The sequence below is a fragment of the Kitasatospora sp. NPDC101183 genome (genome assembly GCF_044767945.1).
Taxonomy (GTDB): domain Bacteria; phylum Actinomycetota; class Actinomycetes; order Streptomycetales; family Streptomycetaceae; genus Kitasatospora.
On the sequence record NZ_JBIWOW010000014.1, the window covers coordinates 169,848 to 224,899 of the forward strand.

A 55,052-nucleotide genomic window follows, 5' to 3' on the forward strand; every position below is an offset into this window, starting at 1 on the left:
GTGCGCCTGGCCGGCGGGGACGCCCGGCGGGCGCTGACCACGCTGGAGGCGGCGGCCGGGGCGGCGCTGGAGAAGGGCGAGGCGAGCATCACGCTGGCCACCACCGAGACGGCCGTCAACCAGGCCGCCGTGCGCTACGACAAGGACGGCGACCAGCACTACGACGTGGCCAGCGCGCTGATCAAGTCGATCCGGGGCAGCGACGTGGACGCGACCCTGCACTACCTGGCCCGGATGATCGAGGCGGGGGAGGACCCCCGGTTCATCGCCCGTCGGCTGATGATCTCCGCCAGCGAGGACGTCGGCCTGGCCGACCCGGGCGCGCTGCAGACGGCCGTGGCGGCGGCCCAGGCGGTGGCGCTGATCGGCTTCCCCGAGGCGCGGATCATCCTCTCCCAGGCGGCGATCGCCCTCGCCCTGGCGCCCAAGTCGAACAGCGCCTACCTGGCGATCGACGCGGCGCTGGCGGACGTGCGGCAGGGCCTGGCGGGCGCCGTGCCGCCGCACCTGCGGGACGCGCACTACGGCGGTGCGGGCAAGCTGGGGCACGGCAAGGGCTACCAGTACCCGCACGACCTGCCCGAGGGCATCGCGACGCAGCAGTACGCGCCGGACGCGGTGCACGGCCGGGAGTACTACCGGCCCAACCGGCGCGGGGGCGAGGTGCGCTACGCGGACACCGTGGAGTGGACGCGGGGGCGGCTGCGCGGGGAGCGCAGGGCGGAGAGGAAGGCGGACGGGAAGGCGGACGGGAAGGCCGAGGAGAAGCCCGGGGAAAAGGGCGAGTGATCCACCGGTATACTCGGTCGGAGTGCCATGTCCCGGGACGGCGGCGGGGGAGACCCCACCGACCGGCCGCACCAGCGGGGCGTTGGCCGTAGACCTCCTCCGGGAGGTCCGCACCAGGAGCGTCGCGCACCGTTTTCGGTGTCGCGGGCGGCCCTTCGGGGCTCCCGTGTGACAAGCACGTACGTGCCCGGCTCCGGAGAGCGGCTGATCCCATCGCGCAGGCGGCGGGGTTTTCTCCGGGTCGCGACGAGCGACCTCCGTCAACACCTGGTGAAGCCGTATTCGTGAGCAAGGAAGGTTTGGTTCATGGCGAACCAGAAGCGCCCCAAGGTCAAGATCGCGCGTGCGCTCGGCGTGCCGCTGACCCCGAAGTCCGTCAAGTACTTCGAGGCCCGCCCGTACCCGCCCGGCCAGCACGGCCGTGGTCGCAAGCAGAACTCGGACTACAAGGTCCGTCTGACCGAGAAGCAGCGTCTTCGCGCCCAGTACGACCTGAGCGAGAAGCAGCTGGCCCGCGCGTTCGACCGCGCGAAGAAGGCCGAGGGCAAGACCGGTGAGGCGCTCGTCGCCGAGCTGGAGACCCGCCTCGACGCCCTGGTCCTGCGTTCGGGCATCGCCCGCACCATCTACCAGGCCCGTCAGATGGTCGTCCACGGCCACGTCGAGGTCAACGGCGGCAAGGTCAACAAGCCGTCGTTCCAGATGAAGCCGGGCTTCGTGGTGACCATCCGCGAGCGCAGCAAGGAGAAGGTCCCCTTCCAGGTCGCCCGTGAGGGTGGCTACGCGGGTGAGGGCCAGACCCCGAAGTACCTCGAGGTCAACCTGAAGGCCCTGGCCTTCCGCCTGGACCGTGCGCCGCAGCGCAAGGAGATCCCGGTGATCTGCGACGAGCAGCTGGTCGTCGAGTACTACTCGCGCTGACCCGCGAGCGGTTCCGCCACGTCGCGGAACCACGCAACGAGCCCCCGTCGCCCTTCGAGGCGGCGGGGGCTCGTCCCGTTCTCCTGGATGTCCGCGCCTAGATCTCCTCGCCGGCCATGGCAGCCGCCAGCCGCAGGTGCGGGCGGGCCTCCTCGGCGCGGCCCTGGCGCTCCAGGGTGCGGCCGAGCATCAGCCGGGCGTAGTCCTCGGTCGGGTCCGTCTCCAGGATCCGCAGCAGCTCGGCCTCGGCGCGGCGGAGCTGGGCGGAGTGGTAGTAGCTGCGGGCGAGCAGCAGCCGGACGGAGAGGTTGGCCGGCTCCTCGGCGAGCACGCCCTCGAGCATGCGGGCGGCGTCGGCGTACGCCTTGGAGTCGAAGTAGAACGTCGCGAGGCGGTACTCGTCGTGGATGGCCATGGTGCTCCTTCCGAATGAATGCTTGACTCCTCAAGCAATCGGCAAGCTTCAGCTATTCCGCACCGGCGAGGGCGCCGGCGCGGGCGGCACCGAACAGGGGCCCGGGCCGGGTTCCGGGCCCTCCGGGGAGCCTCCTCCGCCCAGCGCCCGGGAGACCGCCGCGTCGAGGTCCAGCAGGGCGCCGGCCCGGTAGCAGTCCTCGAACTCCTGCTCGGTGAGGCCCGCGCGGGCCCGCTCGGCGCACTCCTGGTGGGGGCCGAAGAAGGAGCGCGAGCCCAGGAACGGATTGCCGACCGTGCGCCAGATCCGCTGGGCGGCGCCCTGGAGCACCCGGGCCTCGCGCAGGTTGGCGCTGCCGCCCGGCTCCGTCTCCAGCAGCGCCAGCAGGTCGATGCCCAGCACGACGCCCAGCAGGTCGTGGAAGAGGTGGTTGAGCCGGACGCACTCGCGGGCCAGCGCCCGGGCCGGGGCGATCGCGCCGTCCAGCCAGTGCGAGTACGCCATCGCGTACAGCACGTACGCGTACGCCCACTGCTCGCCGTGCTCCTCGCACACCTCGCGGGCCTGGCCGAACCAGAGCTCGCCGCTGTCGAGGTCCCCCTGGAAGAGGTAGGCGAGGCCGAGCTCGAACATGGCCATCACCACATTGCTGTTCAGCTCGCCGATCGTCCGGTAGTGCCAGAGCGCCTCCTCGAAGAGCTCGGCGGCGCGCTCCGGGTCGTCCCCGATCAGGGAGGCGCAGCCCTGGCGGTGGACGGCGTAGGCCAGGGCCCGGTCGTCGCCGGTGTCCAGGGCCTGTCTGCGGCACTCCTCCAGTGCCGGACGGGCGGCGGCGAGGTCTCCCTGGAGGGTGGCCATGTAGCCCGTCACCCACAGGGCCTTGGCGCGGGCCTCGGTGGGCTCGCGATCCAGGGCCAGGGCGCGGTCCAGCCAGTGCCGGCCCTCGCCGAGGTGGCCGCAGCCGACCCAGTAGAACCAGAGGGTGCCGGCCAGCAGCAGGGCGATCTGCTCCTCGCCCGGCTCGGCGAGGCAGAACTCCAGGGCGGCGCGCAGGTTGCTGTGGGCGAGTTCGGTGCGCTCGGCGGTCTCGGCCTGGCGGGGGCCGAACCACTCGACCTCGCCCCAGGTGGCCACGCCCAGGTACCAGTCCCGGTGGCGGCGCAGCAGCCGCTGCTCCTCGCCGGCGGCGCGCAGCCACTGGCCGCCGTACTCGCGCAGGGTGTCCAGCAGCCGGAAGCGGACGCCGAAGGCGCTGTCCTCGCGCAGCAGGACGGACTTGCCGACGAGTTCGTCCAGCAGGTCGAGCACGTCCTCGGGTTCGAGGCCCCCGCCGGCGCAGACGTACTCGGCGGCCTCCAGGTCGAATCCGCCGGCGAAGACCGAAAGGCGGGCCCAGAGTAAACGTTCCTGCACCGTGCACAGTTCATGGCTCCAGCCGATCGTGGTGCGCAGCGTCTGGTGCCGGGGAAGGGCCGTGCGGCAGCCTCCGGTGAGCAGCCGGAACCGGTCGTCCAGCCGGGCCGTGATCTGCTCCACGGACAGCGCCCGCAGCCGCCCGGCGGCCAGCTCCACGGCCAGCGGGATGCCGTCCAGGCGGCGGCAGAGCAGGGCGACGGCCTCCGCGTTGGCCTCCGTCACCTCGAAGCCCGGCAGCACGGCGCGGGCCCGGTCGGCGAACAGCCGCACGGCGTCGGGCGGGGCGGACGCCCGGACGGGGCCGGCCTCGGGCGGGGGGCCGACCGGCAGCGGGGCCAGGGTCAGCAGGTGCTCGCCGCCGGCGCGCAGGGCGGAGCGGCTGGTGGCCAGCACGCGCAGGCCGGGCAGGGCCCGCAACAGCGCGTCGGCCAGCTCGGCGCAGGCCTCCACCAGGTGCTCGCAGCCGTCCAGGACGAGGAGCAGCCGCCTGCCGTCCAGCCGCTCGGTCAGGGCGTCCAGCGGCGGGCGGGCGGTGCCGTCGGTGAGGCGCAGGGCCTCCAGGACGGCGTGGCCGAGGAGCAGCGGGTCCTGCACGGGGGCGACGTCCACCAGCCAGGTGCCGTCCGGGAACGCCCCGACGGCCCGGGCCGCGGCGCGCAGCGCCAGCCGGCTCTTGCCGACCCCGCCGGGGCCCGTCACCGTGACCAGCCGGGCGGAGGCCAACAGGCCTGCCAGGTCGGCGAGTTCGCGCTGTCGGCCGACGAAGCCCGTCACCTCGGCCGGCAGCCGGCCGGGCTCCGGCTCGCGGGGTTGCGCCGAGGGATGTGGTGTCCAGTCGCCGGCCAAGCGCTGCTCCCCGTCGTTCCTGGCCCGGACCGCAGCGGTCCGGACGCGTGTCCGGGCCGTACGGCTGTCGGCCCGCCTGGTGGAACGAGGTGACCGGCCGGTAGGTTACGCGCGGGGATCGCACACCCGACCGGACGGCCCGGCGGGCGGCCCGGCGGACTGGCCGGCGGACGGCCCGGCGGACGGGCTCGCGGGGCGGGCGAAAGCCGGTCCGGGAATCGGGTGCGGGCGCGATAGGGTTCCCCCTGGAGAACAGCAAGGCGAGGGAGCGCGCAAAGGTGTCCGTGGGAGAGCTGGCCGGATTGCTCGTCGCCGTGTTCTGGGCGGTCCTGGTCACCCTGCTGGCCGTCGTGCTGGTCCGCCTCTCCCGGGTCCTCAAGGAGGCCACCGTCCTCGTCTCCGCCGTGACGGAGCAGGCCGTACCGCTGCTGAGCGACGCCGGCGCCGCCGTGCGCAGCGCCAACGAGCAGCTGGAGCGCGTCGACGAGATCACCGCCAACGTGCAGGACGCCGCCGCCAACGCCAACGCCCTCTCCTCCACCGTCGCCGCCACCCTCGGCGGCCCGCTGGTGAAGGTCGCAGCGTTCAGCTACGGCGTGCGCAAGGCCGTCGCCCGGCAGCAGGGCGCGGTGCCCCCGGTGCCCGCCCAGGCCGGCGAGCGCGAGGAGCTGGCCCGGCTCGTCCGGGCCGAGGTGCGCGCCGCCACGGCGCCCAGGAACGGCCTGCTCTCGCGGGTCCGGCGCGCGGTGAGGGGCTGAGGGCGATGGCACGCATCTTCTGGATGGCGGTCGGCGCTGGCGCCACCGTCTGGGCGATGAAGAAGGCTGACGAGGCCGTGCGCCGGCTCACCCCGGACAGCCTCTCCGGCACGGCCGCGCGCGGCGCGCTGCACCTGGGCGACCTGGCCAAGCAGTTCGCGCAGGACGTGCGGGCCGGCATGGCCGAGCGCGAGGAGCAGCTGAAGGACGACCTCGGGCTGCACGGCACGGCCGTGGTGGAGCCCCGGCGCACCGGCCGGGTGCTGCGCGGCGAGCCGCAGTACCGAGCTATCTCGGCGGCGCCCGGTAGCCCGGCCGCCGCCCTGCCCCCGCCACCCGGCGCCCGCACCACGAGCGCCCGTACCACCCCACAGACCATCGATGAAACGCCCCGCCGAGCCCTGCCGCGGGGCGGCACGAACCGGAAGGACCACTAATGGAGTCGGCTGAGATCCGCCGCCGCTGGCTGCGCTTCTTCGAGGAGCGCGGCCACACCGTCGTTCCGTCGGCGTCCCTGGTCGCCGACGACCCCACCCTGCTGCTCGTCAACGCCGGCATGGTGCCGTTCAAGCCCTACTTCCTGGGCGAGGTCAAGCCGCAGTTCTCGCGCGCCACCAGCGTGCAGAAGTGCGTGCGCACCCTGGACATCGAGGAGGTCGGGAAGACCACCCGGCACGGCTCCTTCTTCCAGATGTGCGGCAACTTCTCCTTCGGCGACTACTTCAAGGAAGGCGCCATCACGTTCGCCTGGGAGCTGCTCACCACTCCCGTCGCGGACGGCGGCTACGGCCTGGAGCCGGAGAAGCTCTGGATCACCGTCTACAAGGACGACGACGAGGCCGAGCAGATCTGGCGCGACGTCATCGGCGTGCCGTCCGAGCGCATCCAGCGCCTCGGCATGAAGGACAACTTCTGGTCGATGGGCGTCCCCGGCCCCTGCGGCCCGTGCTCGGAGATCAACTACGACCGCGGCCCCGCGTACGGCGAGGAGGGCGGCCCGGCCGTCAACGGCGAGCGCTACCTGGAGATCTGGAACCTGGTCTTCATGCAGTACGAGCGCGGCCACGGCGACGGCAAGGACGGGTTCGAGATCCTCGGCGACCTGCCGAGCAAGAACATCGACACCGGCCTCGGCCTGGAGCGCCTCGCCGCGATCCTCCAGGACGTCGACAACCTCTTCGAGATCGACACCAGCCGGATGATCCTCGACCGCGCCGCCGAGCTGACCGGCCACACCTACGGCGCCGACCACAAGTCGGACGTCTCGCTGCGCGTGGTCACCGACCACATCCGCACCGCGCTGATGCTGGTCGGCGACGGCGTCACCCCCGGCAACGAGGGCCGCGGCTACGTGCTGCGCCGCATCCTGCGCCGCGCCATCCGCAACATGCGCCTGCTGGGCGCCACCGAGGTGGTGGCCAAGGAGCTCATCGACGTCGCGATCAAGGCGATGGCCCCGCAGTACCCGGAGCTGGAGAGCGACCGCAAGCGCATCGAGACGGTCGTCGTCGGCGAGGAGGCGGCCTTCCTCCAGACGCTGAAGGCCGGCACCAACCTGCTGGACGTCGCGGTCACCGAGACCAAGCAGTCCGGCGGCGCCGTCCTCTCCGGCGAGCAGGCGTTCAAGCTGCACGACACGTACGGCTTCCCGATCGACCTGACCCTGGAGATGGCCGAGGAGCAGGGCCTCCAGGTCGACGAGGCCGGCTTCCGCCGCCTGATGCAGGAGCAGCGGGACCGCGCCAAGGCGGACGCCAAGGCCAAGAAGATGGGCCACGCCGACGTCGCCGCGTACCGCGAGGTCGCCGACAAGTCCGGCGCCAGCGTCTTCACCGGCTACAACCTCACCGAGGGCGAGGCCACCGTCGTCGGCCTGCTGGTGGACGGCGTTCCGGCACCGGCCGCCTCCGAGGGCGACGAGGTCGAGATCATCCTCGACCGCACCCCGTTCTACGCCGAGGGCGGCGGCCAGCTCGCCGACCAGGGCCGCATCCGCCTGGAGTCCGGCGCGGTCGTCGAGATCCGCGACGTGCAGCAGCCCGTCCCCGGCGTGGTCGTGCACTCCGGCGGGGTGCTGTTCGGCGAGGTCGTGCTCGGCGCCTCGGCGTACGCCACGATCGACATCGACCGCCGCCGGGCGATCGCCCGCGCCCACTCGGCCACCCACCTGACCCACCAGGCCCTGCGCGACGCGCTCGGCCCGACGGCCGCCCAGGCCGGTTCGGAGAACGCGCCGGGCCGCTTCCGCTTCGACTTCGGCTCGCCCGCCGCCGTTCCCGGCAGCGTGCTGGTCGACGTCGAGCAGAAGATCAACGACGTGCTGACCCGCGAGCTGGAGGTCACCGCCGAGGTCATGACGATGGACCAGGCCCGCAAGGCCGGCGCCATCGCCATGTTCGGCGAGAAGTACGGCGACGAGGTGCGCGTGGTCACCATCGGCGACTTCTCCAAGGAGCTGTGCGGCGGCACGCACGTCGGCAACACCTCCCAGCTGGGCCTGGTGAAGCTGCTCGGCGAGTCCTCGATCGGCTCCGGCGTGCGCCGCGTGGAGGCCCTGGTCGGCGTCGACGCGTACAAGTTCCTGGCCCGTGAGCACACCGTGGTCGCCCAGTTGACCGAGCTGGTCAAGGGCCGCCCGGAGGAGCTGCCGGAGAAGATTTCGGGCATGCTCGCCAAGCTCAAGGACGCGGAGAAGGAGATTGAGCGCTTCCGCGCCGAGAAGGTGCTGGCCGCCGCTGCGGGCCTGGCCGACTCGGCGGAGGACGTGCACGGTATCGCCGTGGTCGCCGCGCAGGTCGCCGACGGCGTGGGCGCGGACGAGCTGCGCAAGCTCGTCCTGGACGTGCGCGGTCGCCTGGGCTCGCGCCCGGCCGTGGTCGCCGCGTTCACCGTGGCGAACGACCGCCCGCTGACCGTGATCGCCACCAACGAGGACGCCCGCGGGCGCGGCATCAAGGCCGGTGAGCTGGTCCGTACGGCCGCCAAGACCCTCGGCGGCGGCGGTGGCGGCAAGGACGACGTCGCCCAGGGCGGCGGCTCCAACCCGGCCGCGGTCGGCGAGGCCATCGCGGCCGTGCGCGGCCTGGTCGCGGAGCGCGCCTCCTGATGTTCGAGCAGGAGCCCAAGCCGTTCCGCCGCGGGCGGCGCATCGCCGTCGACGTCGGTGACGCCCGGATCGGGGTCGCGTCCTGCGACCCCGACGGGGTGCTCGCCACGCCGGTGGAGACCGTCCCGGCCGGGGTGAAGTCACAGGCCCGGCTCGCCGCCATCGTCGAGGAGTACGACGCGGTGGAGGTGATCGTCGGGCTGCCCCGCTCGCTGAGCGGCAAGGAGGGCCCGGCGGCGGAGAAGGTCAGGGCGTACGCGGCGCGGCTGGCCAACCGGCTCCACCCGGTGCCGGTGCGGCTGGTGGACGAGCGGATGACGACCGTCACCGCCACCCACGGGCTGCGCGCCTCCGGCGTCAAGGCGAAGAAGGGCCGCTCGGTGGTCGACCAGGCCGCCGCGGTGGTGATCCTCCAGACCGCCCTTGAAGCCGAACGGGTGAGCGGAAGGCCGCCCGGCGAGAGCGTCGAGGCGGTCGGCTGACCGGCCTGATCTAACGTCCCGGAGAGGGGCCCCGGGGGGCGCCGCCCCCCCGGGGCCCCCTTGTAGGGCCCGCCGGGCCCCCCCGGGGGGGCGGCCCGGCCGTGGGGGGGGCCGGGGGGGCGGGGGGGGGGGGGGGGGGGGGGGGGGGGGGGGGGGGCCCGCCCCCCCCCCCCCCCCGGGCCGGGCCTCCTGGTCAGGCCAGGTCGTAGGACCACTGGCCGGAGTAGTAGCCGCCGGTGCTGAGGGTGGCGGTCTGCCCGGGGGCGTACCAGCCGCTGGCGATCCACTGGCACGAGCTGGTGCCGCAGAACTGCGCGTGGATGCGGAAGTTGCTCCCGCCGTAACAGGTGACGGAGACGGAGTGGCCGTCGGCGCTGGAGACGGGGTTGTCGCAGGGGAAGCCCTCCGTCCGCGCGCTCGCGGCGGTGGCACCCCCGATGCCCAGGCCGATGACCATGGAAGCGACGGCGAGGGTGGATGCGGTCCTTCGTATGAGAGCCATGGAAGGTATTCGACCGAACGTGCGTGCTTTAAGGTAAGTCACCTTTGAGCCAACCTGCCCACGCGCGGGTCGCATCGGGGGCGGGAGTGGCGCGGTCGAGTCGTCGGTGCCCGGACCTGGGCCGACGGCCCGTGGGAGCAGCGGCTACGCTTGGCCCGATCCTTCGTATGAGAGCCATGGGAGACATTCGAACCGACGTGCGGGATCAAGGTAAGTGGCCTTTGAGCCAACCTGTACACGCACGGGCCGCATACGGTACGGGTCGGGGCGATCGAGGTCGTTCCATGACACGAGACCACGTTTTGATAACAACCCAAATGCGCTGGCGGCTCGTAACACAACCGTGTTCTACGCGCGTTACGGTGGCGTCCGACCACGCTAAACGGGTGCGTGTGAGAAGGAGAAACTCCCTTGCGCCGTTCTATGAAGCTCGCTGCGGTTGTGCTCTCGGGTTCCCTGGGCATGGCCTCGCTCGCCGCCTGCGGCGCAAAGAGCACTGACAACACCGCCTCCTCCGGCGGCTCGTCCGACTCGCTGAAGGTCGGTATGGCCTACGACATCGGCGGTCGTGGCGACCAGTCCTTCAACGACTCCGCCGCGCGTGGCCTGGACAAGGCCAAGTCCGACCTGGGTGTCTCGGTCACCGAGGCCGAGGCCAAGCCGGGCGAGGCCGAGGCCGACAAGGAGACCCGCCTCAAGAACCTGGTCGACGGTGGCTACAAGACCATCATCGCCGTCGGGTTCGTGTACCAGGACGCGGTCAACAAGATCGCCAAGGACAACCCGAACGTCAAGTTCGCGATCATCGACTCGAACCGTCCGGACCAGCCGTCCAACGTGACCTCGCTGCTCTTCGCCGAGCAGGAGGGTTCGTACCTCGCCGGTGTCGCCGCCGCGAACAAGTCGAAGGCCAAGCACGTCGGCTTCATCGGCGGTGTGCAGACCGAGCTCATCAAGAAGTTCGAGGCCGGCTACAAGGCGGGTGTGAAGTCCGTCGACCCGAGCATCGTCGTCGAGACCACCTACCTGTCCACCCCGCCCGACTTCACCGGCTTCACCTCGCCCGACAAGGGCAAGGAGGCCGCGCAGGGCCAGCTCGACAAGGGCGCGGACGTCATCTACTCCGCCGCCGGCTCCTCCGGCAACGGCGCCATCGAGGCCGTCGCCAACGCGAAGAAGCTCGCCATCGGTGTCGACTCCGACCAGGCCACCCAGCCGGCCCTGGCGAAGTACAAGGACGCGATCCTGACCTCGATGGTCAAGAACGTCGACAACGCGGTGTACACCTACATCGACTCGGTCAAGAAGGGTCAGAACCCGACCGGCATCAAGCTGTTCGACCTGAAGGCCGACGGTGTCTCGCTCGCCACCACCGGTGGCAAGATCGACGACATCCAGGACAAGCTGAAGGCCGCCGCCGACGCCATCAAGAGCGGCGCCACCACCATCCCGACCGCGCCCGGCCAGTAAGGCCCGCGCGTTCCGGAGGCGCTCGCGCCCTGCCGCCTGCCCGGCAGCGCGCACGTCCGGCACAGCAACACGGGAGGGGCCCGGCAGGGTGCGCTCAACGCGTACCCCCGGGCCCCGTTCCGTCTCCGTCCTCGACGGTTCCCCGTTTCCCCCCTTGGCCCTCCAGCGCAACGACGCGCCCCCAGACCACCAGGAGACCGCCATCACCGCATCCGACCCCGTCCCCCTGCGCAAGGACGGCAACCCCAGCGCGGGGACGGCGACACCGGCCGTCGAACTGCGCGGCATCACCAAGCGCTTCCCCGGCGTCGTGGCCAACCACGACATCAACCTCACCGTCCGCAGCGGCACCGTGCACGCCCTCATGGGTGAGAACGGCGCCGGCAAGTCGACGCTGATGAAGATCCTCTACGGCATGCAGAAGCCGGACGAGGGCACCATCGCGATCAACGGCGAGCAGTGCGAGTTCAACACCCCCGGCGACGCCATCTCCCGCGGCATCGGCATGGTGCACCAGCACTTCATGCTCGCCGACAACCTGACGGTGTGGGAGAATGTCGTCCTCGGCGGCGAGAAGCTCCACGGCATCGGGGCCAGGGCCAAGGCCAAGATCAAGGAGATCTCCGACCAGTACGGCCTGGGCGTGCGCCCGGACGCCCTGGTCGAGGACCTCGGCGTGGCGGACCGCCAGCGCGTCGAGATCCTCAAGGTGCTCTACCGCGGCGCCAAGATCCTCATCCTCGACGAGCCCACCGCCGTCCTCGTCCCGCAGGAGGTCGACGCGCTGTTCGACAACCTGCGGGAGCTGAAGTCCGAGGGCGTCACCGTCATCTTCATCTCGCACAAGCTGCACGAGGTGCTGTCGGTGGCCGACGCGATCAGCGTCATCCGGCGCGGCACCACCGTCGGCGACGCCGACCCCAAGGCCGTCACCGCCCGCCAGCTCGCCGAGCTGATGGTCGGCGCCGAGCTGCCCTCCCCGGAGAGCCGCGAGTCGACCGTCACCAGCGAGGTGATGCTCGACGTCGAGGGCCTGCGGATCGCCAAGACCGACGCCGAGGGCATCGAGCGCGTCGTCCTCGACGACGTCTCGCTGCGCATCCACAAGGGCGAGATCCTCGGCATCGCCGGTGTCGAGGGCAACGGCCAGGCCGAACTGGTCGAGGCCATCATGGGCATGCTGCCGCTCAACGCCGGCACCGTCGCCCTGGACGGCAAGGACCTCTCGGGCACGCTCACCCGCGCCCGCCGCGAGTCCGGCATCGGCTACATCCCCGAGGACCGCCACCGGCACGGCCTGCTGCTGGAGGCCCCGCTCTGGGAGAACCGCATCCTCGGCCACGTCACCGAGGCGCCCAACTCCAAGGGCCTGCTGCTCGACCCGGCCGCCGCCCGGGTGGACACCCAGCGCATCGTCGAGCAGTACGACGTCCGCACCCCCGGCATCGAGGTCACCGCGGCCTCGCTCTCCGGCGGCAACCAGCAGAAGCTGATCGTCGGCCGCGAGATGAGCCACGAGCCCAAGCTGCTGATCGCCGCCCACCCCACCCGCGGCGTGGACGTCGGCGCGCAGGCGCAGATCTGGGAGCACATCCGGGTCGCGCAGCGCGCGGGCCTGGCCGTCCTGCTGATCTCGGCCGACCTGGACGAGCTGATCGGGCTCTCCGACACCATCCGGGTCATCTACCGCGGGCGCCTGGTCGCCGACGCGGACCCGGCCACCGTCACCGCCGAGGACCTCGGCACCGCGATGACGGGTGCGGCCAGCGGCCACCTGGAGTCCGAGCCGGAGGCCGTCGAGGAGTTCCACGAGATCCTCGTGGAGGGCACCGAGGCCGAGGGCACCGACCCGTCCGACGCCGCGCCGTCCGACGCCCGTCCGTCCGACACCGCCGACGATCCCAAGGCGGGGGAGTAGCCACATGACCAGTCCCAACCCCCCTGCCGTGGCCAAGCCCGGCCTGGCGCAGCGGTTCAGCGGTGAGCGCGTCACGCTCGCGCTGGCCGCACCGGTGCTCGCGATCCTGCTGTCGATCGCGATCTGCTCCGTCCTGCTGGCGACCTCGGGCAAGAACCCGTTCGACGCGTGGAACGTGATGATCACGTACGCCACGAAGTCGGACGGCCAGGTCAACATCATCAACCGGACCACGACGTACTACCTGGCCGCGGCCGCCGCCGCGTTCGGGTTCCGGATGAACCTGTTCAACATCGGCGTCGAGGGCCAGTACAAGGTGGCGGCGCTGTTCGCGGCCTTCGTCGGCGGCCAGCTCGACCTGCCGGCCTTCATCCAGATCCCGCTGCTGCTGATCACCGCCATGCTGATCGGCGGTCTCTACGCGAGCGTCGCCGGTCTGCTGAAGGTCTACCGCGGCGTCAGCGAGGTCATCTCGACCATCATGCTGAACTCGATCGCCACCGCGATCGTCGGCGTGCTGCTCGTCCCGGGCGTCTTCGCGCCCAAGGTCAGCGCCTCCAGCAACTCGATCGGGACCAAGCCGATCTCGGAGTCCAGCCGCTTCTTCTCGTTCCAGACGGACGGCGGCAAGATCTGGGGCTTCCTGCTCGTCGCCGTCGTCGTCGGCGTGGTCTTCCAGTTCGTGCTGACCCGGACCCGCTTCGGCTTCGACCTGCGGGCCACCGGCCGCTCGGAGTCCGCCGCGACGGCCTCCGGCGTGAACGTCAAGAAGATGGTCGTCGTCTCGATGGTCGTCTCCGGCGCGATCGCCGGTCTGATCGGTCTGCCCGAACTGCTGCAGAACTCGTACTACTTCGGCCAGACCTTCCAGCCCGGCCTCGGCTTCCTGGGCATCTCCATCGCCCTGCTCGGCCGCAACAGCCCGATCGGCATCGCCTTCGCGGCGCTGCTGTTCGCCTTCCTCGACGCCGCCGGCTCGGTGCTCCCGCTGCCCCTCAACGGCGAGTTCCCGTTCGAGATCGTCGACGTCATGAAGGGCACCATCGTCATCTGCGTCGTCGTCGCGTACGAGCTGGTGCGCCGTTACGGCCTCGTCCGCCAGCAGCGCCGGGTCGGCGCCGAGCTCGCCGCCCAGGCCGCCGCGGCCGCTGAGAACAAGGAGGTGTCCGCATGAGTACGGCCACCGCTGCCCGGCCCAAGGCCCCGGGCGCGCCCGCGAAGAAGCGCAAGCTGTCCTGGCCCGTGGTGCTCCTGCTGATCGCGGGCGCCCTGCTCCTGATCGCGGCCGTGGGCGCCGCCACCGGCAACCACTCGCTGACCTCCTCCGGGCAGATCACCGCCGCGCTCGGCGCCGCCGTGCCGATCGGCATGGCCGGTCTGGGCGGTCTCTGGGCCGAGCGGGCCGGTGTGGTCAACATCGGCCTCGAAGGCATGATGGTCGCCGGCACCTTCTGCGGCGCCTGGGCGGGCTACCTGGTCAACCCGTGGGTCGGCCTGCTGGCCGGCATGGCGGGCGGGGCGCTCGGCGGTCTGCTGCACGCGGTCGTGACCGTCACCTTCGGTGTCGACCACATCGTCTCCGGCGTCGGCATCAACCTGCTGATCCCCGGCATCTGCGCGTACGTCAACCGGATCTACTACAAGGACTACGTGGCCTTCGGCGCCGGGCAGAACCAGTCCCCGCCGGCCGATCCGCTGCCGTACATCACCGTTCCGGGCCTGTCCTCCTGGCTGAAGGGCATCGAGGGCCACCACTGGTTCTTCGTCTCCGACGTCGCGGGCGTGCTCGGCGGCCTGGTGACCAACCTCTCCGTGGTCGTGGTGGTGGCCGGCGCGCTGATCGTGGCCAGCTACTTCGCCCTGTGGCGCACGGTCTTCGGCCTGCGCCTGCGCTCCTGCGGCGAGAACCCGACCGCGGCCGAGTCGCTGGGCGTCAACGTCTACAAGTACAAGTACATGGCGGTCATCGCCTCCGGCGCCTTCGCGGGCCTCGGCGGCGCGTACCTCTCGCTGGTCGCCGCGCACTTCTACAAGGACGGCCAGTCGGCCGGCCGAGGCTTCATCGGCCTCGCCGCGATGATCTTCGGCAACTGGCTGCCCGGCGGACTCGCCATGGGCGCGGGCCTGTTCGGCTTCACCGACAGCCTCCAGCTGCGCGACCCGGAGTCGGTGCACGTGCTGATCCTGATCGTCGGCATCGCGATGATCCTGCTCGCGCTGTGGCACCTGTACCGCCGCAAGTACCTCTCGACGGGGATCACCGCCGCGGCGGCCGCCGGCCTGCTGTGCTGGTACGCCTTCACCGACGAGGTGCAGCGTCCGCTGATCGTCGCCACGCCGTACGTGATCACCCTGGTGGTGCTCGCACTGGCCTCGCAGCGACTGCGGATGCCGAAGGCCGACGGCCAGATCTACCGCAAGGGGCAGGGCAAGTGACGGCCCCCGTCGCCGAGGTCGACTGGGAGCGGCTGCGCGAGGCGGCGCGCGAGGCGATGAGCCACGCGTACGCCCCGTACAGCAAGTTCCCGGTCGGCGCGGCGGCGCTGGTGGACGACGGGCGGCTGGTCTCCGGCTGCAACGTGGAGAACGCCTCGTACGGGCTCGGGCTGTGCGCCGAGTGCGGGCTGGTGTCCGCGCTGCACGCCTCCGGCGGCGGGCGGCTGGTGGCCTTCACCTGCGTCGACGGCGCGGGCGAGCTGCTGATGCCCTGCGGGCGCTGCCGCCAGCTGCTGTACGAGCACGGCGGCCCGGAGCTGCTGGTCGACCTGGCCTCCGGCGTGAAGCCGATGAGCGAGGTCCTGCCCGACGCGTTCGGGCCGGAGCGGCTCTAGTCACTTGATTTGTTACGCGCGTAGAGTGTCGCGAGCGGGCCGTCGGACGGTCATCTCGCGGCACTCTTCGCCTTTTCTGCCCTTCATGCCTTTCCTGCCTCACTGAACAACCCTCTTGGAGCACGCATGGACGCCATCTCCGTCATCACGACCAAGCGCGACCGCGGAGAGCTGAGCGACGCTCAGATCGACTGGGTCATCGACGCCTACACCCGCGGCGAGGTCGCCGACGAGCAGATGTCCGCCCTGGCCATGGCGATCCTGCTGAACGGCATGAAGCCCCGCGAGATCAGCCGCTGGACCGACGCGATGATCCGCTCCGGCGTCCGGATGGACTTCTCCTCCCTCCCGCTGCCCACCAGCGACAAGCACTCCACCGGCGGCGTCGGCGACAAGATCACCCTCCCGCTCGCCCCGCTCGTCGCCGCCTGCGGCGCGGCCGTCCCGCAGCTCTCCGGCCGCGGCCTCGGCCACACCGGCGGCACCCTGGACAAGCTGGAGTCCATCCCCGGCTGGCGCGCCCTGCTCTCCAACGAGGAGATGATGGACGTCCTGCGCGGCGCCGGCGCCGTCATCTGCGCCGCCGGCGACGGCCTCGCGCCGGCCGACAAGAAGCTGTACGCCCTGCGCGACGTCACCGGCACCGTCGAGGCGATCCCGCTGATCGCCTCCTCGATCATGTCCAAGAAGATCGCCGAGGGCACCGGCGCGCTCGTCCTGGACGTCAAGGTCGGCTCCGGCGCGTTCATGAAGAACCTCGACGACGCCCGCGAACTCGCCCGCACCATGGTCGGGTTGGGCACCACGGCCGGCGTCAACACCGTCGCCCTGCTCACCGACATGTCCACCCCGCTCGGCCTCACCGCGGGCAACGCGCTGGAGGTCCGCGAGTCGGTGGAGGTGCTGGCGGGCGGCGGCCCGGCCGACGTCGTCGAGCTCACCCTCGCCCTCGCCCGCGAGATGCTCGCCGCGGCCGGCGTCCACGGCAAGGACCCGGCGGACGCGCTGCGCGACGGCTCCGCGATGGACCACTGGCGCCGCATGATCGCCGCCCAGGGCGGCGACGTCGACGCCCCGCTGCCCGTCGCCCGCGAGCAGCACGTCATCGCCGCGCCCGCCTCCGGCGTCCTCACCACCCTCGACGCCTACGCCGTCGGCGTCTGCGCCTGGCGCCTCGGCGCCGGCCGCGCCCGCAAGGAGGACCCGGTCCAGGCCGGCGCCGGCGTCGAGATGCACGCCAAGCCCGGCGACACCGTCGTCGCCGGCCAGCCCCTGCTCACCCTCCACACGGACACCCCGGAGCGCTACGAGTACGCCATCGAAGCCCTCACCGGCGGCATCGAGGTCGCCCCCGCGGGCACGGCGTTCACCCCGAACCCGATCGTCCTCGACCGCATCGCGTAGTCATACGATTACTGCATGTGCGGCAGCGTGCTCTACGCTGCCGCACATGGGAGTTGACCGCTTCACGGTCGAGATCGAACCTGAGGTTCGGGACTGGCTCATCGGGCTTTCGTTGCGGCACTACGCTGTCGTGGCGAATCGCGTCGATGTCTTGGTGGAGAACCCGACGACGCTCGGCGAGCCGCGTTCGCGGCACCTGGAAGGTCCACTGCGGGAGCTGCGCTTCCGTCTGGATGGTGTGGCCACGAGAATCACCTACTGGCTGGCGCCTGGTCGGCGGATCGTTCTGCTGACAGTGTTCACCAAGAGACGGATGCGGGAGACTGCTGAGGTCACCCGGGCGCAATGGGCTCAGAAGATCTGCGAGTCCGAACACGAGCCCGCGCATGAAGAGTTCAGTCGGACCATCCCGGAAGAAGGGCTGCGATGAACCACTCCCAGTGGAAGACCCGCCGCACGCGCGAGCTGTTGGGCGAGCAGGTGGAGGAGAGCCCGGAGATGGCGGCGTTCGGCTTGGAGATGCAGTACTGCATGGCATTGGGGCAGGCGCTCTACGACCGTCGTACGGCTCTCGGTCTCTCGCACGCCGAGGTGGCCCGGCGTGCGGGGATGACCGAAGACGAGATCGAGTGCATCGAGGAAGCCGGCACCGTTCCCACGTTCCCGCTGCTTCAGCGGCTGGCGAGGGCGCTGGACGCCGAGTTCGACATCCACGGTACTGATACCGAGACCACCGTCCGTTTCCAGGCGTCGGCCGCCTGAGCGAGCACCCCAGGAGCCCGCACCCGGTCCGCCGGGTACGGGCTCCTCCGCGTTCTCAGCAGTACGTCCGCAGGACGCTCGTATCGAGGGTCCAGGGGCCGACGGTGACGGTGTCGCCGAAGACGAAGTCCGTGCGCCGCGTGTAGCCGGGCTCGGAGTGCACGATGCCAGTTCCCGTACGGGGATCGACGATCAGGTAGAGCGGGATGTTCATCGCCGAGTAGTCGCGGAGCTTGTCGTGGTAGTCGCTCTCGGGGTTGGGCTTGGAAATGACCTCGACGACCAGCAGCGCCTCGTAGGGTCGAGTCGTGGGAGGGCTGCTCCTGGCGACGACCGTCAGGTCGGGGCGGCGCAGAATTCCCGGTGAGGAGGCCTCGAGGGCGGCATCGGGGCGGGCGACGAATCCCGGGTGGGTGTGGGGGAGCTGGGTGTCGAGCTGTTCGGCCATGTACCGGACCGCCGCTTCGTGGTGTTCGTCCGGCGGCAGCGTCAGGAAGATCTGGCCCCTCGCGACTTCCGCTCTCCCTACGCCGGGGACATCCACCAGGGTGTCGCAAGCCGAGCGGAGCAGGGAGAATTCGGCCGGGCTGATGCTCATGCCCGCGAGCGTACCGTCGACAACCTCCGTGCCGTGTGGGCCTGGTGGGTGGCGTAGAGGGTCACTGCGGCGGCCAGGGCCATGGCGGTGAGGGCGATGGTGGCGGCGCCGGGCCAGCCGGTGGCGTGGTAGGCGTCGGCGCCGAGGGTGCCGCCGAGGCTGTTGCCGAGGTAGTAGGCGATCAGGTAGAGCGCGGAGGCCTGGGCGCGGCCCGTGGTGGCGGTGCGGCCGACGGCCGCCGAGGCGGTGGCGTGGCCGGCGAAGAAGCCGGCGGTGACGAGGACGAGGCCGAGCAGGGTGCACACCAGGGAGTCGGCGAGGGAGAGCAGCAGGCCGGCGGTGGTGACGGCGATGGCGGTGTAGAGGGCGCCTCGGCGGCCGAGGCGGGTGGAGAGGCGGCCGGCGGCCGCGGAGGTGCCGGTGCCGACGAGGTAGACGACGAAGATCGAGGCGGCGATCGACTCCGGCAGGTGGAAGGGGGCGGCGATCAGCCGGTAGCCGATGGTGTTGTAGACGGCGCCGAACACCGCCATGAAGAGCATCCCGAGCGCGTACAGCCGCACCAGCAGCGGGTTGCGCAGGTGCCCGCCGACGGTGCGGGCGAGGGCGCGGGCGTCCACGGGGGCCGGGGTGAAGTGCCGGGCGGCGGGGATGAGCAGGCGGAAGAGGAGGGCGGCGAGCAGGGCGAGGGCCGCGGAGGCGGCCAGGCCCCAGCGCCAGCCGAGGGCGGCGGCCGTCCAGCCGGAGACGAGGCGCCCGCCCATGCCGCCGATGCTGTTGCCGGCCACGTAGAGGCCCATCGCGGAGGCGAGGGCGCTGGGGTGGACCTCCTCGGCGAGGTAGGCCATGGCGGTGGCGGGCAGGCCGGCGAGGGCGGCGCCCTGGAGGACGCGCAGCACGACGAGGGTGGTGAGGTCGGGCGCGAAGGGCAGGGCGAGGGCGAGGGTGGAGGCGGCGAGGGTGGAGGCCGTCATGACCGCCGTGCGGCCGTACCGGTCGGACAGGGCGCTGGCCGGGAGCAGGCCGAGGGCGAGGCCGAGGGTGGCGGCGGAGGCCGTCCAGCTGGCCTGGCCGGGGGTCAGGTCGAGGTCGGCGGAGAGGATCGGCAGCAGGCCCTGGGTGGAGTACAGCAGGACGAAGGTGGCGACCCCGGCGGCGAACAGGGCGAGGTTGGCGCGGCGGAAGGCGCGCTGCCCGGGGCGGTGGCGGTCGTCGGACGGGGTGGCGGGGGCGGGGGCAGTCGAGGCTGCCCTGGTATCGGCGGGCTGCATGGGCACGACCGTAGGCCCGTGGCGGTTGATGCGTCCAATGCATCAAGAGGGGATGATCGATGCGCTGACGCATCAGGACAGGTGGTGGCGGTATGGCCGGGGCGGATTCGGCGGAGAGTGTGGAACAGGGCCACCGGGTGGCCGAGTTGGGGCCGGGGGAGCCGGCGGTGCTGCTGGCGCCGAGGCTGGCGCAGTTCGCCGCGGTGGCCCGGCTGGAGCACGTGACGCGGGCGGCGGCGCTGCTGGGGGTGCCGCAGCCGACGCTGTCGCGGGCGGTGGCCCGGCTGGAGGAGGAGCTGGGGGTGGACCTGCTGGCCCGGCAGGGCCGTACCGTCCGGCTGACGAGGGCGGGGCGGCTGCTGCTGGCCTCGGTGGAGCGGGCGCTGGCGGAGGTCGAGCGGGGCGCGGAGGCGGCCCGGGCGGAGGCGGACCCGGCGGCCGGGCGGGTGGCCTTCGGCTTCCTGCACACGATGGGGCCGGACGCGGTGCCCGCCCTGCTGCGCGGGTTCCGGGCCGAGCACCCGCAGGTGCGGTTCCAGCTGGTGCAGGACTACGGCGGGGCGATGCTGGAGCGGCTGCGGGCGGGCGAGTTGGACCTGTGCCTGGTCGCGCCGCTGCCGGACGACCCGGCCTTCGTCGCCCGCCCGCTGGACGAGCAGCGGCTGGGCCTGGTCGTCCCGGCGGACCACCGGCTGGCCGGGCGGCGGCGGATCAGGCTGGCGGAGGTGGCGGAGGAGCCGTTCGTCGGGCTGGAGCCGGGGTACGGGCTGCGCGTCATCACCGACGACTTCTGCGCGCAGGCGGGCTTCGTGCCCCGGCTGACCTTCGAGGGGGAGGAGGCGGAGACGCTGCGCGGGCTGGTGGCGGCCGGGCTGGGCGTGGCGCTGCTGCCTCCGCCGCTGGTGCCCAGGCCGGGGGTGGTGGAGCTGGAGGTGACGGCGCCGAGGACGCGCCGGGCGGTGGGGCTGGCGTGGGCGGCGGGGCGTCCGCTGACCCCGCCGGTGGCGGCCTTCCGGGATTTCGTGCTGTCCCGGCGGGGGCGGTTGCTCCAGCACGACTGACGCCCGGGCGTTCTTCCGGTGGATCGTATGGACCGGCCGGTGGAATTCCGCGTGGACTTTGGACCATTCGACGGTATTCCCGGTGGTGGGTCTACGCGCGTAGGGGCTATATTTCCGCAATGGAGAAGCAGATCCCCGTCAGCACCGCGGGCACGGGCCCGCGCATTCCCACCCCCGACCAGATCCGCCGCGCGCCGAAGGTGCTGCTGCACGACCACCTGGACGGCGGGCTGCGCCCGGAGACCGTCGTCGAGCTGGCCGCCGCGGTCGGCTACGAGGGACTCCCGACGACGGACCCGAAGGAACTCGGCGAGTGGTTCCGCGAGGCCGCCGACTCCGGCTCGCTCGTCCGCTACCTGGAGACCTTCGCGCACACCTGCGCCGTCATGCAGACCCGCGAGGCCCTGATCAAGGTCGCCGCCGACTGCGCCGAGGACCTGGCCGCCGACGGCGTCGTGTACGCCGAGGTCCGCTACGCCCCCGAGCAGCACCTGGAGGCCGGGCTGAGCCTGGACGAGGTCGTCCAGGCCGTCAACGAGGGCTTCCGCCTCGGCGAGGCCAACGCCCGTACGGCCGGCCACCGCATCCGCGTCGGCACCCTGCTGACCGCCATGCGCCACGCCGCCCGCTCCACCGAGATCGCCGAGCTGGCCAACCGCCACCGGGACCAGGGCGTCGTCGGCTTCGACATCGCCGGCGCCGAGGCGGGCCACCCGCCGACCCGCCACCAGGCCGCCTTCGACTACCTCAAGGGCGAGAACAACCACTTCACCATCCACGCGGGCGAGGCCTTCGGCCTGCCGTCGATCTGGGAGGCCCTGCAGTGCTGCGGCGCCGACCGGCTCGGCCACGGCGTGCGGATCGTCGACGACATCACGGTGAAGGAGGACGGCTCCGTCGAGCTCGGCCGCCTCGCCGCGTACGTGCGCGACAAGCGCGTCCCGCTGGAGATGTGCCCGACCTCCAACCTCCAGACGGCGGCGGCCGCCTCGTACGCCGAGCACCCGATCGGGCTGCTGAGCCGGCTCAAGTTCCGGGTCACCGTGAACACCGACAACCGGCTGATGAGCGGCACCAGCATGAGCCAGGAGTTCGGGCACCTGGTGGACGCCTTCGGCTACACGCTGGGCGACATGGAGTGGTTCACCGTGAACGCGATGAAGTCCGCGTTCCTGCCCTTCGACGAGCGGCTGGCGATGATCAACGACGTGATCAAGCCGGGCTACGCCGAGCTCAAGGCGGAGTGGCTGTTCAGCTCCGGTTCGGGCTCCGGGTCGGGCTCCGGTTCCGGCTCCGGCGAGAACTGAGCGGTTCGGTCGTGCACGGCGTCGGATGAACGCCCTTTTCCGGAAAGGAAATTGGCGTTCATCCGACTTTTCCCTCGGGTGAGTGAACGGCCTTTGGTGCTGGCGCGAACCTCTCACTACGGTGTGCCAGTCATGCCGTCGACGACAGCGGTGACGGCGGTCGCCCGTACGCCGTCCTCGTCGGAGCCGGCCACCGACGACGACCCAAGGGGACGAACCATGAAGCAGGCTCTCAAGGCCGCCGGCACCGCTGCGCTCGGCATCGCGATCGCGGCGGTCGGTACCGGCGTGGCCTCCGCGGCGGACGGCCAGGCGGCAGGCGGCCTCGGGCTTCCCACCGGCGCGGTGACGAACCCCGCGGTGACCGGTGCGGTCACCGACACCGCCTCCAAGCTGCCCGGCGGCGACAAGGTCACCGGCGCGCTCGGCACCCTCGCCCCGACCGCCGGCCACGCGGCCGCCGCGGCCCCCGAGGCGCCCGCCGCCGCTCCCGTCGCCGGGGTCACCCAGACCCGCGGCGCCATCCCGAGCGTCCCGGGCCTCGACAAGACCCCGATCGGCGGCCTGACCGGCGCCCTGCCGCTGCCGGGCCTCGCCGGCTGATCAGGCCAGCGGCACGACGGGCCGCCCGCCCCGGGACCTCCGGGGCGGGCGGCCCGTTCTCGTGCGTCCGCCGGGATCACGGCTCCTGGGGGAGCAGCACCCACAGGGCGAGGTAGACGAGGCACTGCGGACCGGGCAGCAGGCAGGACAGCAGGAAGATCAGGCGGACGGTCCAGGGCGTCAGGCCGAAGCGCTCGGCGATGCCGGCGCAGACGCCGGCGATGACGCGGTTGTGGCGGGGGCGGGCGAGGCGCGCGCTCATGCGCCCACCTCGCTGCGCTCGGCGGGGGCATTCGCCCACGCGCACCTCTTGATGACTCGCTCGCTTCGCTCGCTCATGTGGTGTCTCCCAATCGGGTGCGACCCGGTCGGCCGGTCCGGCGGGTGTACCTCCATGCTCCGTCGGGGAAGGCGCGGAAGCCTCCGCCCACCAGGTGATTCGCGGCCCCGACGGGTCACCGGGGAGGCGTAGCCGATCGTCGGGGTCGTCTCGGGGAGGGCCCTGAGGGCGAAGGTCCCGTTCGAGCTCCGGGTGGGGGCGGAAACCCCGTGGCGAAGCGGTCGGACCATCTGGATATGATTCCGCGGTCGCTGATCACGGGGGGCTGAATCGGCGGTGCCTTCACGGCTTCAAACGACCCCTCACGCCTGCGACTTCGCACGTTCCGGGCAATCGCCCGCATTCCTCCGTGAGGTTCACTTGCACCGCAGAATCCTTGCCGTCGCCGCCGCTGCCACCCTGGTCTCAGGGCTCGCCCTGACCTCGGCTTCGGTCGCGTTCGCGGCCCCGGTGGCCCCCGGCCCGACCGCTCCGGCGCCGCAGGGTCACGCCGTGCCCGTCACGGTCACCGTCAACGGCTTCCCGGCCACCGCTCGGGCCGGCAGCACCGTCGAGTTCACCGCGACCCTCAAGAACACCGCCGACCACCAGGTCGAGGTGCCCAGCACCGGCTTCGCCGTGGCCGCCGTCGGCCCAGCCCTCCAGCAGAGCCAGCTCAAGCTGGAGTTCCAGCGCCCGGGCGGCACGCAGTGGCAGGACGCCAAGGTGAACAACAACGGCACCGGCGGCTTCTGGCAGCTCGACGAGTTCGCCACCCAGCTGCACCTGGCCCCCGGCGCCGAGGCCGTCTATCGGCTGCGGCTGACCTTCGCGGCCGACGCCGCCCCGGGCCAGGCCTCGGCGAACTTCAGCGCCGTGGTCAGCGACCCGGCCCTGCCGGTGGAGCAGCGCGGCCAGTGGGTCTCGGGCGGCACCCCGAACTTCACCATCGAGCCGGTCGGCGGCCCGACCACCCCGGCCACCGCCGGACTGCCGGACGTCAAGGTCGAGGGCGTGCCGGACTCCTTCACCGCCGGGGGTGAGGCCAAGCCCTTCAAGGCCGTCTACACCAACCGCACCGGCAAGGACCTGCGGATCGTCCCCGCGATCGTCTTCCAGGGCGAGGGCGTGCTGCGGCCCGAGGCCGTGAAGCTGGAGTTCCAGACGCAGACGGGCCAGTGGCTGCCCGGTACGCCGGCGCCGGACGGGGACATCCCCGGCACCCAGCTGGGCGTGGACCTGAGCACCGGCAACAAGGACACCGACGTCATCGCGCTGCCGAACGGCGAGACCCGTACGGTCAACCTGCGCCTGGCCTTCACCAAGGACGCCCCGGTGGCGGCCGAGTCGGTCTTCGCCAACGGCTACAGCCTGCCCGGGCCCGGCGAGCGCGAGGCGGGGACGTCCAGTCCCAAGGCCGCGTTCAAGATCACGGCCGGAGGCGGCTCGACCCCGACCACCCCGACCACCCCGGCCACCACCGCGCCCTCCACGCCCCCGGCGACGGACCCGACCCAGGCCCCGGTCGTCTCGGCCGCGCAGACCGGTAGCGGCGGCACCACGGGCGGTACGGGCGGCACGTCCGCCTCCGGCACCTCCGCCTCCGGCACCTCCGCCACGGGGACCACCGGCACCACCCTGGCCTCCACCGGCGGCGACTCCTCGTCCGCCCCCATGGCCATCACCGGCGCCACCGCGATCGCCCTCGGCGCGGGCACCCTCGTCCTGGCCCGCCGCCGCCGCGCCGCGCGGGGCTGACGCCCGCGCGGCGTCCCCGGTCCGGGTGCGGCGAAGGCCCGCCGGTCGTGACCGGCGGGCCTTCGGGTGTCGCGTGCGGGCGGGGCTCAGGCGCCCGGCTGGTGCGGCGGGGTGGGCTGCGCGTACGGGTTGTCCGCCACCGGCTGCGCGGGCACGCCCGGCTGGTACGGAGCGGCACCCTGCGGGGCGACCGGCGCGGCCGGGGCCGCGGGCTGCCAGGCCTGCGGCTGCGCGGGCGCGCCGGGGGCCTGCGGGGCGGCGGCGTTCGGGTTGAACGGCGCCTGCTGCGGGGCGTTCGGGTTGTACGGGACGTTGGGGTTGTACCCCGCCATCGGGGCGGCCGGCTGCTCGGCCTTCTTGTTGCCGCGCTCCACGATCGCCTTCACGGTGGCGACGATCAGCAGGACCGGCGCGATGAACGCCTTGAAGAAGATGGTGTAGGTGCCGCCCTCGAAGACGAACGCCAGGTAGAAGGCGTATCCGAGGAAGCCGATGCCGACCAGGATGTTGAGGATTCGCAGGCCGACCTTCACGCCCGGGCCACCGACTCCGAGGCCGAGCGTGATGATGCCGCTGAGGGCGAGGAACACGACGTACCAGGAGAAGAGCGGCTCGGCGCTGAAATCGAGATTCAAGGTGCTTCCTGTGACCGGAATGAAAAACGGGGAAACCGTTCGGGGACGAGAGCGCACAGTACTGGAGGCGGCTGACATCCGTCGTCGCCTTTTCATCACGGTGTCATTGCGGCAGGCCGCAACGGCGATTGACGAGGTGGGAAATGAACGGCTATGAGCTGCTGCGGGTCTTTTGCGGTCCGGACGGTGGATACGGGAACGAGCTCGCCGTGGTGCGGGACGGCGCCGCGCTGCCCGCGCGGGAGGACCGGCAGGCCCTCGCCCGCGAACTCGGGTACAGCGAAACGGTGTTCGTCGACGACCCGGTGGCGGGGGCGGTCGACATCTACACCCCGACCGTGCGGCTCCCTTTCGCCGGCCACCCCTGCGTGGGTGCGGCCTGGCTGCTCGGCGTGGACGAACTGGTCACCGCCGCCGGGGTCGTGGGCGTGCGCCGCGAGGGCGGGCTGACCAGGATCGAGGCCCGGCCCGAGTGGGCGCCCGGCCGCACCCTGCGGCCGTACGGCTCGGCCGCCGAGGTGGATGCGCTGGAGGTGCCGCCGCCGGGGGAGTGGATCTACGCCTGGGCCTGGCAGGACGAGGCGGCCGGGACGGTCCGGGCCCGCGCCTTCCCCGGGCGGGGCGACGGCATCGACGAGGACGAGGCGACGGGCGCGGCCGCCCTGCTGCTCACCGGGCACCTCGGGCGGGCGCTGACGATCACCCAGGGCCGGGGCTCGCAGCTGCTGACCGGGCCGCGCCCGGGCGGGCTGATCGAGGTCGGCGGCCGGGTCGTGTCGGAGGGCGTGCGGCGCCTCAGCTGAGGGGCGGCGTCGGCTCGGCGTAGGCGCGGGGCCGGGGGGCGACGGCGACCACAGGCGCGACGACCGGAGTGATCACCGAACCCGCCTCGCGAACCGGAGCGCCCGCCGCCCGCCGTGCCCGGACGGCGGCCGTCGTCAGGCGCTCCCGCAGCACGTGCCGCAGGCCGGGGACGAAGGCGAGGTGGGTGACGGCCACGCCGATCACCGCGAGCAGGATGTGGTCGACGTTGAGCACGTGCCCGGGCGTCCAGGAGGAGAGGAACTCCAGGCCGGTCGCCAGCAGCGCGGAGGCGCCGGTGGTCCGCAGGAAGGACAGCAGCCAGGGCGCCCGGACCCGCCCCCCGGCCAGCGGGAGCAGCACCCCGAGCGGGGCCAGCAGCAGTAGTTCGCCGGCCACCTGCCAGCCCGTGGAGGAGGGCAGGGAGGCCAGCGGCGTCAGGTTGGCGTCGTACACCCAGGCCACCGGCAGCGGCCGGAGGACCACCAGCCAGAGCACCACCGCCAGGTGGCAGGCCAGGCCCGCCAGCCCGATCAGGCGGAGGGGACGGTGGACGGCCGCCGCCGGCCCGGTCTCGGTCCGTGCGCCGGAACGCTCCTCGCGTGTCCTGGTGCCATCTCGCTGCACGGGGGGAAGGACGTGAGCCGGCGGCGTGACGGTTCCATGCCGAGCGTGAACATTCCCTGAGCGCCCCCGCGCCCGCCGGTGACTACCGGCAGCCCGCGCTCGGGACGGCGCTGAACGGGTTGTCCGGCGGCGCGCTCGTGGTCTGCGCCGGGGTCGGCGAGGGGCTCGCGGCGGCCTTGGCGCCCCCGCGCGCCTGGGTGACGGCCGGTGCCGGGGCGGGGGTGGCCAGGGCGGGCGGGACGTGCGGGGCGGTCGGGCAGGCCGTCCGGCTGGCCGGGGCGCCGGCGTCCACCGGCACGGCGGTGGGCCGGATGCCGCAGCCGCAGGCCAGCGCGAGCAGCAGCACCACCCCGGCCGAGCGGCGCAGGGCGGCGGGGCCCACAGCGGGGCGTACGGCGGTGGAGCGGGTCACCTGGCGTCCTCGTCCCGGGCGGCGCCGCGCAGCGGTCCGCCCTCGGTCTCGTCCTCGGACGGCGGGGTGGGCGGGGCCAGCGGCAGCGTCAGGGTGAACACCGCGCCGACCTCCCCGTTGGCCGCCGTGATCGTGCCCCCGTGGATCTGGGCGTTGGCCATCGCGATGGACAGGCCCAGACCGCTGCCCTCGGAGCGGGCCCGCCCCCGGTCGGCCTTGTAGAAGCGGTCGAAGACGTGCGGCAGGACGTCCTCGGGGATGCCGGGCCCGCTGTCGGAGACCTCGACCACCACGGAGTCCTCGGTCTGCCGGACCTTGACGCGCACCGGCGAGCCGCCGTGCTTGAGCGCGTTGCCGATCAGGTTGGCGAAGACCACGTCCAGGCGGCGCGGGTCGACCACGGCCAGGATGCCGCGCGGGGCGTCCAGTTCGACGGCGTCGTACCAGGCGCGGCCGTCGATGCAGGACATGATCAGGTCGGCGATGTCCACCTCGTCGGCGACGAGCTTCGCGGTGCCGGCGTCGAAGCGGGTGACCTCCATGAGGTTCTCCACCAGGTCGGACAGGCGCCTGGTCTCGCTCACCACCAGCCGTACGGCGGGCTCGATCATCGGGTCGAGGGACTCGGCCTCGTCCTCCAGGATGTCGGTGACGGCGGTCATCGCGGTCAGCGGGGTGCGCAGCTCGTGCGACATGTCGGCGACGAACCGCCGGCTCTGCGCCTCGCGCGCGCTCAGCTCCTCCACCTGCTCGTGCAGGGCCTCCGCCGTCCGGTTGAACGTCCGCGCCAGGTCGGCGAGTTCGTCCGCGCCGTCGACTTCGAGCCGGGTGTCCAGCCGCCCCTCGCCGAGCTTGCGGGCGGCGTCGCCGAGCCGCTTGACCGGCCGCAGCACGGTGGCCGAGGCGGCCTGGGCGAGCAGCGCGGAGCCGATCAGGGCGAGCAGGGTGGCGATGGAGAGCGACCAGCCGAGGGTGTTGAGGTCGGCCCGCTCGTTCTCCAGCGACTTGAACATGTACGCCGTCGGGCCGCTCGGCAGCACCTTGCTGCCGCCGATCAGGAAGGGTCGGCCCTCCAGGTTCTGCCGCTGCCAGTACAGGTGGTACGGGTACGGGTTGTTCTCGGTGATCTCGCGCGGCTTGGCGACGGTGGACTGCAGCGGCTTCGGGACATCGGCCAGGGTGAAGTGCGTCGGGTCGGAGGAGGCCGTGCACCCCGGGTGCTCCGGGTCCGTCACCACCACGTCGTAGGTCAGGCCGGAGCTGGCCACGTTGGAGGCGAGGACGGAGAGGTCCGCGCAGGTCGCGTTCATCGGCAGGATGGAGACGTTGCGGCTGAGCGAGACCCGGAAGTCGTTGAGCGCCGTGTCCTGGGCGCGCTTGAGCACCGCGTCGCGGTTCAGCCAGTACGCGATGCCGGAGGCCGAGACGGCGGCGAGCAGCGCGACGGCCGCGAACACCGCGATCAGCCGCACGCGCAGCGAGCGCAGCTGGCGCCATGAAACGGCCAGGTGGCGCCGGCCGGTCGTCTGGTGGTCAGTCACAGGAGCCTGTCGTCGTACGGGAGTTCGGGCGGGTCAACGGGGTCAACGGGGTCGACGGGGTCAACGGGGTCGACGGGTGGGCGGAGGCGGATCAGGCCGGCGGGTCCAGCCGGTACCCCACCCCGCGCACGGTGCGGATCAGCGTCGGCGCGGAGGGCACGTCCTCGACCTTGGCGCGCAGCCGCTGCACGCAGGCGTCCACCAGCCGGGAGTCGCCCAGGTAGTCGTGCTCCCAGACCAGCCGCAGCAGCTGCTGTCGGGAGAGCGCCTGGCCGGGCCGGCGGCTGAGCTCCAGCAGCAGCCGCAGCTCGGTCGGGGTGAGCTGGAGGTCCTGGCCGTCCTTGGTGACGGTCATGGCCGCGCGGTCGATCACCACCGTCCCGTACGCGGAGGAGTCCGAGCTCTCCCGCTCGCCGCGCCGCAGCACCGCGCGGATGCGCGCGTCCAGGACGCGTGGCTGCACCGGTTTCACCACGTAGTCGTCCGCGCCGGACTCCAGGCCGACCACCACGTCGATGTCGTCGGAGCGGGCGGTGAGCAGGATGATCGGCAGCTGGTCGGTGCGGCGGATGCGGCGGCACACCTCGAAGCCGTCGATTCCGGGCAGCATGACGTCCAGCACGATCAGGTCGGGCCGCTGCTCCTTGAAGAGCCTCAGACCGTCCTCGCCGGAGGCGGCGGTGGCCACACGGTGGCCCTGGCGGGTGAGAGCGAGTTCGAGGCCGGTCCGGATGGCGTCGTCGTCCTCGATCAGTAGGAGGAAAGGCACGGCCCCATTTTGGCCCACCCGCAGCGTCGAATCACCCCCCGGACCGGTCACGGACCGTACGGGAACCGGAAGGAACGCCCCCGGCGTCCGGTACGGAGGGAGGCGGACCGCGACGAAAGTCCCGCCCCTGTGACACCCCTGTGACAGTCGGCGGACAGCGCCATCACAACCGGCGGGCAGGATTTTCGATGTCGCCGCAGGACAGCGGGCCCCAGGGCCGGCTGGAGGGCGGCAACCGGAACCGCTCGTACCGACCCAGGGGGCGCACGATGAACGCCACGCTTCAGACCCGGACCAACCCGGCTGTCCGCACCGCGCGTTCGTCAGCCAGTGCCTCCCCCCGGACCCGTTACGAGATCAGGACCGACGAGAACTCCGGTGCCGTGACCGTACGGGGGTGCGCGCACAGCGCCGGGAACACTGTCGCCCGCCGGGTGAGCGGCGGCGGCAGGACGGGGGAGCTGTACGGGATCGGCCGGACGGGGAGTGCGGCCGACTCCGCCGGCACCCTCACGCTGCGGGGGATCCTCCCCGTCCGCGTCGAGGGCAAGGACGCCCTGGGGGGCACACGGGGGAACAACGGCCTGCGGACGGTCGGCTCGGGGGAGCCGGCCGGCCGCGAGGCCGCCGGTGCGACGCTGCTGCGGCTGAACCCCGCCGCGGCCCGCACCACCGAGGCGGCACAGGGGGACGCGCGGGGGGAGCTCCCGCCCGTCGCGGAGGACCACATCACGGAGTTCACCGCGTACGTGCGCGAGCGCCGCGCCTCCCTGTACGCCACGGCGTACCACCTGACCGGTGACCGCTACGAGGCCGAGGACCTGCTGCAGAGCGCGCTCTTCAGCACCTACCGCGCCTGGGGCCGCATCACCGACAAGGCCGCGGTCGGCGGGTACCTGCGCCGCACCATGACCAACCTGCACATCTCCGCCTGGCGGCGCCGCAAGGTCAACGAGTACCCGACCGAGGAGCTGCCGGAGACGGCCGGCGACACGGACGCGATGGGCGGCACCGAGCTGCGCGCCGTGCTCTGGCAGGCGCTGGCGAAGCTGCCGGAGAACCAGCGGACCATGCTGGTGCTGCGGTACTACGAGGGCAAGACCGACCCGGAGATCGCCGACGTGCTGGGGATCAGCGTCGGCACGGTCAAGAGCAGCATCTGGCGCGCGCTGCGCCGGCTGCGCGAGGACGAGCACCTGAACAAGTCGGGCGACACCGCCCGCGCGTTCGGCGAGCTGGTCGCGTAACAGCGAGGACTCCCGTCGGGGGACGGGTAGCGGACGGTCACGGTCCGGGGGTCGGCTCGGGGGAGCGGCCCGTGGGGGAGCCGAGGATCGTTCGAGGGGCGACGGGCCCGGTGCGGGGGAGACGCACCGGGCCCGTCGTTCTGCTGTTCCCGCAGGGTCCGCTCAGACCGTGGTGAAGCGCCCCGCCCGGTCCGCCACGCGTATCCGCCGCTCGGCCTCGGGGCCGGCGCAGGCGTACGAGCCCAGCGAGACCTGCCGGTCGACGATCGACCGCTCGGCGCGCATCAGCCGCGCGCCCCGGCGCAGCAGCACGGGCAGCGACTTGCGGCCCTCCCGGACGTCCCGGCGCAGCCGCCGCCAGGCCGTGGTGAGCGCGCCGTTGCGCAGGCACAGGGCGTCGCTCAGCAGGCCCTGCTCCCGGCACTCGGCGACGATCTCGGCGGCGAAGATGCCCTCGGCGATGAACGCGCCCGCCTCGCCGAGTTCGAGGGTGTGGGTGCCGACGCGGCCGTTGTCCGGGATCGAGTACACCGGCACCTCGGCGCGGCCCCGCTCGTGCAGGGTGCGGATGGCGGCGATCGCCTGGTCGCGGTGCCAGGCGAGCGGCGAGTCCCAGTCGACGGCGCCGTCCGGCAGCCGCGGCAGGGTCGGGTCGTCGCCGTCCTTGTAGAAGTCGTCGAGCTGGAGGACGGGAAGGCCGCTGCGCTCGGCGAGGGAGGACTTCCCCGATCCGGACGGCCCGGAGATCAGGATCACGCGGGCGTGCGAGGTCGGTGCGGGGTTCATGGGGGAGTCACTCACGGGACACCAGTCTGACGCATCCCGGCCGGTTGTCGAAACCGGTCGGTCACATGTTTTCGGAGCCGGAGCCGGAGCCGGGGCCGGCGAGGGCGGCGTGCAGCATCGGCAGGTAGCGGCTGTCGACCTGGAGGTAGACGGTCCTGCCGCCGCCGGGCGGTTCGTAGCCGGTGGCGGCCCAGTCCTGGCTGTGCCAGGTGTCGGGCTCGGGCTCGTGGAAGGCGCCGCCGACGGGCAGGTCGACCTGGCCGAGGACGCGGGAGCCGAAGGTGACCGTGCGCGACGCCGGGGTGACGCGCAACTTCCCGTTGACGTACGCGCGTTGCCAGCCGGGCCGCTCGGACCGGGCCGAGCAGGGGATGCGTACGGGCCTCCCGGCTGCCAGCCGCCTGCGGGTGCGGGAGACGTGCCACCGGCGCAGGAACCCGTCCGTGAGCAGCGGCATCAGCTCGGCGATCAACTCTCCCACGGCGCCCCCTCGTTCGTTCCCCGGTCGTTCCGGGGTCGTTCCCTGTACGGAGGATTCTGGCCCGCCGGGGCCGCTGCGGGGATCGCCGAAAGTCGAGACGCGCGGTGACGAAAGTCGACGGACCCGCACCTGGGGGGGAGAGGTGCGGGTCCGTCCCATGACCGCCCGGGCCCTGGGGGGAGTGGGCACTGGGGGCGGTCAGTCCATGGAGTTGTGACTAACGGGGACCGAGGTCAGATCCCCATCGGGTGCCAGACCGTCTTCGTCTCCAGGAACGAGAGTAGCCGGTCCGTACCGGGCGCATCCGTCCAGTCCCGGGCGAACGGGTCGAGCTCCGGACGGATCACCCGCTTGAGGGTATCCGCGGCGGCGGCCTCCAGGGCGGGCGCCGCGCCGGGGCCGTCCTCGGCGATCGCGCCGGTGAGGTCCAGCGCGTTGACGTCCTGGTGCGAGGCCAGGGTCGGCGCGATGTCGGCCGTGCGGCCCGAGACGATGTTGACGACGCCGCCCGGGACGTCCGAGGTGGCGAGCACCTCGCCCAGGGACAGCGCGGGCAGCGGGGCGTCCGCGGCGACCGCGACCACGACCGTGTTGCCGGTGGCGATGGCCGGGGCGATCACCGAGACCAGGCCGAGCAGCGAGTGCCCGTACCCGGCCTGCGGGGCCACGATCCCGATCACGCCGGTCGGCTCCGGGGTGGAGAGGTTGAAGTACGGGCCGGCGACGGGGTTGGCGCCGCCCGCGATCTGGGCGACCTTGTCCGTCCAGCCCGCGTACCAGACCCAGCGGTCGATCGCGGCGTCCACCAGCGCGGCGGCCTTCTTCGGGCCGATGCCCTCGGAGAGCGCGACCTCGGCGGCGAACTGCTCGCGGCGGCCCTGGAGCATCTCGGCGACCCGGTACAGCACCTGGCCGCGGTTGTACGCGGTGGTGCCGGCCCAGCCCTTGACCGCCTTGCGGGCGGCCACGACGGCGTCGCGGGCGTCCTTGCGGGTGCCCAGCGGGGCGTTGGCGAGCCACTGGCCCTTTGCGTCGGTCACCTCGTACACCCGCCCGCTCTCGGAGCGCGGGAACTTCCCGCCGACGTACAGCTTGTAGGTCTTGAGGACGTCAAGACGCGTGACATCAGACATCGAGGTAGGCCTCCAGACCGTGGCGGCCACCCTCGCGGCCGTAACCCGACTCCTTGTAGCCGCCGAACGGCGAGGTCGGGTCGAACTTGTTGAAGGTGTTGGCCCAGACCACGCCGGCCTTGAGCTGGTTCGCCATCCAGAGGATGCGCGAGCCCTTCTCCGTCCAGATGCCGGCGGAGAGGCCGTACGGGGTGTTGTTGGCCTTCTCGACGGCCTCCGCGGGGGTGCGGAAGGTCAGGACGGACAGCACCGGGCCGAAGATCTCCTCCTGGGCGATCCGGTGGGCCTGGCTGACGCCGGTGAACAGGGTCGGCTTGAACCAGAAGCCGGTGCCCGGGAGTTCGCAGGCGGGGGACCAGCGCTCGGCGCCCTCGGCCTCGCCGGCCTCGGTCAGCGCGGTGATCCGGGCCAGCTGCTCGGCGGAGTTGATCGCGCCGATGTCGGTGTTCTTGTCCAGAGGGTCGCCGACGCGCAGGGTGGCCATCCGGCGCTTGAGGGCGTCCAGCACCTCGTCCTGGACGGACTCCTGGACCAGCAGGCGCGAGCCCGCGCAGCAGACGTGGCCCTGGTTGAAGAAGATGCCGTTGACGATGCCCTCGACGGCCTGGTCGATCGGCGCGTCGTCGAAGACGATGTTGGCGGCCTTGCCGCCCAGCTCCAGCGACAGCTTCTTGCGGGTGCCGGCCAACTGCCTGGCGATCGCCCGGCCGACCGGGGTGGAGCCGGTGAAGGCGACCTTGTTGACGTCCGGGTGCGCGGTGAGCGCGGCGCCCGTACGGCCGTCACCGGTGACGATGTTGACGACGCCCTTCGGCAGACCGGCCTGGCGGCAGATCTCGGCGAAGCGCAGGGCCGTCAGCGGGGTGGTCTCGGCCGGCTTGAGGACGACGGTGTTGCCGGTCGCCAGCGCCGGGGCGATCTTCCACGCCAGCATCAGCAGCGGGAAGTTCCACGGGATGACCTGGCCGGCCACGCCCAGCGGCCTGGGGCTCTGGCCGAAGCCGGCGTAGTCGAGCTTGTCGGCCCAGCCCGCGTAGTAGAAGAAGTGCGCGGCGACCAGCGGCAGGTCGACGTCGCGGGTCTCGCGGATCGGCTTGCCGTTGTCGATCGACTCCAGGACGGCCAGCTCGCGGCTGCGCTCCTGGATGATCCGGGCGATCCGGAACAGGTACTTGGCGCGCTCGCTGCCGGGCAGGGCGGACCAGTCGACGAAGGCCTTGCGGGCGGCGGCGACGGCGCGGTCCACGTCCTCGTCGGTGCCCTGGGCGAACTCGGCGAGCACCTGCTCGGTGGCCGGGTTGACCGTCTTCAGGGCCTCGCTGCCGGAGGAGTCGACGAACTCGCCGCCGATGAAGTGCCCGTAGGAGGTGGCGATGTCGCCCGCGGCGGCGGGGGACTCGGGGGCCGGGGCGTACGCGAAGAGGCCGCCCTTGCGCACGGGCTCCTCGGTGGCGGCGGGGGTGGTGGTGGTCTTCTTCTTGGCCATGGTGATCAGTCCACCGTCACGTAGTCGGGGCCGGAGTAGCGTCCGGTGGTGAGCTTCTGGCGCTGCATCAGCAGGTCGTTGAGCAGGCTGGAGGCGCCGAAGCGGAACCAGTGCGGGGTCAGCCAGTCGTCGCCGAGGGTCTCGTTGACCATCACCAGGTACTTCATGGCGTCCTTGGTGGTGCGGATGCCGCCCGCGGGCTTCACGCCGACCTGCACGCCGGTGGCCGCGCGGAAGTCGCGGACGGCCTCCAGCATCAGCAGCGTGACCGGCGGGGTCGCGTTGACGGCGACCTTGCCGGTGGAGGTCTTGATGAAGTCGGCGCCGGCCAGCATCGCCAGCCAGGAGGCGCGGCGCACGTTGTCGTACGTCTGCAGCTCGCCGGTCTCGAAGATCACCTTGAGGTGGGCGGAGGTGCCGTCGGCGCGCTCGCACGCCTCCTTGACGGCGACGATCTCCTGGAAGACGTCGAAGTAGCGGCCGGAGAGGAAGGCGCCGCGGTCGATCACCATGTCGATCTCGTCGGCGCCCGCGGCCACCGCGTCGGCGGTGTCGGCGAGCTTGACCGGGAGGGCGGCGCGGCCCGCCGGGAAGGCGGTGGCGACGGAGGCGACCTGGATGTCGGTGCCCTTGAGGGCGTCCTTCGCGGTGGCGACCATGTCCGGGTAGACGCAGATCGCGGCGACGCGGGGGGTGGTCGGATCGGTCGGGTCGGGGGTCCTGCCCTTGGCGCACAGGGCGCGCACCTTGCCGACCGTGTCCGCGCCCTCGAGCGTGGTCAGGTCGATCATGGAGATCGCCAGGTCGATGGCGTACGCCTTCGCCGTGGTCTTGATCGAGCGGGTCCCGAGGGTGGCGGCACGCGCCTCCAGGCCGACCTGGTCGACGCCGGGCAGGCCGTGCAGGAAGCGGCGGAGCGAGGCCGCGGACGACGCAACGTCCGCGAGGCCGCTACCCGCAACGCCGGGGGCATTGGCTGCAACAGTGGACATAGTCACCAGACCAGCATATCTACGCGCGTAGTCGTCCGCTAGGGTGCCCCCCTTTCGTAGCCGGACCGAGATCTGGGGGTGAGGCGGGTCCTCGACTCCGTCGATGGTGCGCACAATCGAACATGGTGAGCAGACTGCTCCATGGCCCACATTCCGGGAACTGGGTAGCATGGACGCATGAGTGTCACAGACGACCGTCCGGTGGAAGCCACGACCACGGTCGGCCACCGAGGGCGCATCATCCTGCCCGTCGCCATCCAGCGCGCCGCCCACATGCGCGAAGGCGCGCGAGTCCACCTCAGGGTGCTCGAGGACGGGGGCGTGATCATCGAGACCACCGACGACATCAAGCGCCGACTGAAGTTCCGCCTCCCCGCCGGAGTCGATCTCGCAGCCGATGACCGCGCCGAGGCGGACGACGAAGAGGAGCGGGGTGCCGCATGACCCACCTCCTCGATGCGGGCGCGGTCCTCGCGTGGATGGCCGACGAGCCCGGAGCCGAGCGCGTCGACGACGTCCTCGACGGCGCCCGGCTGCCCACGGTCTGCCTCACCGAGGTCCTCCGCCGGGCTCAGGCGTACGGACACCCCAGCCCGCCGCGCCGCATCGCGGACGACCTCGTGGGCGCCGGTCTGATCATCGTCGAGGACGTCACCCAGGCCGACGCCGTCCGGGCCGCCGAGTTGCGCCACCTCTCGTACACCACGCGGCCCCGGTGGACCGAGGACGATCTGCGGCACACCCGGTCCGCCAGACCGGGGACCCTGTCCACCGCGGACTCGCTGTGCATCGCCGTTGCCGAGCGTCTCGACCTGCCCGTCCTGACCACGGACCGCGCCTGGTCGGTGGTGGAACGGCTGGCCGGGGGCTTCCGGGTCGAGACGGTGCACATCCGCTAGGTGTTCGTCGTCGAACGGTGATCGCCGGGGCCTGTGGTCCGTGCCGGGCATGCGGCAGAATCGTCGGCATGACCGAATCCCACGGCACGCCCCACCAGGGCGGGCCCGCTCCAGACGGGGAACCGGGGTACGCCGACCGCGTGTACCGGTCCGTCCCCGGTGTGATCACCGGCGTGATGATGCTCGCCCTCGCCGCCTGGCTGATCGGCGACGCCGTGCTGAGCGGGACGGGCAAGACCCCGTGGGTGTCGCTCGCCGCCGTCCCGGTGTTCGGCGCCCCGGTGGTCGCCTACACCCTGCGCCCGGTGGTGCGGGCGAAGGCCGACCGGCTGGTGGTGGTCAACCCGTGGCGGACGATCACCGCGCCCTGGGCCTCGGTGGACGCGCTGCGCGCCGGGTACTCGGTCGAACTGCTCGCGGGCGGGGGCAAGTACCAGGTGTGGGCCGTCCCGGTGTCCCTGCGCCAGCGCAAGCGCGCCGGCCGGCAGCGGGCGGAGAACCAGGGCGAGGAGCACGCCTCCCGGGTGGGGATGATCTTCGGTCGCCAGGCCAACCCGGTGGTGGCCGGCGCCCCGGACCCGACGAAGGCCTGGTCCGACCAGGTGACGGGCGTGCTCCAGGAGATGGCCGAGCGCAGCGCCGGGAACCCGGAGGCGTCCGGGCCGGTCGAGGTGCGCTGGTGCTGGTGGCTGATCGCGCCGACGCTCGTCGGGCTGGCCGCGCTGATCACGGTGATCGCGGTCTGACCCGCTCTTCACGTGGAGGGGCCCGCCGGTGTTCGTACCGGCGGGCCCCTCCGCGTACGGGCCTCAGATCCCGGCGGCCGCGGCGAGGTCGCGCTTGATCGCGTCGAGCAGCCCGGCGGCCCGCTCGCGGGCGGGGCCGAGGTCGGCGGCGGTGGCCACCGGGAGGACGACCTCCAGGTAGCACTTGAGCTTGGGCTCGGTGCCGGAGGGGCGCACGACGATCCGGGCGGAGCGCACGGCCTCGCCCTCCAGGTAGTAGCGCAGCCCGTCGGTGGGCGGCAGCTCGGCGGAGCCGGCCGAGAGGTCGTCCGCGCGGGTGACGGTCAGGCCGGCCACGGCGGCCGGCGGCTGCTCGCGCAGGCGGCGCATGGCGTCGGCGATCAGCGAGAGGTCCTGGACGCGGACGGAGAGCTGGTCGGTGGCGTGCAGGCCGTGCTCCAGCGCCAGGTCGTCCAGCAGGTCGGTCAGGGTGCGGCCGGACTTCTTGAGGGTGGCGGCGAGTTCGGCGACGAGCAGGGCGGCGGTGACGCCGTCCTTGTCGCGCACGCCCTGCGGGTCGACGCAGTAGCCCAGCGCCTCCTCGTAGCCGTAGCGCAGGCCCTCGGCGCGGGAGAGCCACTTGAAGCCCGTCAGCGTCTCGGTGTAGCCCAGGCCCGCGGCCTCGGCGATCCGGCCGAGCAGGGTGGCCGAGACGATGGTGGTGGCGAAGGTGCCCTCGGCCTTCTTGGCGACGAGCGCCGAGCCGAGCAGCGCGCCGACCTCGTCGCCGCGCAGCATCCGCCAGCCGGAGGTGCCGTTGCCGGAGCCGGCCGCGTTGGCGTTGACGGGGACGGCCACCGCGCAGCGGTCCGCGTCCGGGTCGTTGGCGATCACGATGTCCGGGCCGACGGAGGCGGCGGTGCGGAAGGCGAGGTCCATCGCCCCCGGCTCCTCCGGGTTGGGGAAGGCGACGGTCGGGAAGTCCGGGTCGGGCTCGGCCTGTTCGGCGACGACGGTCGGCGCGGGGAAGCCGGCCCGGCGGAAGGCGGCGACGAGGGTGTCGCGGCCGACGCCGTGCATCGGGGTGTAGACCACGTCGAGGTCGCGCGGGCTGTGCTGGTCCACGATGGTGACGGCCCGGTCGAGGTACGCCTCGACGACCTCCTCGCCGAGCACCTCCCAGCCCTCCTCGGCGCGCGGGACGTCGTCCAGCGAGCCGATCGCGTCGATCTCGGCGGCGATCCCGGCGTCGGCCGGCGGGACGATCTGCGAGCCGTCGCCCAGGTAGACCTTGTAGCCGTTGTCCTGCGGCGGGTTGTGGCTCGCGGTGACGGTGACGCCGGCGGCCGCGCCCAGGTGGCGGACGGCGAAGGCGAGCACCGGGGTCGGCAGCGCGCGGGGCAGCAGGGCGGCGCGCAGGCCGGCGCCCACCACCACGGCGGCGGTGTCCCGGGCGAAGTCGTACGACTTGTGGCGGGCGTCGTAGCCGATGACGACCAGGTCGCCCAGGCCCTCCTTCTTCACGTACGCGACCAGGCCGGCGGCGGCCCGGATCACCACGGCGCGGTTCATCCGCATCGGGCCGGCGCCGAGTTCGCCGCGCAGGCCGGCGGTGCCGAACTGGAGGCGGTCGGCGAAGCGTCCGGCCAGCTCGGCCCAGGCGAGCTTGCCGTCCGCCTCGACCTCGGGGGCCTCGGCGCGGGCCAGCAGGGCGGTCAGTTCCTCGCGGGTCTGCGGGTCCGGGTCCTCGGCCAGCCAGGCGCGGGCCCGGGCGAGGAGGTCGGTGGTGGTTGCCTGCGTCATGCCAGCTCCATCGCAAGAGAGAAGAAGAGGTGTGCACACATGCGGACGGGGCCCGCCGGAGGCGTGATCACGCCGACCGCGCGGGCCCCGTCACTTCATGCATTCTGTGCCCGGAGGGCGTCAGATCCGCTCCAGGACCTTCGCCAGCAGCTCGCCCATGCGCTCGGCGGAGGCCTTGCCGGCCTCCAGGACCTCGGCGTGGTTGAGCGGCTCGCCGGTGATGCCGGCGGCCAGGTTGGTGACCAGGGAGATGCCGAGCACCTCGGAGCCGGCCTCGCGCGCGGCGATGGCCTCCAGGGTGGTGGACATGCCGACCAGCTCGCCGCCGATGACCCGGGCCATGTTGACCTCGGCCGGGGTCTCGTAGTGCGGGCCGCGGAACTGGACGTAGACGGCCTCGTCCAGGCTCGGGTCGATCTCGCGGCACAGCGCGCGCAGGCGCTTGGAGTACAGGTCGGTGAGGTCGACGAAGTTGGCGCCGACGATCGGGGAGTCCCCGGTCAGGTTGATGTGGTCGCTGATCAGCACCGGCTGGCCCGGGGTCCAGCCCTGGCGCAGGCCGCCGCAGCCGTTGGTCAGCACGATGGTCCCGCAGCCGGCCGCGGCGGCGGTGCGCACGCCGTGGACGACGGTGGCGACGCCGTGGCCCTCGTAGTAGTGGTTGCGGCCGAGGAAGATCAGGGCGCGCTTGTCGCCGATCTTCACCGAGCGGATCGTGCCGGCGTGGCCGGCGACGGCGGGGGCGGGGAAGCCGGGGAGATCGGTGACCGGGAACTCGGCCACGGTCTCGCCCAGGGCGTCGGCGGCCGGCACCCAGCCGGAGCCCATCACCAGGGCGACGTCGTGCCGCTCGGCACCGGTCAGTTCGCGCAGGCGCGCGGCGGCGGCCTGGGCGGCGGCGTAGGGGTCGGAGGAGACGACCGACTGAGGAGTTGCGTTCACGCGTCCGAGGATAGACGGGAATCGGCTACGCGCGTAGAAAATCGAGCGCGGCATGCCGGATCGTTACCCGGTTGACCCGAAAGCACAGCTGGATGGCGCTGTTCGGGTGAAGGGATCGTCCGGACGTACGAGAACTCAGCAGGGGCGGTGACGAAGATCGAGCACGTAGTCGTCGGGGGCGCCGGCGCTCTCGGCGGCGTCCGCGATCAGGCCGAGGTAGCGGGCGGCGGGCAGGCCGCCCTCGTAGTCGTTGAGGACGTACGTCCAGACCTGGATGTCGCCCTCCAGGGTGTGCGCCCGCAGCTTGGTCTTGCGGTAGATGCCAAGCTGCACGCCCTCCCAGCGGTCCAGGCCCTCCTCGTCCATCGGCGCGATGTCGTAGAGGGCGACGAAGACCTGCTCCTTCTCGTCCTCCACGACGGTGGCCAACGAGCCCTCCCAGCCCAGCTGTTCGCCGCCGAAGGTGAGCCGCCAGCCGTCCAGCCACCCGGTGCCGCGCAGCGGGGAGTGCGGGGCGCGGCGGGTCATCTGCCGGGCATCGAGGTTCGTGGCATACGCGGCGTAGAGGGGCATGGGGGTCAGAGTAGCCCGGCCGGTGCGGGTGGTGTATGTCCGGTACACGTCCCCAGCTCCGACCCCGGCGTGGCGGTGCTCCCGGCGTGCGGGACAATGGGGGCGTGACTCGGATCGTGATCATCGGTGGCGGACCCGGCGGCTACGAGGCGGCGCTGGTGGCCGCCCAGCTCGGCTCGGAGGTGACCGTCGTCGACCGCGACGGTCTGGGCGGATCGGCGGTCCTGACGGACTGCGTACCGTCGAAGACCCTCATCGCCACCGCGGAGGTGATGACCACCTTCGACAGCTCGTACCAGGAGCTCGGCATCACCGTCGCCCAGGACGACACGGCGCGTGAGCAGGGCGAGAAGGTCGTCGGCGTCGACCTCGGCAAGGTCAACCGCCGTGTGAAGCGCCTCGCGATCGCGCAGTCCCACGACATCACCCAGTCCGTCACCCGCGCCGGGGTCACCGTGCTGCGCGGCCGCGGCCGGCTCGGCTCCGGCGGGCAGGCCGTGGACGGCTCCCGCGAGGTGCTGGTGGACGGGCCGGACGGCTCCGTGCAGTCGCTGCGCGCCGACGCGGTGCTGATCGCCACCGGCGCGCACCCGCGCGAGGTGCCCGACGCCAAGCCGGACGGCGAGCGCATCCTCACCTGGACGCAGGTCTACGACCTGGAGGAGCTGCCCCGCGAGCTGATCGTGGTCGGCTCCGGCGTCACCGGCGCCGAGTTCGCCGGCGCGTACCAGGCGCTGGGTTCCAAGGTCACGCTGGTCTCCAGCCGCGACCGCGTGCTGCCGGGCGAGGACCCGGACGCGGCCGAGGTGCTGGAGGACGTCTTCCGCCGCCGCGGCATGAACGTGATGAGCCGGACCAGGGCCGAGGGCGCCAAGCGCATCGGCGACAAGGTCGAGGTCACCCTCTCGGACGGCAAGGTCATCGAGGGCACCCACTGCCTGATGGCCGTCGGCTCGATCCCCAACACGGCCGAGATGGGTCTGGAGGAGGCCGGGGTCAAGCTCAACGACTGGGGCCAGATCCAGGTCGACCGGGTCTCGCGCACCAGCGCCCCGGGCGTCTACGCGGCCGGCGACTGCACCGGCGTCTTCATGCTCGCCTCGGTGGCGGCCATGCAGGGCCGGATCGCGATGTACCACGCGCTGGGCGACGCGGTGCAGCCGCTGAACCTCAAGACCGTGGCCTCCAACGTCTTCACCGACCCGGAGATCGCCACCGTCGGCTACACCGCGGCCGACGTGGAGTGCGGCAAGATGGACGCCGTCGTCGTCAAGCTCCCGCTGCGCGGCAACCCCCGCGCGAAGATGCAGGGCATCCGGGACGGCTTCGTGAAGCTGTTCTGCCGCCCGGGCACCGGCATCGTGGTCGGCGGCGTGGTCGTCGCCCCGCGAGCGAGCGAGCTGATCCACCCGATCTCGCTCGCGGTGGACGCCAATCTGACGGTCGAACAGGTGGCCAGTGCCTTCACCGTCTACCCGTCCGTCTCCGGCTCGACCGCCGAGGCGGCCCGGCAGCTGCACATCCGCAAGCGGGCCGACGGCGAATCCTGAGCTCAGGCGCGCAGTTGAGGGCGGTCACCGGTCGGTGGCCGCCCTTCGCGCAGGCCGGGACGTCACCCGGACGGCGGGCGCAGCCCCGGCTTGCTGACGGCGCGTATTGTACGGTCACGCGCCGCTCGTGGGTGAGCATTTCCCGCTACCAGCTGCAAACGCATGAAAGCAGACGGTCACGCGGGTTACCGTCAGTTCTGTGTTTGCTGCAGAACGTCGCCAGTTGATCCTCGAAATGGTGCGCGCCAACGGAGCCGTCTCGCTCCGGGAGTTGGCCCGCGTCGTCCAGACCTCCGAAGTGACCGTGCGCCGTGACGTACGGGCGCTGGAGGCAGAAGGGCTCCTCGACCGCCGTCACGGCGGCGCGGTGCTCCCCGGCGGCTTCAGCCGCGAACCCGGCTACCCGCAGAAGACCCACCTGTCCGCGGCGGAGAAGAGCGCCATCGCGGACCTCGCCGCCTCGCTGGTCGAGGAGGGCGACGCGGTGGTCGTCGGCGCGGGCACCACCACGCAGGAGCTGGCGCGCAGACTCGCGAGGGTGCCCGGCCTGACGGTGGTCACCAACTCGCTGCTCGTCGCCCAGGCGTTGGCGCACGCCAACCGCGTCGAGGTGGTGATGACCGGCGGCACCCTGCGCGGCTCCAACTACGCGTTGGTGGGCAGCGGGGCGGAACAGGCGCTGCAGGGGCTGAGGGTCACCAAGGCCTTCATCTCCGGCAGCGGGCTGACCGCCGAGCGCGGGCTGTCGACGGCCAACATGCTGTCCGCGAGCGTGGACCGGGCCATGGTGCTGGCGGCCGCCGAGGTCATCGTCCTCGCCGACCACACCAAGCTCGGCGCGGCCGGCATGTTCCAGACCGTCGCCACCGACGCCATCACCCGGCTCGTCACCGACGAGCAGGCGACCGCGGACGACGCCACCGCCCGGGAGCTGGACGCGCTGGCCGACTGCGGGGTGCAGATCGACCTGGCGCCCCTGGGCGGCGGCGCGGGGGGCAGCGACGCCCCCGTCCACGGCACCGGCAGCGGGCCCGTCCACCAGACGCAGCCCGGCCCGATGGCCCGCCGCTCCGGCCCGCCGCCCGGCGGCGCCCCGCTGCCCGGCCAGCGCCGCCCCGGCGCGCACGGCGGGCCGGTCGGCCCGGGCGGGATGCCCGTCCGGCTGGCCGAGATGGGACTCCAGCGCGGGCGCTGAGCCCACCCCCGCCCCCGCCGTACGCCGAAAACGCGACCGGTCCGCACACCCCCTCGGGGCGTACGGACCGGTCGGCGGGCTGAGTGGGAACTCAGTCCTTGATCTCGCAGAGCGCGGCGCCGCTGCTGACGCTCGCGCCCACCTCGGCCTTGAGGCCGACGACGGTGCCCGCCTTGTGCGCGTTCAGCGGCTGCTCCATCTTCATCGCCTCCAGGACGACGATCAGCTCGCCCTCGGCGACGACCTGACCCTCCTCCACGGCGACCTTGACGATGGTGCCCTGCATCGGGGAGGCCAGGGTGTCGCCGCCGACGGCCGAACCGGCCTTCTTGGCACCCACGCGGCGCTTCGCCTTGGCCGTGGCCGCACCGGCCGCCGGGGCCGCCGCGACGCCCAGCGAGGAGGGCAGCGAGACCTCGATCCGCTTGCCGCCGACCTCGACGACGACGGTCTCCCGGGTCTCGGCCTCCTCGCCGTCACCGGCCCCGCCCGCGAAGGCCGGGATGGTGTTGTCGAACTCGGTCTCGATCCAGCGGGTGAAGATCGTGAACGGCCCGTCCTCGCCGTGGACCTCGGGCGCGAACGCCGGGTCGACGACGACCGCCTGGTGGAACGGGATGGCGGTGGCCATGCCCTCGACCTTGAACTCGGACAGCGCGCGGCGGGCCCGCTCCAGGGCCTGCTTGCGGTCGCGGCCGGAGACGATCAGCTTGGCCAGCAGGGAGTCCCAGGCCGGGCCGATGACCGAGCCGGTCTCCACGCCCGAGTCCAGGCGCACGCCCGGGCCGGACGGCGGGGCGAACAGCGTCACGGTGCCGGGGGCGGGCAGGAAGTTGCGGCCCGGGTCCTCGCCGTTGATGCGGAACTCGAAGGAGTGACCGCGCACCTCCGGGTCCCCGTAGCCGAGCTCCTCGCCGTCGGCGATCCGGAACATCTCGCGGACGAGGTCGAGGCCGGTGACCTCCTCGGTGACCGGGTGCTCCACCTGCAGACGGGTGTTGACCTCCAGGAAGGAGATCGTGCCGTCCAGCGCGACCAGGAACTCGCAGGTGCCGGCGCCCTCGTAGCCCGCCTCCTTGAGGATGGCCTTGGACGCGCGGTACAGCTCGGCGTTCTGCTCCTCGGTCAGGAACGGCGCGGGCGCCTCCTCGACCAGCTTCTGGTGGCGGCGCTGGAGCGAGCAGTCACGGGTGGAGACGACCACCACGTTGCCGTGCTTGTCCGCGAGGCACTGGGTCTCCACGTGGCGAGGGTTGTCGAGGTAGCGCTCGACGAAGCACTCGCCGCGGCCGAAGGCGGCGACGGCCTCGCGCACCGCCGACTCGTACAGCTCCGGGATCTCCTCCAGCGTGCGGGCGACCTTGAGGCCGCGGCCGCCGCCGCCGAAGGCCGCCTTGATGGCGACCGGCAGGCCGTGCTCCCGGGCGAAGACGACGACCTCGTCGGCGCCCGAGACCGGGTCCGGGGTGCCGGCGACCAGCGGGGCGCCGGCGCGCTGCGCCACGTGCCGGGCGGTCACCTTGTCGCCGAGGTCGCGGATGGCCTGCGGCGGCGGGCCGATCCAGATCAGGCCGGCGTCGAGGACGGCCTGGGCGAAGTCGGCGTTCTCCGACAGGAAGCCGTAGCCGGGGTGGACGGCGTCGGCACCGGAGTCGGCGGCGGCCTTGAGGACCTTCGCGATGTCCAGGTAGCTGGTGGCCGGCGTGTCACCGCCCAGCGCGTAAGCCTCGTCGGCCGCGCGGACGTGCAGCGCATCCCGGTCCGGCTCGGCGTAGACGGCGACGCTGGCGATACCGGCGTCCGAGCAGGCCCGAGCGACGCGGACTGCGATTTCCCCGCGGTTGGCGATGAGCACCTTGCGCACTGTGGCTCCCTTCTTGAACCTCGTTGAGTTTATGGATTCCTGGGCGGTACCGGCGAGTAGCCCCAGGTTGTGAACTATCCCACACGCTCGGTGATGGGAATCGAGGCGTCCTCGACCGTCCGTGGAGCGACTGTGCAGGTCACCGCCGGTACGGCCGGAACGGCATGATCAACAGCCGGTGACCGTACGGAGGTACGGGCGGCCGGTGGCATCGGACACACTCTCGCGCGGCCCCCTCAGGCTGCCGTCGCCGCGGCGGCGGGGGAGGAGGGGCGCTGCTGGGCCTCGGCGGTGACGTCGGCGGCCAGTTCGACCATGTCCGGGCCGTACGCCTCCGGGTTGACCACCCGCAGGACCAGGGCGAAGGTGCCGTCCTGGCCGTACCTGCGGGCGAGTTCGCGGTGGTGGGCGACGAGGTAGCGCACGCCCGCCCGGTTGGCCGTGGCGGTCAGCCCGGAGATCAGGAAGGCCGGGCGGCTCTCCGGCGAGGCCTGCAACCGGGCGATCAGCACGAAGGACTGCCCACCGGAGGGGTCGGAGCCGGTCACGTGCCGGAACTCCGTGTCGCCGACCGCCAGGTTCAGCACCAGGGTGTCCGGGGCGGGAACGTGCGCCACGCCGGGCAGCCGCGAGGTCAGGTGGGCCGCCGTCCGCTCGTTGCTGGCCGGGCCGCCGATGCAGAACTCGGCCTTGTTGCCGAGCCCCTGGCGGACCTCCTCGTGCCCGACCAGTTCGGCCCGCGACCCGCATTCCTTGACCAGGGCCGCCAGCTCCATCAGCGCGTACACGTCCGAGCGGGAGACGCTCTTCGCGTGGGTGGACGCCGGCTGGCGGTTGACCACGATCAGGCACTCGCTGCCCGCGGGCAGCCCGAAGAACCGGCGCACCCGCTCGATCCTGCGCCGACGGCGCACCGCCTGCGCGAGCCAGCCGAGCGCGGCGCTGATGGCGCTGGCCACCAGGCCGAGCACCACGTTGAGCACGTTGTCGGTCATCGCCGCGTTCCTCCCCCGGTCCGGACGCGGTCAGCTTAGAGGGCGGACCGCCCCGTGCGGCAGGTCAGTTGGTCCACAGATCCACGATGCGCACGTCGAGGTCGGCGAGCAGGCGGCGCAGCAGCGGCAGGGAGAGGCCGATGACGTTGCCCGGGTCCCCGTCGATGCCGTCGATGAACGGCGCGGAGCGGCCGTCCAGGGTGAACGCCCCTGCCACGTACAGGGGTTCGCCGGAGGCCACGTAGGCGGCGACCTCGGCGTCGTCCGGGGTGCCGAAGCGGACGGTGGTGGAGGCGGTCGCGGAGGACTGCCGGCCGGTCGCGGTGTCGATCACGCAGTGGCCGGTGCGCAGCACGCCCGCGCGCCCGCGCATCGAGCGCCAGCGCTCGACGGCCTCGGCGGCGTCGGCGGGCTTGCCGAGGGCCTTGCCGTCCAGCTCCAGGACGGAGTCGCAGCCGATCACCAGCTCGCCGTCGGCGAGGTCGGCGGCGACGGCCTTCGCCTTGGCCTCGGCGAGGACGAGCGCCAGCTCGCCGGGGGTGGCGGCACTGATCGCGTCCTCGTCGACGCCGCTGACCACCACGCGCGGGTCGAGGCCCGCCTGGCGCAGCAGCCCGAGGCGGGCGGGGGAGGCGGAGGCGAGGACGAGGGGGCGCTTGGTGGTCATGCCGACCAGCGTATCGATGGTCCGAGCCGTTCAGGTGAACCAGCGGGAGAGCATGATCAGGACGGATCCGACCAGCACCAGGGCGGCCAGCACCCGGCCGGCCCGCTGCATCCGTTCCTGCATCCGCCGGGCCTCGGGTGAGGGTTCGTCGCGAGGGTCTGACCAGAGCACCCGTCCAGGGTGCGTCGTGCGGGGCCCGGGGCGCCTGAGTACGCGTACTCAGGTTCCGGGGCAAAGCGGGCGTGGGGAGCCGTTTCCGGCTCCCCACGCTCTCGAAACGCTCTCGAAGGACCTAGCTCGCCCAGCCCGAGGTGCGCCAGGCGTTGACGCCCGGGTGGATCGCGGGGCGGAGCAGGCGGGCGCGGTCGTTCCAGGGGGAGGCCGGGCCGACACCGGCCCGGCGCGCCGCCTCGGCGGCGGCCTGCGCGGCGGCGGCCCGGGCCTGGACCACCGCCAGGACGGTGGCCAGCTCCTCGGGGGTCGGCTGCCCGTGCAGCACGTGGATCGGGGCCATGGTTCGATTCTCTCCCGCGGAGGCTTACAGGGGGATGTTGCCGTGCTTCTTGGCGGGCAGCACCTCGCGCTTGCCGCGCAGCGCCCGCAGGCCCCGGACGATGTGGCGGCGGGTCTCGCTGGGCGCGATGACCGCGTCCACGTAGCCGCGCTCGGCCGCCAGGTACGGGTTCAGGAGGGTGTCCTCGTACGAGGCGATCAGCTCGGCCCGCTTCTCCTCGGCGTTTCCGGCCGCGTCGGCCTCGGCGATCTCGCGGCGGTGCAGGATGTTGACGGCGCCCTGCGCGCCCATCACGGCGATCTGCGCGGTCGGCCAGGCCAGGTTGAGGTCGGCGCCCAGGTGCTTGGAGCCCATGACGTCGTACGCGCCGCCGAAGGCCTTGCGGGTGATCACGGTGATCAGCGGGACGGTGGCCTCGGCGTAGGCGTAGATCAGCTTGGCGCCGCGGCGGATGATGCCGTCCCACTCCTGCTCGGTGCCGGGCAGGAAGCCGGGGACGTCGACGAAGGTCAGCACCGGGACGTTGAAGGAGTCGCAGGTGCGGATGAAGCGGGCGGCCTTCTCGCTGGCGTTGATGTCCAGGCAGCCGGCGAGGTCCATGGGCTGGCTGCCGACGATGCCGACGGACTGGCCCTCGACGCGGGCGAAGCCGGTGATGATGTTGCCGGCGAACAGCGGCTGGGTCTCCAGGAACTCGCCGTCGTCGACGATGTGCTCGATGACCTTGCGCATGTCGTACGGCTGGTTCGCCGAGTCCGGCACGATTGTGTCGAGTTCGAGGTCCTCGTCGGTGATCGACAGATCGGCCTGCTCGGGGTACGACGGCGGGTCGGAGAGGTTGTTGGAGGGCAGGTACGAGAGCAGGCTCTTGACGTACTCGATCGCCTCCTTCTCGTCCGAGGCCAGGTAGTGCGCGTTGCCGGACTTGGCGTTGTGGGTCCGGGCGCCGCCCAGCTCCTCCATGCCGACGTCCTCGCCGGTGACGGTCTTGATGACGTCGGGGCCGGTGATGAACATGTGCGAGGTCTTGTCGGCCATCACCACGAAGTCGGTGATCGCGGGGGAGTACACCGCGCCGCCCGCGCAGGGGCCCATGATCAGCGAGATCTGCGGGATCACGCCCGAGGCGTGCACGTTGCGGCGGAAGATCTCGCCGTACAGGCCGAGCGAGACCACGCCCTCCTGGATGCGGGCGCCGCCGGAGTCGTTGATGCCGATGACCGGGCAGCCGGTCTTCAGCGCGAAGTCCATGACCTTGACGATCTTCTCGCCGAACACCTCGCCCAGCGAGCCGCCGAAGACGGTGAAGTCCTGGGCGAACACGGCGACCTGGCGGCCGTCCACGGTGCCGTAGCCCGTCACCACGCCGTCGCCGTACGGGCGGTTCCGCTCCTGCCCGAAGTTGGTCGAGCGGTGCCGGGCGAACTCGTCGAACTCGACGAAGGAGTCCTCGTCCAGCAGCTCCACGACCCGCTCCCGGGCCGTCAACTTGCCCTTGGAATGCTGCTTCTCGACGGCCTTGGCGGAGCCGGAGTGCACCGCCTCGTCGAGCCTGCGGCGCAGGTCGGCGAGCTTGCCGGCGGTGGTGTGGGGGTCGTACGGCGCCTCGGTCATCCGGTGGCTCTCCCTGATCATCGGCCGCGACCTGTTTCGAGTGCCGCGCGGGCCGGATGTCGGGGCCCGCGCAGGAGGGCAGGGCGGCGCTGCGAACTACCGTTGGGTAGCGTAAACGGCCGGTGGCGCCGGACGTAACGTCCGTGGCTTATGGCCAGCGACACAGTGTCGCCGAACCACTTTCTGAGGGACGATGAGGCGGCCTGGGGCCTCTAGTGTCTCTTTCATGACCGCACCCGACACCCCCCGCCGCAGTGGACTGCGCGGCTTCACCGCCGGGCCGTCGCCCTGGACGGACCTGGACCGGCCCCCGCTGGACGAGGCGGCGCTGCGCCGCGCGCTGATCGTCCCGGGCGGGCTCTGGACCTCGCTGGACGTCCTCGCCGAGACCGGCTCCACCAACAGCGACCTCGCCGAGCGCGCCAGGGCCGGCGCCCCGCAGGGCGCGGTGCTGGTCGCCGAGGCGCAGAGCGCCGCGCGCGGCCGGATGGACCGGCAGTGGACGGCCCCGCCGCGCTCCGGGCTCTTCCTCTCCTTCCTGCTGCGCCCCGAGGAGGTGCCCGTCGAGCGCTACGGCTGGCTGCCGATCCTGGTCGGCGTGGCCGCCGCGAGCACGCTCGGCCGGGTCGCCGGGGTCGAGGTCGGGCTGAAGTGGCCCAACGACCTCCAGACCGAGATCGACGGCGCGGAGCGCAAGCTCGGCGGCATCCTCACCGAACTGGGCGGCGGCGCCGTGGTCGTGGGGGTGGGCCTCAACGTCTCGCTGCGCGCCGAGGAGCTGCCCGTCCCCACCGCCGCCTCGCTGGCGCTGGCCGGGGCCACGACCACCGACCGGTCCGTCCTGCTGCGGGCCCTGCTGCGCGAGTTCGCCGAGCTGTACGGGGAGTGGACGGCCGCCGCCGGGGACCCGCAGGGCAGCGACCTGATGCGCGCGTACGCCGACCGCTGCACCACGCTCGGGCGCCGGGTGAAGGTGCACCTGCCCGGGGGCGCCGAGCTCGTCGGCGAGGCGGTGGCGATCGACGGCGACGGCCGACTCGTGGTGCGCGCGGAGGACGGTGCACGCCGGGCGGTGGGCGCGGGGGACGTCGTCCACGTGCGCCCCGAGCCCCGCTGAGCGGGGGGAGGCGCTCGACGAGCGGTCGTCCGTGCTCCCCTTACTCCCCCTTGACCCGGGCGGATGCCCCGGATGACGGGATTCCGTGCGAACATTCCACCTGGCAGCGGTGTGAGGCGCGCCACTGCTTCGAGGGGTGGCCGAACGGGCCCGGACGAGGCAGCGCGCCGAGGACAGGCAGGACACGAGGCGAGTGCGGCGACCGCACGGGGACGGACCGGTGGCAGAGGACGGCAGCAGCGGCGCGGCGGCGGGCGACCACGACCAGACGGTCGCGCTCGAACTGGAGCGGCTGATCCTGGACGCGCCACGCCGCTACACCCCGTACCAGGCCGCCCGCGCCGCCGACGTCCCGATGGAGCTGGCCACCCGCTTCTGGCGGGCGATGGGCTTCCCCGACATCGGCCAGTCCCGGGCGCTGACCGACGGCGACGTGATCGCGCTGCGCCGCCTCGCCGGGCTCGTCGAGTCCGGGCTGCTCAGCGAGTCGATGGCGATCCAGGTCGCCCGCTCCACCGGGCAGACCACCGCCCGGCTGGCCGGCTGGCAGATGGACACCTTCCTGGAGAACCTCACCCAGTCCGTCGAGCCCGGGCTGACCCGCGCCGAGGTCGCGTACCCGCTGGTCGAGCTGCTGCTGCCCGAGCTGGAGCAGTTCCTGGTGTACGTCTGGCGGCGCCAACTCGCCGCCGTCACCGGCCGGGTGGTGCAGGCCGCCGAGGACCACGAGATCACCAGCGGACGGCTGGCGGTGGGCTTCGCCGACCTCGTCGGCTTCACCCGGCTGTCGCGGCGGCTGGAGGAGGAGGAGCTCGGCGAACTCGTCGAGACCTTCGAGAACACCTGCTCCGACCTGATCGCCGGCCAGGGCGGCCGCGTGATCAAGACCCTCGGCGACGAGATCCTCTACGTCTCGGAGGACCCGGCGACGGCCGCCGAGATCGCGCTCAGCCTGATCGACGCGCTGGCCGAGGACGACACCATCCCCGCGCTGCGGGTGGGCATGGCCTTCGGCACCGTCACCTCGCGGATGGGCGACGTCTTCGGGACGACCGTCAACCTGGCCAGTCGGCTGACCTCGATCGCGCCCAAGGACGCGGTGCTGATCGACGGGGAGTTCGCGGCGGCACTGGAGCATGGCGGGGCCGTCGCGCCGGCCGATTCGGAGGGGCCCGGCCTCGCCGAGGCGCTCTCCGTCGCGGCGGGGATGCCCGCCTCGGGCCTGCCGCTGCCCGTGCCGGAGGCGGGGCACCGCTTCCACCTGCAGCCGATGTGGCGGCGGCCGGTGCGGGGGCTCGGGCTGGTCGAGCCGTGGCTGCTGTCGAGGCGGCTCAAGGCGGAGTGACCGCCGGGGTGGACGGGCCGGTTCGCGCTTCGGTGTGGACAAACGGGACATAACCGAGTGAAACCGCCATAGTCTTGGTGCATGCGGGCCGTTCCGGCCCACGGGGGTCCGGCAGGACCGAGCACAGGGAGCGAGGCGAGCCGGTGAGCAGTGAGGCGATCATGACGGACCGCGGCCGCGACTGCGGCGGCCCGCGGGAACCCGGCACGCTGCCCGACCTGCGGTTGCGGTCCGTGGTCGAGCTCGCCCAGGACATGGCGGGCGCGGTCACCCCGCTGGAGGCCGTCCGGGCCGCCGCCGTCCGGGCCGTCGAGGCGCTCGGCGCCACCATGGCGGCGGTCTCCGTCTGGGACCGCGAGTCCGGCCGGCTGCGGGTGCTGGTCAACCACGGGGACCTCGCGCCGGGGGAGCAGGAGCTGCCCGAGGACGAGTCGTACCCCGTCGCCGACTTCCCCGAGATCGTCACCTACCTGGAAGAGCGCTGGACCACCGGGCGGCTGCCGCGCGCCTGGGTGCAGACCGCCCAGAACGTCGAGCCGCACGCCGGGCACGCGCACCCGACCGCCGGCGCGTACTGCCAGGAGCGCGCCGCCGCGCTGCGCCGGCGCGGGCGGGCCTGCTGCGTGGTCGCGCCGATCGTGCTGCACGGGCAGGCCTGGGGCGAGCTGTACCTCGCCCGCACGCTCGGCCTGCCCGAGTTCACCGACGCCGACGCCGACTACGCGACCCTGCTCGCCGCCCAGATCTCCGCCGGCCTCGCCCAGACCGAACGCCTCGCCGACCTGCGCCGCCTCGCCTTCTCCGACCCGCTCACCGGCCTCGCCAACCGGCGGGCCGTCGACGAGCGGCTGGAGGGCGCGCTCGCCGCGCACAACCGCGACGACACGGTGGTGTCCCTCGTCGTCTGCGACGTCAACGGGCTCAAGCGGGTCAACGACCAGCTCGGCCACGAGATGGGCGACCGGCTGCTCGAACGCTTCGCCCACCAGCTCTCCCTGGCCGCCGCCAAGCTCCCCGGCAGCCTCGCCGCCCGGCTCGGCGGGGACGAGTTCTGCCTGCTCGCGGAGGGCCAGAAGGCGGACGAGGTCGTCGCCGTCGCGGAGGAGCTGTGCGCGCGGGCGCTGGCCCTCTCCGAGGGGGAGGGCGTCGCCTGCGGGGTCGCCTCCACCGGGGACTCCATCGGGCCCGTCACCACCCCCGACCGGCTCTTCCGGCTCGCCGACGCCGCCCAGTACCGGGCCAAGGCCGCCCGCGCCGCCCACCCGGTGGTCGCCGGGCGCAGCCACGGGCCCGGGTTCTCGCCCGACCCCACCGTGCTGCTCGCCGACGCCGCCGACCCGCACCGCCGGGCGGACGGGCGGCGCGGCCCCGCCGGGCGGGCCGGCTCCGGCGACCGGCGGCGCTTCCGGGGCGCGGCCCACAGCGCGGACCCGGGGCAGCTGCTCACCGCCGTCCTCGCCTCCCTCGACCAGGCCGCGGCCGCCCGGTCCGTCCACCCGGCCGACAGCCTCGGCAAGCTGGTCGTCGTCGCCGAGACCTCCGCGCGGCTGCTGGACGCGGTCGGCTGGTGGGTCTCGTACGTGCCGCCGGGCTCGCAGCTGATGCGCACCGCGCAGCACGCCGTCTACCGGATGACCAGCGGGCCCAGCAGCAGCCGGGCGGAGACCCAGCGCGCCCAGATCGAGGCCCCGGACGCCGTCTTCGACCTGCGGCACTACCCGATGACCCGCCGGGCCGTCCGCGGCGGCGCCTTCGCGCTGCGCGCGGGGGCGGCGGGCAACGACCCGGCGGAGGAGGCGATGCTGGTCGTCTCCGGCTACCGGGGCATGGTCGCGGCCGGCGGCCAGAACGCGGCGGGCGGCTGGCTCGTCGAACTCTTCGCCGACGACGCCACCCTCCCCCTCGGCCAGGCCGCCTGCGCCATGCGCACCCTCGTCGCCGTCGCCCTCGCGGGCCCGGCCTCCCCTCCGGGGGCCTAGGGCGTGTCTTTCGGATCACGCCAGGCGGACGCCGCCGGGGCACGCACCTCGCCGGCTTCTCGTCAGTCGCCGATGTCCCCCAGCCTGGCGGCTGGGAGGTGCCCCCACCGCATGGACTCCATCCTCGGCGCCGCCGATGCACGCACCCCAACGCCGCCCGCTGATCCGACGTGATCCGAAAGACACGCCCTAGCGGCCCTGGGGCCGTGGCCCTCGCGGGCCCGGCTGCCCCCGATGTCGCGCGGCGGAGGGCTGCAAGCGCGCCGCCAAGGTTCAGTGGTCGGGTGGTCGGCCCGATGCGCGCCTCGGTGCGTCCGCCCTGGCGGGTCCGTCCGCCGGGGCCGGGGTCGGCGTCCGGCCCGTCCGGCTCCTCGCCGACGGCGCGCCACGTTGTCGCTCGCTCAAGTCGCCCTCGCCGTGCGCGCCTTGGGCGTCCTTGCCCCTGCGGGCCCGACTCCCCTCCGGCGGGCCCAACTCCCTTACGTCCGGAGCGCCTTGAGCGCAGCCTCGACGAGGCGGTCGGTGTGGGCGTGGGTGAGGGGGCCGAGGTGGTGGAGCCAGCGGTAGTGGAGGGGGCCGTAGAGGAGTTCGACGGCGAGGTCGAGGTCGGTGTCCGGGGGGAGTTGGCCGGCCGTGCGGGCGCTGCGGAGGCGGGCGCGGGTGGCTTCCAGGAGGGGGTCGAGGAGGCGGGTGCGGTACTCGGCGCGCAGGGCCGGGTCGTTGAGGATCTCGGTGGTGACGGCCCGGTAGGTGCGGTCGAGGGCGGGGTCGGTGAGTTCGTCGGCGGTGGGGCGCAGGACGGCGCGCAGGTCGGCGGCGAGGTCGCCGGTGTCGGGGAGGGCGAGGCTGCCGTCGCGCTCGTTGGTGGCGAGGAAGGCGTCGAAGACGACCGCTCCCTTGGAGGGCCACCAGCGGTAGATGGTCTGCTTGCCGACGCCCGCGCGGGCGGCGATGGCCTCGACGGTGAGCTTCGCGTAGCCGGTCTCGGTGACGAGTTCGAGGGCGGCGGCGAGGACGGCGGCGCGGGAGCGTTCGCTGCGGCGGGCGGGGTCGGGGGGTCTCTGGTCGGCCATGGGGAAAATACTAGCGAGCCGACGAGACGGAACGTATTGTCTTGCCTTGAAGCGGCGAGACGGATCGTCTCGTCTCTCTGTCTCCGCTTCCCCGTTCCCCCGTTCCCCCGTTCCCCCGTCGACCCCGGAGGTGTCCCATGACCCGACCCCGCCCCGCCCACGTCTTGATGGTCTCCGTCCCGGCCCACGGCCACGTCAACCCCAGCCTCGCCGTGATCACCGAGCTGGTCGCCCGGGGCCACCGGGTCAGCTACGTCAACGACCCCTCCTTCCGGGAGGTCGTCGAGTCCACCGGCGCCGAGTTCGTCCCGTACGAGACGAAGCTTCCCTTCGCCGAGGATCCGGAGAGCTGGCCGGCGGATCCGGTGGGCATCCAGGAGGTGTTCCTCGACGACACCCTGTCGATGTGGCCCGTCCTGCTGGAGCGCTTCGGCGGCGAGGACCGCCCCGACCTCGTGCTGTACGACATCGCGGGCTTCGCCGGCCGGGCGCTCGGCGAGCGGCTGGGCGTGCCGGTGGTGCAGCTGTCCTCCTCGTTCGTCGGCTGGGAGGGCATCGAGCAGGACCTCCCCGAGGTGTTCGACGCCGTCCGGCAGGCGCCCGGCGGGCCCGCGCACTACCGGCGGTTCGCCGACTGGCTGGACGCGGCCGGGGCCGTCCAGAAGGAGGTGGAGGCGTTCAAGGGGAAGCCGGAGCGGGTGGTCGCGCTCGTCCCGCGCGCCCTGCAGCCCAACGCAGACCGGGTGGACG

General features: G+C 72.7%; 54 protein-coding genes and 1 pseudogene (2 of these 55 cut by a window edge). 29 read left to right on the forward strand and 26 right to left on the reverse strand.

The genetic code is table 11. The features are described from left to right. On the forward strand, window positions 1–789 hold the 3' portion of the coding sequence (locus tag ACIRRS_RS21240; RefSeq protein ID WP_402972790.1) for a replication-associated recombination protein A. 633 nt of this gene lie to the left of the window's left edge; only the last 789 of its 1,422 coding nucleotides appear in the window; its start codon lies beyond the left edge, outside the window; it ends in the stop codon at window positions 787–789. Between the two features lie 306 nt (window positions 790–1,095). After that, window positions 1,096–1,710 carry a 30S ribosomal protein S4 gene (gene rpsD / locus ACIRRS_RS21245; RefSeq protein ID WP_031072556.1) on the forward strand — a complete coding sequence of 205 codons (615 nt, stop codon included), beginning with the start codon at window positions 1,096–1,098 and terminating at the stop codon, window positions 1,708–1,710. Window positions 1,711–1,807: 97 nt separating this feature from the next. Here the strand turns inward: rpsD and ACIRRS_RS21250 are convergent, their stop codons facing one another. Together ACIRRS_RS21250 and ACIRRS_RS21255 are read right to left on the reverse strand one after the other, a co-directional pair. Next, complete coding sequence (locus ACIRRS_RS21250; RefSeq protein WP_402972792.1) at window positions 1,808–2,125, reverse strand: tetratricopeptide repeat protein; 318 nt, start codon at window positions 2,123–2,125, stop codon at window positions 1,808–1,810. A gap of 48 nt (window positions 2,126–2,173) precedes the next feature. Next, window positions 2,174–4,387, reverse strand: coding sequence for an ATP-binding protein (locus ACIRRS_RS21255; protein ID WP_402972794.1), 2,214 nt, complete (start codon window positions 4,385–4,387; stop codon window positions 2,174–2,176). Between the two features lie 278 nt (window positions 4,388–4,665). Here ACIRRS_RS21255 and ACIRRS_RS21260 point away from each other — a divergent pair, with 278 nt between their 5' ends. From ACIRRS_RS21260 to ruvX, 4 genes are read left to right on the forward strand one after another with little or no spacing between them, the layout of a single operon-like run. Further along, entirely contained in the window at window positions 4,666–5,145 is a 480-nt protein-coding gene (locus ACIRRS_RS21260; RefSeq protein WP_402972796.1) for a DUF948 domain-containing protein, read from the forward strand. Window positions 5,146–5,150: 5 nt separating this feature from the next. Next, window positions 5,151–5,582, forward strand: coding sequence for a DUF6167 family protein (locus ACIRRS_RS21265; RefSeq protein ID WP_402972798.1), 432 nt, complete (start codon window positions 5,151–5,153; stop codon window positions 5,580–5,582). Continuing rightward, the gene (gene alaS, locus ACIRRS_RS21270; protein WP_402972800.1) at window positions 5,582–8,251 is read left to right on the forward strand and encodes an alanine--tRNA ligase; all 2,670 of its coding nucleotides are present in this window, start codon (window positions 5,582–5,584) and stop codon (window positions 8,249–8,251) included. Before ACIRRS_RS21265 ends, alaS begins: the two co-directional genes overlap by 1 nt. After that, a complete protein-coding gene (gene ruvX, locus ACIRRS_RS21275) occupies window positions 8,251–8,733 on the forward strand; it encodes a Holliday junction resolvase RuvX (protein ID WP_402972802.1) in 483 nt (160 codons plus the stop codon). Before alaS ends, ruvX begins: the two co-directional genes overlap by 1 nt. 193 nt (window positions 8,734–8,926) lie before the next feature. Here ruvX and ACIRRS_RS21280 read toward each other — a convergent pair whose 3' ends face one another. Further along, complete coding sequence (locus tag ACIRRS_RS21280) at window positions 8,927–9,235, reverse strand: hypothetical protein (RefSeq protein ID WP_402972804.1); 309 nt, start codon at window positions 9,233–9,235, stop codon at window positions 8,927–8,929. Window positions 9,236–9,646: 411 nt separating this feature from the next. Between ACIRRS_RS21280 and ACIRRS_RS21285 the strand changes: the two genes are divergently transcribed. From ACIRRS_RS21285 to ACIRRS_RS21320, 8 genes are all read left to right on the forward strand, one after another. Further along, entirely contained in the window at window positions 9,647–10,705 is a 1,059-nt protein-coding gene (locus ACIRRS_RS21285; RefSeq protein WP_402972806.1) for a BMP family protein, read from the forward strand. Between the two features lie 364 nt (window positions 10,706–11,069). Continuing rightward, window positions 11,070–12,623, forward strand: coding sequence for an ABC transporter ATP-binding protein (locus ACIRRS_RS21290; protein ID WP_402972943.1), 1,554 nt, complete (start codon window positions 11,070–11,072; stop codon window positions 12,621–12,623). 4 nt (window positions 12,624–12,627) lie between these two features. Further along, entirely contained in the window at window positions 12,628–13,797 is a 1,170-nt protein-coding gene (locus ACIRRS_RS21295) for an ABC transporter permease (RefSeq protein ID WP_402972807.1), read from the forward strand. Next, window positions 13,794–15,059, forward strand: a complete 1,266-nt coding sequence (locus ACIRRS_RS21300; protein ID WP_402972809.1) for an ABC transporter permease — start codon at window positions 13,794–13,796, stop codon at window positions 15,057–15,059. The genes ACIRRS_RS21295 and ACIRRS_RS21300 overlap by 4 nt, the downstream gene beginning before the upstream one ends. Continuing rightward, on the forward strand, window positions 15,056–15,454 hold the full coding sequence (locus tag ACIRRS_RS21305) for a cytidine deaminase (RefSeq protein WP_402972811.1): 399 nt from the start codon (window positions 15,056–15,058) through the stop codon (window positions 15,452–15,454). Before ACIRRS_RS21300 ends, ACIRRS_RS21305 begins: the two co-directional genes overlap by 4 nt. Window positions 15,455–15,580: 126 nt before the next feature. Beyond that, window positions 15,581–16,858 (forward strand): thymidine phosphorylase, encoded by a 1,278-nt coding sequence (locus tag ACIRRS_RS21310; protein ID WP_402972813.1) that lies wholly within the window; start codon window positions 15,581–15,583, stop codon window positions 16,856–16,858. Between the two features lie 46 nt (window positions 16,859–16,904). Continuing rightward, window positions 16,905–17,288, forward strand: coding sequence for a type II toxin-antitoxin system RelE/ParE family toxin (locus ACIRRS_RS21315; protein ID WP_402972814.1), 384 nt, complete (start codon window positions 16,905–16,907; stop codon window positions 17,286–17,288). Further along, window positions 17,285–17,620: a helix-turn-helix domain-containing protein gene (locus ACIRRS_RS21320; protein ID WP_402972816.1), complete on the forward strand. Its 336-nt coding sequence runs from the start codon at window positions 17,285–17,287 to the stop codon at window positions 17,618–17,620. Before ACIRRS_RS21315 ends, ACIRRS_RS21320 begins: the two co-directional genes overlap by 4 nt. A gap of 55 nt (window positions 17,621–17,675) precedes the next feature. On the opposite strand, the gene ACIRRS_RS21325 is transcribed toward ACIRRS_RS21320, so the two are convergent. Both ACIRRS_RS21325 and ACIRRS_RS21330 read right to left on the reverse strand, forming a co-directional pair. Next, a complete protein-coding gene (locus tag ACIRRS_RS21325) occupies window positions 17,676–18,218 on the reverse strand; it encodes a Uma2 family endonuclease (RefSeq protein ID WP_402972818.1) in 543 nt (180 codons plus the stop codon). Next, complete coding sequence (locus ACIRRS_RS21330; RefSeq protein WP_402972820.1) at window positions 18,215–19,489, reverse strand: MFS transporter; 1,275 nt, start codon at window positions 19,487–19,489, stop codon at window positions 18,215–18,217. Before ACIRRS_RS21330 ends, ACIRRS_RS21325 begins: the two co-directional genes overlap by 4 nt. Before the next feature lie 92 nt (window positions 19,490–19,581). On the opposite strand from ACIRRS_RS21330, the gene ACIRRS_RS21335 reads away from it, so the two are divergent. The 3 genes from ACIRRS_RS21335 to ACIRRS_RS21345 all read left to right on the forward strand — a co-directional run bounded on the left by ACIRRS_RS21335 (window position 19,582) and on the right by ACIRRS_RS21345 (window position 22,460). Next, window positions 19,582–20,550, forward strand: coding sequence for a LysR family transcriptional regulator (locus tag ACIRRS_RS21335; protein ID WP_402972822.1), 969 nt, complete (start codon window positions 19,582–19,584; stop codon window positions 20,548–20,550). A 119-nt stretch (window positions 20,551–20,669) separates the two neighbouring features. Next, complete coding sequence (locus ACIRRS_RS21340) at window positions 20,670–21,857, forward strand: adenosine deaminase (RefSeq protein WP_402972823.1); 1,188 nt, start codon at window positions 20,670–20,672, stop codon at window positions 21,855–21,857. 219 nt (window positions 21,858–22,076) lie between these two features. After that, window positions 22,077–22,460: a hypothetical protein gene (locus tag ACIRRS_RS21345; RefSeq protein ID WP_402972825.1), complete on the forward strand. Its 384-nt coding sequence runs from the start codon at window positions 22,077–22,079 to the stop codon at window positions 22,458–22,460. 76 nt (window positions 22,461–22,536) lie between these two features. Here ACIRRS_RS21345 and ACIRRS_RS21350 read toward each other — a convergent pair whose 3' ends face one another. Further along, window positions 22,537–22,722 carry a PspC domain-containing protein gene (locus tag ACIRRS_RS21350; RefSeq protein ID WP_402972826.1) on the reverse strand — a complete coding sequence of 62 codons (186 nt, stop codon included), beginning with the start codon at window positions 22,720–22,722 and terminating at the stop codon, window positions 22,537–22,539. A gap of 438 nt (window positions 22,723–23,160) precedes the next feature. On the opposite strand from ACIRRS_RS21350, the gene ACIRRS_RS21355 reads away from it, so the two are divergent. Next, on the forward strand, window positions 23,161–24,537 hold the full coding sequence (locus tag ACIRRS_RS21355; protein WP_402972828.1) for an LPXTG cell wall anchor domain-containing protein: 1,377 nt from the start codon (window positions 23,161–23,163) through the stop codon (window positions 24,535–24,537). Window positions 24,538–24,623: 86 nt separating this feature from the next. Here the strand turns inward: ACIRRS_RS21355 and ACIRRS_RS21360 are convergent, their stop codons facing one another. After that, window positions 24,624–25,172, reverse strand: a complete 549-nt coding sequence (locus tag ACIRRS_RS21360) for a hypothetical protein (protein WP_402972829.1) — start codon at window positions 25,170–25,172, stop codon at window positions 24,624–24,626. A 143-nt stretch (window positions 25,173–25,315) separates the two neighbouring features. On the opposite strand from ACIRRS_RS21360, the gene ACIRRS_RS21365 reads away from it, so the two are divergent. Further along, window positions 25,316–25,975, forward strand: a complete 660-nt coding sequence (locus ACIRRS_RS21365; protein ID WP_402972831.1) for a PhzF family phenazine biosynthesis protein — start codon at window positions 25,316–25,318, stop codon at window positions 25,973–25,975. Here the strand turns inward: ACIRRS_RS21365 and ACIRRS_RS21370 are convergent. From ACIRRS_RS21370 to ACIRRS_RS21385, 4 genes are all read right to left on the reverse strand, one after another. After that, a complete protein-coding gene (locus tag ACIRRS_RS21370; protein WP_402972833.1) occupies window positions 25,968–26,600 on the reverse strand; it encodes a VanZ family protein in 633 nt (210 codons plus the stop codon). The two genes, ACIRRS_RS21365 and ACIRRS_RS21370, sit on opposite strands and share 8 nt — an antisense overlap. An 82-nt stretch (window positions 26,601–26,682) precedes the next feature. Then, window positions 26,683–27,012 carry a hypothetical protein gene (locus tag ACIRRS_RS21375; protein WP_402972835.1) on the reverse strand — a complete coding sequence of 110 codons (330 nt, stop codon included), beginning with the start codon at window positions 27,010–27,012 and terminating at the stop codon, window positions 26,683–26,685. Further along, on the reverse strand, window positions 27,009–28,553 hold the full coding sequence (locus ACIRRS_RS21380; protein WP_402972837.1) for a sensor histidine kinase: 1,545 nt from the start codon (window positions 28,551–28,553) through the stop codon (window positions 27,009–27,011). Before ACIRRS_RS21380 ends, ACIRRS_RS21375 begins: the two co-directional genes overlap by 4 nt. 91 nt (window positions 28,554–28,644) lie before the next feature. Beyond that, the gene (locus ACIRRS_RS21385) at window positions 28,645–29,322 is read right to left on the reverse strand and encodes a response regulator transcription factor (protein WP_063349065.1); all 678 of its coding nucleotides are present in this window, start codon (window positions 29,320–29,322) and stop codon (window positions 28,645–28,647) included. 557 nt (window positions 29,323–29,879) lie between these two features. On the opposite strand from ACIRRS_RS21385, the gene ACIRRS_RS21390 reads away from it, so the two are divergent. Then, on the forward strand, window positions 29,880–30,569 hold the full coding sequence (locus tag ACIRRS_RS21390; RefSeq protein WP_402972945.1) for a SigE family RNA polymerase sigma factor: 690 nt from the start codon (window positions 29,880–29,882) through the stop codon (window positions 30,567–30,569). Between the two features lie 162 nt (window positions 30,570–30,731). Here ACIRRS_RS21390 and ACIRRS_RS21395 read toward each other — a convergent pair whose 3' ends face one another. From ACIRRS_RS21395 to deoC, 5 genes are all read right to left on the reverse strand, one after another. Continuing rightward, window positions 30,732–31,370: an ATP-binding protein gene (locus ACIRRS_RS21395; protein ID WP_402972838.1), complete on the reverse strand. Its 639-nt coding sequence runs from the start codon at window positions 31,368–31,370 to the stop codon at window positions 30,732–30,734. A 46-nt stretch (window positions 31,371–31,416) separates the two neighbouring features. Then, window positions 31,417–31,836: a hypothetical protein gene (locus tag ACIRRS_RS21400; RefSeq protein ID WP_402972840.1), complete on the reverse strand. Its 420-nt coding sequence runs from the start codon at window positions 31,834–31,836 to the stop codon at window positions 31,417–31,419. A 233-nt stretch (window positions 31,837–32,069) separates the two neighbouring features. Next, window positions 32,070–32,969, reverse strand: a complete 900-nt coding sequence (locus ACIRRS_RS21405) for an aldehyde dehydrogenase family protein (RefSeq protein WP_402972842.1) — start codon at window positions 32,967–32,969, stop codon at window positions 32,070–32,072. Further along, entirely contained in the window at window positions 32,962–34,455 is a 1,494-nt protein-coding gene (locus tag ACIRRS_RS21410) for an aldehyde dehydrogenase family protein (protein ID WP_402972844.1), read from the reverse strand. The genes ACIRRS_RS21405 and ACIRRS_RS21410 overlap by 8 nt, the downstream gene beginning before the upstream one ends. 5 nt (window positions 34,456–34,460) lie before the next feature. After that, window positions 34,461–35,447 carry a deoxyribose-phosphate aldolase gene (gene deoC, locus ACIRRS_RS21415; RefSeq protein WP_402972845.1) on the reverse strand — a complete coding sequence of 329 codons (987 nt, stop codon included), beginning with the start codon at window positions 35,445–35,447 and terminating at the stop codon, window positions 34,461–34,463. A gap of 177 nt (window positions 35,448–35,624) precedes the next feature. Between deoC and ACIRRS_RS21420 the strand changes: the two genes are divergently transcribed. The 3 genes from ACIRRS_RS21420 to ACIRRS_RS21430 all read left to right on the forward strand — a co-directional run bounded on the left by ACIRRS_RS21420 (window position 35,625) and on the right by ACIRRS_RS21430 (window position 37,092). Then, window positions 35,625–35,891 (forward strand): AbrB/MazE/SpoVT family DNA-binding domain-containing protein, encoded by a 267-nt coding sequence (locus ACIRRS_RS21420; protein WP_402972847.1) that lies wholly within the window; start codon window positions 35,625–35,627, stop codon window positions 35,889–35,891. Further along, window positions 35,888–36,346 (forward strand): PIN domain-containing protein, encoded by a 459-nt coding sequence (locus tag ACIRRS_RS21425; RefSeq protein ID WP_402972848.1) that lies wholly within the window; start codon window positions 35,888–35,890, stop codon window positions 36,344–36,346. The genes ACIRRS_RS21420 and ACIRRS_RS21425 overlap by 4 nt, the downstream gene beginning before the upstream one ends. Window positions 36,347–36,414: 68 nt before the next feature. After that, window positions 36,415–37,092 (forward strand): PH domain-containing protein, encoded by a 678-nt coding sequence (locus ACIRRS_RS21430; protein WP_402972850.1) that lies wholly within the window; start codon window positions 36,415–36,417, stop codon window positions 37,090–37,092. A gap of 63 nt (window positions 37,093–37,155) precedes the next feature. On the opposite strand, the gene ACIRRS_RS21435 is transcribed toward ACIRRS_RS21430, so the two are convergent. From ACIRRS_RS21435 to ACIRRS_RS21445, 3 genes are all read right to left on the reverse strand, one after another. Beyond that, window positions 37,156–38,874 (reverse strand): phospho-sugar mutase, encoded by a 1,719-nt coding sequence (locus ACIRRS_RS21435; protein ID WP_402972852.1) that lies wholly within the window; start codon window positions 38,872–38,874, stop codon window positions 37,156–37,158. 120 nt (window positions 38,875–38,994) lie between these two features. Continuing rightward, window positions 38,995–39,870 carry a purine-nucleoside phosphorylase gene (locus ACIRRS_RS21440; RefSeq protein ID WP_402972854.1) on the reverse strand — a complete coding sequence of 292 codons (876 nt, stop codon included), beginning with the start codon at window positions 39,868–39,870 and terminating at the stop codon, window positions 38,995–38,997. An 81-nt stretch (window positions 39,871–39,951) separates the two neighbouring features. Further along, entirely contained in the window at window positions 39,952–40,389 is a 438-nt protein-coding gene (locus tag ACIRRS_RS21445; protein ID WP_402972856.1) for a gamma-glutamylcyclotransferase, read from the reverse strand. A gap of 104 nt (window positions 40,390–40,493) precedes the next feature. Between ACIRRS_RS21445 and ACIRRS_RS21450 the strand changes: the two genes are divergently transcribed. Continuing rightward, the gene (locus ACIRRS_RS21450; RefSeq protein WP_402972858.1) at window positions 40,494–41,939 is read left to right on the forward strand and encodes an NAD(P)H-quinone dehydrogenase; all 1,446 of its coding nucleotides are present in this window, start codon (window positions 40,494–40,496) and stop codon (window positions 41,937–41,939) included. 199 nt (window positions 41,940–42,138) lie between these two features. Beyond that, a complete protein-coding gene (locus tag ACIRRS_RS21455) occupies window positions 42,139–43,134 on the forward strand; it encodes a DeoR/GlpR family DNA-binding transcription regulator (protein WP_402972860.1) in 996 nt (331 codons plus the stop codon). A 91-nt stretch (window positions 43,135–43,225) separates the two neighbouring features. Here ACIRRS_RS21455 and ACIRRS_RS21460 read toward each other — a convergent pair whose 3' ends face one another. The 6 genes from ACIRRS_RS21460 to ACIRRS_RS21485 form a co-directional block, all read right to left on the reverse strand. Further along, on the reverse strand, window positions 43,226–44,998 hold the full coding sequence (locus ACIRRS_RS21460; protein ID WP_402972862.1) for an acetyl/propionyl/methylcrotonyl-CoA carboxylase subunit alpha: 1,773 nt from the start codon (window positions 44,996–44,998) through the stop codon (window positions 43,226–43,228). Between the two features lie 236 nt (window positions 44,999–45,234). Beyond that, entirely contained in the window at window positions 45,235–45,993 is a 759-nt protein-coding gene (locus ACIRRS_RS21465; RefSeq protein WP_402972864.1) for a hypothetical protein, read from the reverse strand. Between the two features lie 64 nt (window positions 45,994–46,057). Next, entirely contained in the window at window positions 46,058–46,660 is a 603-nt protein-coding gene (locus tag ACIRRS_RS21470) for a nucleoside triphosphate pyrophosphatase (RefSeq protein ID WP_402972866.1), read from the reverse strand. A gap of 30 nt (window positions 46,661–46,690) precedes the next feature. After that, the gene (gene mmpB, locus ACIRRS_RS21475) at window positions 46,691–46,831 is read right to left on the reverse strand and encodes a morphogenic membrane protein MmpB (RefSeq protein WP_402972868.1); all 141 of its coding nucleotides are present in this window, start codon (window positions 46,829–46,831) and stop codon (window positions 46,691–46,693) included. A 121-nt stretch (window positions 46,832–46,952) separates the two neighbouring features. Next, a complete protein-coding gene (locus tag ACIRRS_RS21480; protein ID WP_402972870.1) occupies window positions 46,953–47,174 on the reverse strand; it encodes an acyl-CoA carboxylase epsilon subunit in 222 nt (73 codons plus the stop codon). A gap of 24 nt (window positions 47,175–47,198) precedes the next feature. Then, window positions 47,199–48,788: an acyl-CoA carboxylase subunit beta gene (locus ACIRRS_RS21485; RefSeq protein ID WP_402972872.1), complete on the reverse strand. Its 1,590-nt coding sequence runs from the start codon at window positions 48,786–48,788 to the stop codon at window positions 47,199–47,201. 226 nt (window positions 48,789–49,014) lie between these two features. On the opposite strand from ACIRRS_RS21485, the gene ACIRRS_RS21490 reads away from it, so the two are divergent. The 3 genes and pseudogenes from ACIRRS_RS21490 to ACIRRS_RS21500 form a co-directional block, all read left to right on the forward strand. Next, window positions 49,015–49,905 carry a biotin--[acetyl-CoA-carboxylase] ligase gene (locus ACIRRS_RS21490; protein ID WP_402972874.1) on the forward strand — a complete coding sequence of 297 codons (891 nt, stop codon included), beginning with the start codon at window positions 49,015–49,017 and terminating at the stop codon, window positions 49,903–49,905. Window positions 49,906–50,125: 220 nt separating this feature from the next. Further along, window positions 50,126–51,250, forward strand: a complete 1,125-nt coding sequence (locus tag ACIRRS_RS21495; protein ID WP_402972876.1) for an adenylate/guanylate cyclase domain-containing protein — start codon at window positions 50,126–50,128, stop codon at window positions 51,248–51,250. 161 nt (window positions 51,251–51,411) lie between these two features. Further along, a pseudogene (locus ACIRRS_RS21500) lies at window positions 51,412–52,638 on the forward strand (diguanylate cyclase domain-containing protein); the annotation flags it as partial. Window positions 52,639–53,708: 1,070 nt separating this feature from the next. On the opposite strand, the gene ACIRRS_RS21505 reads toward ACIRRS_RS21500, so the two are convergent. Beyond that, window positions 53,709–54,302 carry a TetR/AcrR family transcriptional regulator gene (locus ACIRRS_RS21505; RefSeq protein WP_402972878.1) on the reverse strand — a complete coding sequence of 198 codons (594 nt, stop codon included), beginning with the start codon at window positions 54,300–54,302 and terminating at the stop codon, window positions 53,709–53,711. Between the two features lie 137 nt (window positions 54,303–54,439). Between ACIRRS_RS21505 and ACIRRS_RS21510 the strand changes: the two genes are divergently transcribed. Beyond that, window positions 54,440–55,052: the 5' portion of a macrolide family glycosyltransferase gene (locus ACIRRS_RS21510; RefSeq protein WP_402972880.1), read on the forward strand. The gene runs 587 nt beyond the window's last position; only the first 613 of its 1,200 coding nucleotides appear in the window; the start codon lies at window positions 54,440–54,442; the stop codon falls past the right edge of the window.

Excerpts from the sequence above, each read along its gene's own strand:
- ACIRRS_RS21350 (WP_402972826.1), bottom strand. The coding sequence starts at position 22,722 with ATGAGCGCGCGCCTCGCCCGCCCCCGCCACAACCGCGTCATCGCCGGC.
- ACIRRS_RS21320 (WP_402972816.1), top strand. The coding sequence starts at position 17,285 with ATGAACCACTCCCAGTGGAAGACCCGCCGCACGCGCGAGCTGTTGGGC.
- ACIRRS_RS21485 (WP_402972872.1), bottom strand. The coding sequence starts at position 48,788 with ATGACCGAGGCGCCGTACGACCCCCACACCACCGCCGGCAAGCTCGCC.
- ACIRRS_RS21430 (WP_402972850.1), top strand. The coding sequence starts at position 36,415 with ATGACCGAATCCCACGGCACGCCCCACCAGGGCGGGCCCGCTCCAGAC.
- ACIRRS_RS21280 (WP_402972804.1), bottom strand. The coding sequence starts at position 9,235 with ATGGCTCTCATACGAAGGACCGCATCCACCCTCGCCGTCGCTTCCATG.
- ACIRRS_RS21295 (WP_402972807.1), top strand. The coding sequence starts at position 12,628 with ATGACCAGTCCCAACCCCCCTGCCGTGGCCAAGCCCGGCCTGGCGCAG.
- ACIRRS_RS21470 (WP_402972866.1), bottom strand. The coding sequence starts at position 46,660 with ATGACCACCAAGCGCCCCCTCGTCCTCGCCTCCGCCTCCCCCGCCCGC.
- ACIRRS_RS21265 (WP_402972798.1), top strand. The coding sequence starts at position 5,151 with ATGGCACGCATCTTCTGGATGGCGGTCGGCGCTGGCGCCACCGTCTGG.
- ACIRRS_RS21290 (WP_402972943.1), top strand. The coding sequence starts at position 11,070 with ATGGGTGAGAACGGCGCCGGCAAGTCGACGCTGATGAAGATCCTCTAC.
- ACIRRS_RS21425 (WP_402972848.1), top strand. The coding sequence starts at position 35,888 with ATGACCCACCTCCTCGATGCGGGCGCGGTCCTCGCGTGGATGGCCGAC.
- ACIRRS_RS21335 (WP_402972822.1), top strand. The coding sequence starts at position 19,582 with ATGGCCGGGGCGGATTCGGCGGAGAGTGTGGAACAGGGCCACCGGGTG.
- alaS (WP_402972800.1), top strand. The coding sequence starts at position 5,582 with ATGGAGTCGGCTGAGATCCGCCGCCGCTGGCTGCGCTTCTTCGAGGAG.
- ACIRRS_RS21435 (WP_402972852.1), bottom strand. The coding sequence starts at position 38,874 with ATGACGCAGGCAACCACCACCGACCTCCTCGCCCGGGCCCGCGCCTGG.
- ACIRRS_RS21340 (WP_402972823.1), top strand. The coding sequence starts at position 20,670 with ATGGAGAAGCAGATCCCCGTCAGCACCGCGGGCACGGGCCCGCGCATT.
- ACIRRS_RS21405 (WP_402972842.1), bottom strand. The coding sequence starts at position 32,969 with ATGTCTGATGTCACGCGTCTTGACGTCCTCAAGACCTACAAGCTGTAC.
- ACIRRS_RS21310 (WP_402972813.1), top strand. The coding sequence starts at position 15,581 with ATGGACGCCATCTCCGTCATCACGACCAAGCGCGACCGCGGAGAGCTG.
- ACIRRS_RS21410 (WP_402972844.1), bottom strand. The coding sequence starts at position 34,455 with ATGGCCAAGAAGAAGACCACCACCACCCCCGCCGCCACCGAGGAGCCC.
- ACIRRS_RS21505 (WP_402972878.1), bottom strand. The coding sequence starts at position 54,302 with ATGGCCGACCAGAGACCCCCCGACCCCGCCCGCCGCAGCGAACGCTCC.
- ACIRRS_RS21250 (WP_402972792.1), bottom strand. The coding sequence starts at position 2,125 with ATGGCCATCCACGACGAGTACCGCCTCGCGACGTTCTACTTCGACTCC.
- ACIRRS_RS21365 (WP_402972831.1), top strand. The coding sequence starts at position 25,316 with ATGAACGGCTATGAGCTGCTGCGGGTCTTTTGCGGTCCGGACGGTGGA.
- ACIRRS_RS21345 (WP_402972825.1), top strand. The coding sequence starts at position 22,077 with ATGAAGCAGGCTCTCAAGGCCGCCGGCACCGCTGCGCTCGGCATCGCG.
- ACIRRS_RS21330 (WP_402972820.1), bottom strand. The coding sequence starts at position 19,489 with ATGCAGCCCGCCGATACCAGGGCAGCCTCGACTGCCCCCGCCCCCGCC.
- rpsD (WP_031072556.1), top strand. The coding sequence starts at position 1,096 with ATGGCGAACCAGAAGCGCCCCAAGGTCAAGATCGCGCGTGCGCTCGGC.
- ACIRRS_RS21420 (WP_402972847.1), top strand. The coding sequence starts at position 35,625 with ATGAGTGTCACAGACGACCGTCCGGTGGAAGCCACGACCACGGTCGGC.
- ruvX (WP_402972802.1), top strand. The coding sequence starts at position 8,251 with ATGTTCGAGCAGGAGCCCAAGCCGTTCCGCCGCGGGCGGCGCATCGCC.
- ACIRRS_RS21440 (WP_402972854.1), bottom strand. The coding sequence starts at position 39,870 with ATGCCGCGCTCGATTTTCTACGCGCGTAGCCGATTCCCGTCTATCCTC.
- ACIRRS_RS21465 (WP_402972864.1), bottom strand. The coding sequence starts at position 45,993 with ATGACCGACAACGTGCTCAACGTGGTGCTCGGCCTGGTGGCCAGCGCC.
- ACIRRS_RS21490 (WP_402972874.1), top strand. The coding sequence starts at position 49,015 with ATGACCGCACCCGACACCCCCCGCCGCAGTGGACTGCGCGGCTTCACC.
- ACIRRS_RS21315 (WP_402972814.1), top strand. The coding sequence starts at position 16,905 with ATGGGAGTTGACCGCTTCACGGTCGAGATCGAACCTGAGGTTCGGGAC.
- deoC (WP_402972845.1), bottom strand. The coding sequence starts at position 35,447 with ATGTCCACTGTTGCAGCCAATGCCCCCGGCGTTGCGGGTAGCGGCCTC.
- ACIRRS_RS21325 (WP_402972818.1), bottom strand. The coding sequence starts at position 18,218 with ATGAGCATCAGCCCGGCCGAATTCTCCCTGCTCCGCTCGGCTTGCGAC.
- ACIRRS_RS21445 (WP_402972856.1), bottom strand. The coding sequence starts at position 40,389 with ATGCCCCTCTACGCCGCGTATGCCACGAACCTCGATGCCCGGCAGATG.
- ACIRRS_RS21300 (WP_402972809.1), top strand. The coding sequence starts at position 13,794 with ATGAGTACGGCCACCGCTGCCCGGCCCAAGGCCCCGGGCGCGCCCGCG.
- ACIRRS_RS21480 (WP_402972870.1), bottom strand. The coding sequence starts at position 47,174 with ATGGCCCCGATCCACGTGCTGCACGGGCAGCCGACCCCCGAGGAGCTG.